The 56,682-nt window shown below is 72.7% G+C and carries 53 protein-coding genes (1 of these 53 only partly in view); 27 read left to right on the top strand and 26 right to left on the bottom strand.

The window, feature by feature from the left end; genetic code table 11:
* From IE311_RS32165 to IE311_RS32130, 8 genes are all read left to right on the top strand, one after another.
* Nucleotides 1-80 carry the 3' portion of an FAD-dependent oxidoreductase gene (locus tag IE311_RS32165; protein ID WP_189835393.1) on the top strand. 1,222 nt of this gene lie to the left of the window's left edge, so 80 of the gene's 1,302 nt are visible here — the last part of the coding sequence; its start codon lies off the left edge, out of view; the stop codon is at nt 78-80.
* The gene (locus IE311_RS32160) at nt 68-970 is read left to right on the top strand and encodes a nucleotidyltransferase family protein (RefSeq protein WP_189835392.1); all 903 of its coding nucleotides are present in this window, start codon (nt 68-70) and stop codon (nt 968-970) included. Before IE311_RS32165 ends, IE311_RS32160 begins: the two co-directional genes overlap by 13 nt.
* A gap of 30 nt (nt 971-1,000) precedes the next feature.
* Entirely contained in the window at nt 1,001-2,176 is a 1,176-nt protein-coding gene (locus IE311_RS32155) for a glycosyltransferase family 4 protein (protein WP_189835391.1), read from the top strand.
* 174 nt (nt 2,177-2,350) lie between these two features.
* Nucleotides 2,351-3,250 (top strand): aminotransferase class IV, encoded by a 900-nt coding sequence (locus IE311_RS32150; RefSeq protein WP_189835390.1) that lies wholly within the window; start codon nt 2,351-2,353, stop codon nt 3,248-3,250.
* The gene (locus IE311_RS32145; RefSeq protein ID WP_189835389.1) at nt 3,250-3,879 is read left to right on the top strand and encodes an NUDIX domain-containing protein; all 630 of its coding nucleotides are present in this window, start codon (nt 3,250-3,252) and stop codon (nt 3,877-3,879) included. Before IE311_RS32150 ends, IE311_RS32145 begins: the two co-directional genes overlap by 1 nt.
* Nucleotides 3,876-5,267 (top strand): alkaline phosphatase, encoded by a 1,392-nt coding sequence (locus IE311_RS32140; protein WP_189835388.1) that lies wholly within the window; start codon nt 3,876-3,878, stop codon nt 5,265-5,267. The genes IE311_RS32145 and IE311_RS32140 overlap by 4 nt, the downstream gene beginning before the upstream one ends.
* Nucleotides 5,254-6,546, top strand: coding sequence for an Nramp family divalent metal transporter (locus tag IE311_RS32135; protein ID WP_189835387.1), 1,293 nt, complete (start codon nt 5,254-5,256; stop codon nt 6,544-6,546). The genes IE311_RS32140 and IE311_RS32135 overlap by 14 nt, the downstream gene beginning before the upstream one ends.
* A gap of 66 nt (nt 6,547-6,612) precedes the next feature.
* A complete protein-coding gene (locus IE311_RS32130) occupies nt 6,613-7,146 on the top strand; it encodes a GNAT family N-acetyltransferase (RefSeq protein WP_189835386.1) in 534 nt (177 codons plus the stop codon).
* Here the strand turns inward: IE311_RS32130 and IE311_RS32125 are convergent.
* Entirely contained in the window at nt 7,130-7,894 is a 765-nt protein-coding gene (locus IE311_RS32125; RefSeq protein WP_189835385.1) for a TetR/AcrR family transcriptional regulator, read from the bottom strand. The genes IE311_RS32130 and IE311_RS32125 overlap by 17 nt on opposite strands.
* Nucleotides 7,895-8,090: 196 nt before the next feature.
* Here IE311_RS32125 and IE311_RS32120 point away from each other — a divergent pair, with 196 nt between their 5' ends.
* On the top strand, nt 8,091-9,320 hold the full coding sequence (locus IE311_RS32120) for a saccharopine dehydrogenase family protein (RefSeq protein ID WP_189835384.1): 1,230 nt from the start codon (nt 8,091-8,093) through the stop codon (nt 9,318-9,320).
* A 151-nt stretch (nt 9,321-9,471) separates the two neighbouring features.
* Here the strand turns inward: IE311_RS32120 and IE311_RS32115 are convergent, their stop codons facing one another.
* The 4 genes from IE311_RS32115 to IE311_RS32100 all read right to left on the bottom strand — a co-directional run bounded on the left by IE311_RS32115 (nt 9,472) and on the right by IE311_RS32100 (nt 13,163).
* Complete coding sequence (locus IE311_RS32115; RefSeq protein WP_189835383.1) at nt 9,472-9,912, bottom strand: hypothetical protein; 441 nt, start codon at nt 9,910-9,912, stop codon at nt 9,472-9,474.
* Nucleotides 9,909-11,378 carry an APC family permease gene (locus tag IE311_RS32110; RefSeq protein ID WP_189835382.1) on the bottom strand — a complete coding sequence of 490 codons (1,470 nt, stop codon included), beginning with the start codon at nt 11,376-11,378 and terminating at the stop codon, nt 9,909-9,911. Before IE311_RS32110 ends, IE311_RS32115 begins: the two co-directional genes overlap by 4 nt.
* A 271-nt stretch (nt 11,379-11,649) precedes the next feature.
* Entirely contained in the window at nt 11,650-12,381 is a 732-nt protein-coding gene (locus tag IE311_RS32105) for a hypothetical protein (RefSeq protein ID WP_189835381.1), read from the bottom strand.
* A gap of 386 nt (nt 12,382-12,767) precedes the next feature.
* Nucleotides 12,768-13,163 carry a VOC family protein gene (locus tag IE311_RS32100; RefSeq protein WP_189835380.1) on the bottom strand — a complete coding sequence of 132 codons (396 nt, stop codon included), beginning with the start codon at nt 13,161-13,163 and terminating at the stop codon, nt 12,768-12,770.
* Nucleotides 13,164-13,526: 363 nt separating this feature from the next.
* Here IE311_RS32100 and IE311_RS32095 point away from each other — a divergent pair, with 363 nt between their 5' ends.
* The 3 genes from IE311_RS32095 (at nt 13,527) to IE311_RS32085 (ending at nt 17,921) form a co-directional block, all read left to right on the top strand.
* Complete coding sequence (locus tag IE311_RS32095; protein ID WP_373314017.1) at nt 13,527-15,887, top strand: collagenase; 2,361 nt, start codon at nt 13,527-13,529, stop codon at nt 15,885-15,887.
* A gap of 115 nt (nt 15,888-16,002) precedes the next feature.
* Complete coding sequence (locus IE311_RS32090; protein WP_189835378.1) at nt 16,003-16,989, top strand: proline racemase family protein; 987 nt, start codon at nt 16,003-16,005, stop codon at nt 16,987-16,989.
* Entirely contained in the window at nt 16,986-17,921 is a 936-nt protein-coding gene (locus IE311_RS32085) for an ornithine cyclodeaminase family protein (RefSeq protein ID WP_229902297.1), read from the top strand. The genes IE311_RS32090 and IE311_RS32085 overlap by 4 nt, the downstream gene beginning before the upstream one ends.
* A 58-nt stretch (nt 17,922-17,979) precedes the next feature.
* Here the strand turns inward: IE311_RS32085 and IE311_RS32080 are convergent, their stop codons facing one another.
* From IE311_RS32080 to IE311_RS32060, 5 genes are read right to left on the bottom strand one after another with little or no spacing between them, the layout of a single operon-like run.
* Complete coding sequence (locus IE311_RS32080; protein WP_189835377.1) at nt 17,980-18,960, bottom strand: ABC transporter ATP-binding protein; 981 nt, start codon at nt 18,958-18,960, stop codon at nt 17,980-17,982.
* Entirely contained in the window at nt 18,957-19,961 is a 1,005-nt protein-coding gene (locus IE311_RS32075; protein ID WP_189835376.1) for an ABC transporter ATP-binding protein, read from the bottom strand. The genes IE311_RS32080 and IE311_RS32075 overlap by 4 nt, the downstream gene beginning before the upstream one ends.
* Entirely contained in the window at nt 19,961-20,947 is a 987-nt protein-coding gene (locus IE311_RS32070; protein WP_189835375.1) for an ABC transporter permease, read from the bottom strand. Before IE311_RS32070 ends, IE311_RS32075 begins: the two co-directional genes overlap by 1 nt.
* Entirely contained in the window at nt 20,944-21,900 is a 957-nt protein-coding gene (locus IE311_RS32065; protein WP_189835374.1) for an ABC transporter permease, read from the bottom strand. Before IE311_RS32065 ends, IE311_RS32070 begins: the two co-directional genes overlap by 4 nt.
* Before the next feature lie 8 nt (nt 21,901-21,908).
* Nucleotides 21,909-23,654: an ABC transporter substrate-binding protein gene (locus IE311_RS32060; RefSeq protein WP_189835373.1), complete on the bottom strand. Its 1,746-nt coding sequence runs from the start codon at nt 23,652-23,654 to the stop codon at nt 21,909-21,911.
* A 249-nt stretch (nt 23,655-23,903) separates the two neighbouring features.
* Here IE311_RS32060 and IE311_RS32055 point away from each other — a divergent pair, with 249 nt between their 5' ends.
* From IE311_RS32055 to IE311_RS32030, 6 genes are all read left to right on the top strand, one after another.
* Nucleotides 23,904-25,061, top strand: a complete 1,158-nt coding sequence (locus tag IE311_RS32055) for an NAD(P)/FAD-dependent oxidoreductase (RefSeq protein ID WP_189835372.1) — start codon at nt 23,904-23,906, stop codon at nt 25,059-25,061.
* A gap of 32 nt (nt 25,062-25,093) precedes the next feature.
* Nucleotides 25,094-25,408, top strand: a complete 315-nt coding sequence (locus IE311_RS32050) for a (2Fe-2S)-binding protein (protein WP_189835371.1) — start codon at nt 25,094-25,096, stop codon at nt 25,406-25,408.
* Complete coding sequence (locus IE311_RS32045; RefSeq protein ID WP_189835370.1) at nt 25,389-26,903, top strand: FAD/NAD(P)-dependent oxidoreductase; 1,515 nt, start codon at nt 25,389-25,391, stop codon at nt 26,901-26,903. The genes IE311_RS32050 and IE311_RS32045 overlap by 20 nt, the downstream gene beginning before the upstream one ends.
* Nucleotides 26,904-26,977: 74 nt before the next feature.
* Entirely contained in the window at nt 26,978-27,886 is a 909-nt protein-coding gene (locus IE311_RS32040; protein WP_189835369.1) for a dihydrodipicolinate synthase family protein, read from the top strand.
* 549 nt (nt 27,887-28,435) lie between these two features.
* On the top strand, nt 28,436-29,821 hold the full coding sequence (locus IE311_RS32035; RefSeq protein WP_189835416.1) for an aldehyde dehydrogenase family protein: 1,386 nt from the start codon (nt 28,436-28,438) through the stop codon (nt 29,819-29,821).
* A gap of 47 nt (nt 29,822-29,868) precedes the next feature.
* Nucleotides 29,869-30,549 (top strand): GntR family transcriptional regulator, encoded by a 681-nt coding sequence (locus IE311_RS32030; RefSeq protein WP_189835368.1) that lies wholly within the window; start codon nt 29,869-29,871, stop codon nt 30,547-30,549.
* A 34-nt stretch (nt 30,550-30,583) separates the two neighbouring features.
* On the opposite strand, the gene IE311_RS32025 is transcribed toward IE311_RS32030, so the two are convergent.
* The 6 genes from IE311_RS32025 to IE311_RS32000 all read right to left on the bottom strand — a co-directional run bounded on the left by IE311_RS32025 (nt 30,584) and on the right by IE311_RS32000 (nt 37,994).
* Nucleotides 30,584-31,612 (bottom strand): LacI family DNA-binding transcriptional regulator, encoded by a 1,029-nt coding sequence (locus IE311_RS32025; RefSeq protein ID WP_189835367.1) that lies wholly within the window; start codon nt 31,610-31,612, stop codon nt 30,584-30,586.
* A gap of 68 nt (nt 31,613-31,680) precedes the next feature.
* Complete coding sequence (locus IE311_RS32020; protein ID WP_229902296.1) at nt 31,681-33,522, bottom strand: glycoside hydrolase family 36 protein; 1,842 nt, start codon at nt 33,520-33,522, stop codon at nt 31,681-31,683.
* Nucleotides 33,523-33,527: 5 nt separating this feature from the next.
* Nucleotides 33,528-34,343 carry a carbohydrate ABC transporter permease gene (locus tag IE311_RS32015; RefSeq protein WP_189835365.1) on the bottom strand — a complete coding sequence of 272 codons (816 nt, stop codon included), beginning with the start codon at nt 34,341-34,343 and terminating at the stop codon, nt 33,528-33,530.
* Nucleotides 34,340-35,329: a carbohydrate ABC transporter permease gene (locus IE311_RS32010; protein WP_189835364.1), complete on the bottom strand. Its 990-nt coding sequence runs from the start codon at nt 35,327-35,329 to the stop codon at nt 34,340-34,342. Before IE311_RS32010 ends, IE311_RS32015 begins: the two co-directional genes overlap by 4 nt.
* Nucleotides 35,330-35,331: 2 nt before the next feature.
* On the bottom strand, nt 35,332-36,666 hold the full coding sequence (locus IE311_RS32005) for an ABC transporter substrate-binding protein (RefSeq protein WP_189835363.1): 1,335 nt from the start codon (nt 36,664-36,666) through the stop codon (nt 35,332-35,334).
* A complete protein-coding gene (locus tag IE311_RS32000) occupies nt 36,651-37,994 on the bottom strand; it encodes an aminotransferase class V-fold PLP-dependent enzyme (RefSeq protein WP_229902295.1) in 1,344 nt (447 codons plus the stop codon). Before IE311_RS32000 ends, IE311_RS32005 begins: the two co-directional genes overlap by 16 nt.
* A gap of 235 nt (nt 37,995-38,229) precedes the next feature.
* Between IE311_RS32000 and IE311_RS31995 the strand changes: the two genes are divergently transcribed.
* Nucleotides 38,230-38,802, top strand: coding sequence for an antibiotic biosynthesis monooxygenase (locus IE311_RS31995; RefSeq protein ID WP_189835362.1), 573 nt, complete (start codon nt 38,230-38,232; stop codon nt 38,800-38,802).
* A 93-nt stretch (nt 38,803-38,895) separates the two neighbouring features.
* Here the strand turns inward: IE311_RS31995 and IE311_RS31990 are convergent, their stop codons facing one another.
* Nucleotides 38,896-39,321 carry a DUF4267 domain-containing protein gene (locus IE311_RS31990; protein WP_189835361.1) on the bottom strand — a complete coding sequence of 142 codons (426 nt, stop codon included), beginning with the start codon at nt 39,319-39,321 and terminating at the stop codon, nt 38,896-38,898.
* 132 nt (nt 39,322-39,453) lie between these two features.
* Nucleotides 39,454-39,900, bottom strand: coding sequence for a DUF1772 domain-containing protein (locus tag IE311_RS31985; RefSeq protein ID WP_189835360.1), 447 nt, complete (start codon nt 39,898-39,900; stop codon nt 39,454-39,456).
* Between the two features lie 89 nt (nt 39,901-39,989).
* Between IE311_RS31985 and IE311_RS31980 the strand changes: the two genes are divergently transcribed.
* Together IE311_RS31980 and IE311_RS31975 are read left to right on the top strand one after the other, a co-directional pair.
* Entirely contained in the window at nt 39,990-40,568 is a 579-nt protein-coding gene (locus IE311_RS31980; protein ID WP_189835359.1) for a TetR/AcrR family transcriptional regulator, read from the top strand.
* 487 nt (nt 40,569-41,055) lie between these two features.
* On the top strand, nt 41,056-42,462 hold the full coding sequence (locus IE311_RS31975; RefSeq protein WP_189835358.1) for a sulfatase family protein: 1,407 nt from the start codon (nt 41,056-41,058) through the stop codon (nt 42,460-42,462).
* A 164-nt stretch (nt 42,463-42,626) separates the two neighbouring features.
* On the opposite strand, the gene IE311_RS31970 is transcribed toward IE311_RS31975, so the two are convergent.
* Complete coding sequence (locus tag IE311_RS31970; protein ID WP_189835357.1) at nt 42,627-43,181, bottom strand: helix-turn-helix domain-containing protein; 555 nt, start codon at nt 43,179-43,181, stop codon at nt 42,627-42,629.
* A gap of 218 nt (nt 43,182-43,399) precedes the next feature.
* Here IE311_RS31970 and IE311_RS31965 point away from each other — a divergent pair, with 218 nt between their 5' ends.
* The 3 genes from IE311_RS31965 to IE311_RS31955 all read left to right on the top strand — a co-directional run bounded on the left by IE311_RS31965 (nt 43,400) and on the right by IE311_RS31955 (nt 46,845).
* Nucleotides 43,400-44,515 (top strand): aryl-sulfate sulfotransferase, encoded by a 1,116-nt coding sequence (locus IE311_RS31965; protein ID WP_373314018.1) that lies wholly within the window; start codon nt 43,400-43,402, stop codon nt 44,513-44,515.
* The gene (locus tag IE311_RS31960; protein WP_229902294.1) at nt 44,512-45,927 is read left to right on the top strand and encodes a uracil-xanthine permease family protein; all 1,416 of its coding nucleotides are present in this window, start codon (nt 44,512-44,514) and stop codon (nt 45,925-45,927) included. The genes IE311_RS31965 and IE311_RS31960 overlap by 4 nt, the downstream gene beginning before the upstream one ends.
* A gap of 132 nt (nt 45,928-46,059) precedes the next feature.
* Nucleotides 46,060-46,845, top strand: a complete 786-nt coding sequence (locus tag IE311_RS31955; RefSeq protein WP_189835355.1) for a sulfite exporter TauE/SafE family protein — start codon at nt 46,060-46,062, stop codon at nt 46,843-46,845.
* 43 nt (nt 46,846-46,888) lie between these two features.
* Here IE311_RS31955 and IE311_RS31950 read toward each other — a convergent pair whose 3' ends face one another.
* The gene (locus IE311_RS31950) at nt 46,889-47,839 is read right to left on the bottom strand and encodes an Orn/Lys/Arg family decarboxylase (protein ID WP_189835413.1); all 951 of its coding nucleotides are present in this window, start codon (nt 47,837-47,839) and stop codon (nt 46,889-46,891) included.
* On the opposite strand from IE311_RS31950, the gene IE311_RS31945 reads away from it, so the two are divergent.
* Nucleotides 47,819-48,322 carry a GNAT family N-acetyltransferase gene (locus tag IE311_RS31945; protein ID WP_189835354.1) on the top strand — a complete coding sequence of 168 codons (504 nt, stop codon included), beginning with the start codon at nt 47,819-47,821 and terminating at the stop codon, nt 48,320-48,322. The genes IE311_RS31950 and IE311_RS31945 overlap by 21 nt on opposite strands.
* A gap of 81 nt (nt 48,323-48,403) precedes the next feature.
* On the opposite strand, the gene IE311_RS31940 is transcribed toward IE311_RS31945, so the two are convergent.
* From IE311_RS31940 to IE311_RS31915, 6 genes are all read right to left on the bottom strand, one after another.
* Nucleotides 48,404-49,042 carry an ankyrin repeat domain-containing protein gene (locus IE311_RS31940; protein WP_189835353.1) on the bottom strand — a complete coding sequence of 213 codons (639 nt, stop codon included), beginning with the start codon at nt 49,040-49,042 and terminating at the stop codon, nt 48,404-48,406.
* Between the two features lie 689 nt (nt 49,043-49,731).
* Nucleotides 49,732-51,402 carry an acyl-CoA dehydrogenase family protein gene (locus IE311_RS31935; protein ID WP_189835352.1) on the bottom strand — a complete coding sequence of 557 codons (1,671 nt, stop codon included), beginning with the start codon at nt 51,400-51,402 and terminating at the stop codon, nt 49,732-49,734.
* An 89-nt stretch (nt 51,403-51,491) separates the two neighbouring features.
* Nucleotides 51,492-52,109, bottom strand: a complete 618-nt coding sequence (locus IE311_RS31930) for a TetR family transcriptional regulator (protein WP_189835351.1) — start codon at nt 52,107-52,109, stop codon at nt 51,492-51,494.
* A 64-nt stretch (nt 52,110-52,173) separates the two neighbouring features.
* Nucleotides 52,174-52,431, bottom strand: coding sequence for a LapA family protein (locus IE311_RS31925; RefSeq protein WP_229902293.1), 258 nt, complete (start codon nt 52,429-52,431; stop codon nt 52,174-52,176).
* An 8-nt stretch (nt 52,432-52,439) separates the two neighbouring features.
* Nucleotides 52,440-53,600: a PP2C family protein-serine/threonine phosphatase gene (locus IE311_RS31920; RefSeq protein WP_189835350.1), complete on the bottom strand. Its 1,161-nt coding sequence runs from the start codon at nt 53,598-53,600 to the stop codon at nt 52,440-52,442.
* 180 nt (nt 53,601-53,780) lie between these two features.
* Nucleotides 53,781-54,188 carry an SHOCT domain-containing protein gene (locus IE311_RS31915; RefSeq protein WP_189835349.1) on the bottom strand — a complete coding sequence of 136 codons (408 nt, stop codon included), beginning with the start codon at nt 54,186-54,188 and terminating at the stop codon, nt 53,781-53,783.
* Between the two features lie 212 nt (nt 54,189-54,400).
* Between IE311_RS31915 and IE311_RS31910 the strand changes: the two genes are divergently transcribed.
* Both IE311_RS31910 and IE311_RS31905 read left to right on the top strand, forming a co-directional pair.
* A complete protein-coding gene (locus IE311_RS31910; protein ID WP_229902292.1) occupies nt 54,401-55,696 on the top strand; it encodes a hypothetical protein in 1,296 nt (431 codons plus the stop codon).
* Nucleotides 55,697-55,702: 6 nt separating this feature from the next.
* Nucleotides 55,703-56,590: a YhjD/YihY/BrkB family envelope integrity protein gene (locus IE311_RS31905; RefSeq protein ID WP_189835348.1), complete on the top strand. Its 888-nt coding sequence runs from the start codon at nt 55,703-55,705 to the stop codon at nt 56,588-56,590.
* Nucleotides 56,591-56,682: the final 92 nt, after the last annotated feature.

Genomic DNA, 56,682 nt, shown 5'->3' with positions numbered 1-56,682 from the left:
AACTCTTCGACGGCCCGGGCCCGGCCCGTCGTGTCCCCGCACCATCACAGTGGAAGGAGACCGACCGGTGGAGTGCCTGATCCTCGGTGCCGGTGCCGGCAGCAGACTGATGCCCCTCACGGACCGGCTGCCCAAACCCCTGCTGCCTCTCGGTCCGACCACCATCCTGGGGCGTCTGATCGGCCAGGTGGCCTCGCTCGGGCCCGACCGGGTCCTGTGCAACCTGCACCATCACGCGGCGGCGGCCGAGGAGTACCTCGCCTCCGTCGAACACGCCCTGCCGGTGCTCACCCGCAGGGAGGAGCGGCTGCGCGGACCGTCCGGTTCGATGCTCACCTTCCAGGACGAACTCGCCGCCGCCGACACCGTTCTCGTGGTCTCCGGAGACCTCTACCTGGGCGACGGGGCCCTCGGGGAGCTGGTACGGCGCCACGAGGAGTCCGGGAGCGAGCTGACGGTGCTCGCCGTCGAGGTCGACGACGGATCGCGGTTCGGCGTCTTCCGGCTCGACGACCGCGGACGCCCCACGGCACTGGAGGAGAAGCCGGCCTGGGCCGCGGGCCGCCGGAGCTGGATCAGCGGCGGAGCCTACTGCCTCCGTCCCGAACTGCTGAAACGCGTGCCGAACGACCGTATCCACGACTTCGGGGCCGACCTCATCCCCGAACTCCTGGCCGAGCGGGCCGAGGTGACCCTCGCCCCCTGGCTGGGGAGATGGGACGACCTGGGGACCATCGACTCCTATCGGCGGGCCGTCCTCGACGACCTGGTGTCCGGGACTCCCGGCGGCGGTGACGCCCACTACGTCGCGCCCACCGCCCGCGTGCATCCGTCGGCGCGCCTCACCGGCCGTGTCCACGTCGCGGACCGGGCCGTGGTGGAAGCCGGTGTCCGGCTGCACGACACCGTCGTCCTCCCCGGCGCGACCGTTCCCGCACACACCACCGTGGCCGACGGCTGCGTCGCCTGACCCCGAAGCCGGACCCATCACGGAGACCGCATGCGCATCCTTGTCCTCGCCCCGGCCTACCACCCCCTGATCGGCGGCGCCGAGTCCTACATCCGTACGGTCGCCACCGGACTGGCGGCCCGTGGCCACGACGTGATGGTCGCCACCGACGGCGACCGTCTCGACGCGCCCGTCGACGACACCGACGGCCAGGCCGCGGTCCGGCGCCTGCTGGCCTACCGGAACCTGCTGGACGACCCGACGAAACTCCGCTGGGAGCAGATGCAGTTCAGCACGGCGGGGGAGCTCGCCGCCCTGGTCGACGGCTGGGGCACACCGGACGTCGTGTTCGCCAACAGCCACGAGACGGCCGTGCTCGGCAGCATGGTCGCCCTGACCTACGGCCGCCCCCTCGTGGCCAACTTCCACGAGCAGGAGCCCGAAAGAGGACCCCTCGGCCGGGGGAGGGCCCGCCTGGTCTACGCGGCCCTGCCGGTCAACGCACTGGTGGCGGGCAGCCGCTTCTACCACGAGAAGGCGCTCGCGTACGGCAGTCCGCCGGCGACCACCCACCACATCCCGCACGGCATCGAGTGCGAACGGTTCGCGACCGAGGGACCGAGGCGCCCCGACGGACGGTTCGTCATCGCGCTCAGCGGCCGCATCGCCCCGCGCAAGCAACAGGACTTCATGGTCCGTGTGCTGGCCCGGCTGATCTCCGGAGGACTCGACGCCCATCTGGTCGTCGCGGGCCGCGCCCACTCCTCCGACCTCGGCTACTACGAGCGGCTGCTCGCCCTCGTCAAGGAGCTCGATCTGGAGGACCGGGTCACGCTCCGCCAGGACCTTGCCCTCGACGACATGCCCGGGGTGTACCGGGAGTGCGACGTCGTGGTGCAGCCCAGTCTCGCCGAGGGCCTGGGACTGGCCGTACTGGAGGCGATGGCCGCCGGACGCCCCACGGTCGTCAGCGATGTGAGCGGTCTGCGCGAGGTGATCGGCGATCCTCACGTCGGGCTGCGGCTCTCCCCGCACGCCGAGGGTGCCTGGGCCGAGGCATTGACCAGGCTCGCGGCCGACGAGGAGCTCCGCGCACGGCTGGTGGCGAACGCCCTGTCCACCGTCCGCAGGGAGTTCAACGTGCGCCGCATGCTGGACCAGACGGAACGGCTCCTGGAAGGCGTGCGTGCGTCGTGGAGCCCGGACGGGAGCGATCCCGTCGGCTGACACGGGCGGGCGACCCCGTCGGGCGACCCCGTCGGGTGACACCGGCAGGAGACCCCGTCGGGTGGCACCGTCGCGCGACACCCGCGGCCGACCGTCGCCGCCCCCCGCCCCCGTCGCTCCTCCGGCCCGCCCTTTCGACGCTCCCCACCAGCCCTCCCCGGAAGGACACCCACGATGCACGTACAGAACGGCACCATCTGGCTCGACGGAGAGATCGCCGACTGGGACCGGGCGAGGATCCCCCTGATGTCCGACGCGCTGCTGCGCGGCCTCAGCGTCTTCGACGGCCTGGTCGCCCGGCGGCAGGACGACGGAACACTGGCGTTGATCGGCGCGGAACGCCACCTCGACCGCCTGGCGCGCTCCTGCGAGGTGCTCGGCCTGCCCCTGGAAGGCGGGCCCTCCGCACTGCTCGACGGCTGCCGGACCGCCGCCGCGCACGAGGCCGCCGACGACCCGGACTGCGAGGTGTACGTCCGTCCCATGGTGGTCGGCGCCGTCCTCACCCCGCGAGCCGTCACCGCCTCCGTGACCGTCGCCGCCTTCCGCCGGCAGCCGGCGGCTCCCGCCCCGGTCGCCCTGATGACGAGCGCCTGGCGGCGTCCTGCCGACGACACGCTGCCCCCGGCCCTGAAGGTGGTCGGCAACTACCAACTCACCCGCCTCGCCCGGCTGGAGGCGACGACGGCCGGCTACGACGACGCGCTGGTCCTCAACACCGCGGGCAGGGTCGCCGAGTCGGCGGGCGCCGCCGTCGTGCAGGAACGCGGTGGACGACTGACCACACCGCCCTCCTGGGAGGGCTGCCTGGACTCGGTGACCGTCGCGCTGCTGGCCGAGCTCGCCCGCGCGGAGGGCATCGAGTGGGCGCGCGAGCCCCTGCTGCGCACCACGGTGCTCGGCGCGGACGGTCTGGCACTGGCGGGGACGCTCGCCGACGTGGTGCCGGTGAGCAGGCTCGACCACCGGGAGTACGCCGCACCCGCGCCGCTGCTGGAACAGCTCGGCGTGTTCTGGGCCGAGGCGTCCCGGGGCGGCAAGCACGCGGGGCTGCTGGAGACGGTGGCGGTCTGATGGGGGAACGCGGCGCCCGGCCCGACGGCGCCTTCGACGTCCTGGCCAGCCGACGGGCCTACACCTCGCCGTACATGCGGCTCCGCGAGGACGACGTGCGCTTCCCCGACGGGTCCCTCGGCGTCTGGACGGTCATGGAACGGTCCGATTTCGCGCTCGTCGTGCCCGAGGTGGAGCCCGGACGCCTGGCGATGGTCAACCTCTACCGGCATCCGGTCGGCCGGCGCTTCTGGGAGTTCCCCCAGGGCGCGGCGGCGAGGCCCGGAGTCTCCCCGCGGGAGACGGCCGCCGGGGAACTCCGCGAGGAGGCCGGCCTCACCGCGGACACCTGGGAGCCGCTCGGCGTGCTGCACGAGGCGTACGGCTACGCGACCGGTGTGTGCCACGTCTTCCTCGCGCGCTCGCTGACGACGGTCGGGCAACGGCCGGAACCCGGCGAGGGAGACATCGGACCGGGGGTGTTCGACACCGAGGAGATCTGGCGGATGCACGAAACGGGCGACCTCACCGACGCCGTGACCGTCGCCGCGCTCGGCCTGTACGAGCGGGCGGGACGCGGCACGGATCCGCACCGGGGACGACAGGCCGGCACGGAACCGCGCACCGGACGACAGGACGGCACGGTATGAGCGGCGACGCGACGACACAGCAGGCCCGCGGCGGCCCGCGGCCGAGCGCCGGCACCCCCCGGCCGAGTCCCGGCATCCCGCTGCCCCGCGGCGGGAGCGTCTGGGGAGACAGCAGGCGGGCCGAGGAGGCGCTCGCCCTCGCCTCCACCGGCAGGCCCCGGAACGTGATCCTCTTCGTCGGGGACGGCCTGGGCGAGGACGAGATCACCATCGCCCGCAACTACCTCAGGGGCGCCGACGGGCGACTGGTTCTGGACAGGTTCCTCTTCACCGGCACCGTGACCAACTACTCGGTGGTTCCCGGCGACCCCACCCGGCACAACTACGTCACCGACTCCGCCGCCGCGGCCACCGCCTGGGCGACCGGGGTGAAGACCTACAACGGCGCCATAGGCGTCGACGCCCACGGAGCCCCGGTCCCCACCCTGGTGGAGCTCGCCGGTCAGCGGGGCATGGCCACCGGCCTCGTGACCACCGAGGAGGTCTGCGACCCCACCCCCGCCGCCATGGCGGCGCACGTCGCCGACCGCAGCGGCCGCGGACCGGACACCATGGAGCGGTGCCGGGCGCAGGCGACCGAGAACGGCGGGCCCGGCTCCATCGTCGAGCAACTGGTGCGCACCCGGCCCGACGTCCTGCTCGGCGGGGGCGAGCAGTACTTCCGCCAGACCGTCAGGGCCGGGGAGTTCCAGGGCCGTACGGTCCTCGACCAGGCCGCCGCCGCGGGCTACCGGCTGGTGACGACAGCGGCCGGACTGGCCGCCGCGGACGCCGACGGGCCCCTGCTCGGACTCTTCGGCGACGGTGCGCTGGCCCGCGCGTGGGTGGGGCCGAAGGCACGCACCGACCGGGGGCCCGCGGCCGTCTGCCGGGTCAACCCCGATCTCCCGGCGGACCAGCCGACGCTGGCCCGGATGACCGCGAAGGCCCTGGACATCCTGGACGAGCGGGCCGGGGGCCGGGGATTCCTGCTCCAGGTCGAGGCCGGGCTGATCGACACCGCGAGCCACGACGGCGACCCCTGCGGGATGATCAGCGAGGTGGCCGCCTTCGACGAGGCGCTCGCCGTGGGACTGCAGTGGGCGGAGGAGCACGGAGAGACCCTGGTCCTGGTCACCGCCGACCACGGCCACTCGGCGCAGATCGTCCCCGTCGACGTCGAGAGCCCGGGGGCCACCACGATGCTCCTCGCGCACGACGGCGAACCCATGCTGATCAACTACGCCACCAACCTCCCCGGCGAGATCCTTGTGCACACGGGTGCTCAGGTACGGGTCGCCGCCCACGGCCCGTCGGCCGCCGCGGTCCTCGGACTCGGCGACCAGACGGACCTGTTCCGGCTGATCACCGGCCTGTGGGAGGAGAAGGACGCGCATGCCGACGTCTGACCACCGGCCGTCCGGCACCGTTCTGGACGGGAAGGCCCGCGGTCCCGGGGAACTGGGCGTCACACGCTCCGCCGTCACGCGCGCCGTCATGCTCGGACCGGCCTTCGTCGCGGCCGTCGCCTATGTGGACCCGGGCAACTTCGCCACCAACTTCACCGCGGGAGCGCACTACGGCCACCGTCTGCTGTGGGTGGTGCTGGTGGCCAACGCGGCCGGTCTCTTCTTCCAGGTGCTGGCCGCCAAACTGGGTGTCGCCACCGGCCGGGACCTGATGCGGCTGTGCCGGGACCGATACCCGCGCCCGGTGGCCTTCGGCCTGTGGGCACAGGCGGAGGCGGTCGCCGTCGCCACCGACCTCGCGGAGATCATCGGCGGCGCGCTCGCCCTGCACATGCTCCTGGGCACGCCGTTGCTGCTCGGCGGCGTCGTCACGGCGCTCGTCTCGTTCGCGCTGCTCCATCACGACCGGCGCGGTCGCCGCAGGTTCGACTGGATCGTGGCCGGATCGCTGTTCGGTATCGCGGGCGCGATGCTCTGGCTCGCCGTGGCCGCCCGCCCCGGCGCCTCCGAGCTGTCGTCCGGCCTCGTCCCCGGATTCGCGGGCCGGGAGAGCCTGGTCCTGGCCGCCGGGATCATCGGCGCCACGGTCATGCCGCACGCCGTCTTCCTGCACTCGGCCCGGTCCGCGGAGCGGGCGGGGGCGCTGCGGAAGGCCGGGATCCTCCGCGCGGGTCACGACGAGCGCATGGTGCTCCGGGGCGTCCGCTTCGACGTGACCGTCGCCATGGTGCTCGCCGGGCTGGTCAACGCGGCGATGCTCGTGGGCGGCGCGCATCTGGCCGGCGGCGCCGGACCGCTGGTCGAGACGCTGGAGGACGTACGGGACGGGCTGCGCACCTCCCTCGGCGGCGGGGTGGCCCTGGCCTTCTGCGGGGCGCTGCTGATCTCGGGACTCGTGTCCTCGTCGGTCGGCACCTACGCCGGGCAGGTCATCATGACCGGGTTCCTGCGCCGTCGCCTGCCCCTGATGGTGCGCAGGGTCCTGACCGTGCTCCCCGCCCTGCTCATCCTGGCGGCGGGCGCCGACCCCACGGCCGCCCTGGTGTGGTCCCAGGTGGTGCTGTCGTTCGGGCTTCCCTTCGCCCTCGTTCCGCTGCTGCTGTTCACCCGCGACCGGGGGTTGATGGGTTCCCTGGTGAACCGCCCCGTCACCACGGCGTGCGGAGCCCTGGCGGGGGCCGCCATCATCTGTCTCAATCTCAGCCTTCTCCTGCCGTGAGCACGGCAGGATCTCCGCGGAGCGGCTCGACCGCTCCGCCGACGACAGCGAGAACTGGGACACCGCATGCACACGAGCACCGCGACCGGGACGGAACTGCCGGACGCCGGAGGGCGATTGCGCCCCGCGACCGCCGGGGACGCCGATTTCCTGACGGCCATGCTGCTGGAGGCGTTCAACTGGGACGGGCCGCGCACCACCCTGGAGGAGCTGCTGCGGATCCCGAGCATCGCGCACTACATCACCGGCTGGCCCCTCCCCGGGGACTTCGGCGTGGTGGCCGAGGACGGCACGGGCAGGCCCGTGGGCGCAGTCTGGGCGAGGAGGTTCCCTGCGACCGACCCGGGCTACGGCCACGTCGACCCGACGGTGCCGGAGCTGACCCTCGGCGTCCTGCCGGACCACCGGGGACGCGGCATCGGGAGCGCCCTGCTGGACGCGGTGGTGGACCTGGCGGCCCGTTCGGGCGTGGACCGGCTGAGTCTCAGCGTCGAGGACGGCAACCACGCCGCCCGCCTGTATGCCTCCCGGGGTTTCGTCACGGTGGGACGCGAGGGGGAGTCGGACACGATGCTGCTCCGGCTCACCGCCGCCGGGTGAACGACGCTCCGGGCTCCGCGGGGGAGGAGGCGGCGGAAGGCCGCTCCCGAGGGTGTTCCAGCCGGGCCGCCGTGTGCTCCAGGAGCATCTCCAGGACCGCCGGATAGGCGCTGTGCGGCATCCGCCGCGCCAGATGACCGGCCGTGGCCGCGATGTGGGGATGCGACGCGGCGGGCAGGCGCGCGTACGTCGACTGCCACATCGCCTCGTCCTCGGCGCGGGCCTGGTCCGTCAGGGCGAGCGAGCCCGCGTCCAGGGCGGCGAAGGCGAGGCTCTGGTCGATGAACGCGTGGTACGTGCGGACCGCCTCCGGATCGGCCAGACCGGTGCCCCGCAGGATGCCGAGGACGGTCTCGTCCACCGCGATCTCGCGCGGCCGGCCGCTCACCCGGCTCGCCGTGAGCACGGCTGCCTGCGGGTGCGCGAGATACGAGGCGTGGATGGCCAGGCCGAGGGCGCGCAGGTCCACCCGCCAGTCCCCGGTCGCCTCCCAGCCGTCGAGCGCCCGCCCCATCAGCTCGTCGCCGATGGCGCGCGTCAGATCGTCCATGCCGGCGAAGTACCGGTAGAGGGTGCTGGGGTCGGCGCCCAGCGCCGTGCCCAGACGGCGGGCCGTCAACCCGGTGCTTCCGTGCTCCCGCAGCACCCTCAGGGCCGCCCGCACGAAGTGTTCCTCGGACAGCACGGTGCCGCCCTGCGTGGGCCGCCGCCGACGGCGCGCCCCCTCCGGGACCACCTGCTTCGCCACGACACCCCTCTCCGTACGGTCGCATTCCGATGCCATTCCGGGTGAATCCGGTGACGACCGGTCGTGCTCCGCCCGCCTGCGCACGGGGCCGTCGGCGCGACACGCCTTATGCCAACGCCATTGACCTTAACCCCCGCCGTCCCGTTGCATCAGCCCTGCCCGGAGGCGTCCGCCTCCCGCAAGGAAGGTGAAAGACGTGCGAGTACTTCTCGTGGGCGCAGGCGGCGTCGGAACCGCTGTCACCCGTATCGCGGCCCGCAGGGACTTCCTCGGCCACATGGTGGTCGCCGACTACGACCCCGCCCGGGCCGAGGCCGCCGTCGCGGCACTGGGGGAGCGCGGCGGACGTTTCAGCGCGCTGCGGCTGGACGCCTCCGACGAGCAGGCGGTACGGCGGGTCCTCAGCGAGCAGAACTGCGACGTGCTGCTCAACGCCACCGACCCGCGGTTCGTGATGCCCCTCTTCCGCGCCGCCCTGGAGGCGGGCGTCCACTACCTGGACATGGCCATGTCCCTGTCGGCGCCCCACCCGGAGGCCCCGTACGAGGAATGCGGCGTGAAGCTCGGCGACGAGCAGTTCGCGCTGGCCGACCAGTGGGAGAAGAGCGGCAGGCTGGCCCTGGTCGGCATGGGCGTCGAGCCCGGCATGTCCGATGTGTTCGCCCGCTACGCCGCCGACGAGCTCTTCGACGAGATCGAGGAGATCGGCATCCGTGACGGAGCGAACCTGACCGTCGAGGGCTACGACTTCGCCCCGTCCTTCAGCATCTGGACGACCATCGAGGAATGCCTCAATCCGCCCGTGGTCTACGAGAGGGACCGGGGCTGGTTCACCACCGCGCCGTTCAGCGAGCCCGAGGTCTTCGACTTCCCCGAGGGCATCGGGCCGGTGGAGTGCGTGAACGTCGAGCACGAGGAGGTGCTGCTGGTCCCGCGCTGGGTGGACGCGCGCCGCGTGACCTTCAAGTACGGCCTCGGCGACGACTTCATCGCCAAGCTCAAGACGCTCCACGAGCTGGGCCTGGACTCCACAGCCGAGGTGACCGTGCCGGGCAGGGACGGGCCGGTACGCGTCTCCCCGCGCGACGTCGTCGCGGCCTGCCTCCCCGACCCCGCCACCCTCGGGGACCGCATGACCGGCAAGACGTGCGCCGGCACCTGGGTGAAGGGGACGAAGGACGGCGCGCCGCGCGAGGCGTACCTCTACCACGTGGTCGACAACCAGTGGTCCATGCGCGAGTACGGCTCCCAGGCCGTCGTCTGGCAGACGGCCCTCAACCCCGTCGTGGCCCTCGAACTCCTGGCCTCCGGCGCCTGGGCCGGGCAGGGCGTCCTCGGCCCGGAGGCCCTGCCGCCGCGTCCCTTCCTCGATCTGCTGAACGCGTACGGATCCCCGTGGGGACTGCGCGACGGGGCCGGTCGGTGATGTACCGGTCGGTCTCGAGGTACTCCAGGGTGTTCCCGGGCCGGAACGGCCGGCGGACGGTCCGGTGGCGAGACGGCACGGCTGCCGCTCGCGGACGCGGACGGCAGCCGTGCCGTACTGCTCCTGGGGGCTCAGCGGCCGGCGGGGCCGGTCACCTCCTGACCGTGTCGTCGGTCTTGAGCTCGTCGACGGCCTCGTCGAAGTCGTCGACCTTCTCGGGGCAGTAGACCTGGAGCACGATCCGCTCGGCCCCGATCGCCTTGGTGTCCGCGATGATGGGGCGCATACCGGGGCCGGTGGCGCCGTTCGTGAGCTGCTGGATGCGCTGGAGCGCCGTGGTCAGGGCGCTGCCGGGGTCCTCGCAGACGGCGCCGCCGTCCGTGCCGAGCACGTACTCGACGGTCTCCGTGTCGGGGGCGGGGTAGCCGGCCGCCACCAGGTCCTCGCTGAGCTGGTTGGCCTTGGCGGCGGTCTGGGTGTCCCGCTTCACGGTGCTGTACTTGATGAGGCCGGCGATCGCCATGCCGACCAGGATCACGATCGCGCCGATGTAGATCCACTTGTGCTCGGAGGCGAAACGGGTGGGGCTCATGACGGGCCTCCGGTGGACTCGGCCGCCGCAGTGCGCCAGGAGGGCTTGCGGAACTTGAGGAAGGCCCACGGGATGAGCAGGCCGAGGACGGTGAGGCCGCCGCCGATCATGAGGACGTACGACCAGACGCTGCCGGTCCCGAACTGGGACGGCGGGACGAAGCCGATCGCGAGCGCCGCGAGCGAGGACAGCAGTCCGACCGTGCACACCAGCCCGATGGCGGGTACCCGGTAGCCGCGCGGGTGGTCCGGCTGGCTCTTCCGCAGCCGCATCGCTGCGGCGAACATCAGCAGGTAGACGATCAGATACACCTGGGTGGTGATCGTCGAGAAGATCCAGTAGACGCTCGACACGTTGGGGATGAACGCGTACATCAGAGCGATCACGGAGGTGACGACACCCTGTGTGACCAGGATGTTCTGCTGGATCCCGTACTTGTTGAGCTTCTGCAGGAACGGCGGCAGGTAGCCCTCGCTGCGGGAGATCTCCAGGAGGCCCTTGGACGGGCCGGCCAGCCAGGTCAGCATGCCGCCGAGGGAGGCGGAGATCAGCATGACGGCGGCGATCGGGGTCATCCAGCCGACGCCGAAGTACGAGAAGAACGCGTCGAAGGCCTGCATCACACCGGCCGTGAGGCTCAACTGGTCGGCAGGAACCACCCAGCTGATGGCGAGCGCGGGCAGGATGAAGATCAGCAGCACGAGGCCCACGGCCATGAACATCGACTTCGGGTACTCCTTCGCCGGGTCCTTCAGCGAGGAGACGTGCACCGCGTTCATCTCCATCCCGGAGTACGAGAGGAAGTTGTTGACGATCAGGACGAGGCTGGCGAGGCCCGTCCACTGGGGCAGCAGGTGACTGCTGTCCATGGGCGCGGCCGAGGGGTTGCCCTGGCCCAGGAAGACCATGCCGAGCACGACGAGAACCGTGCCGGGGATGAGCGTCCCGATGATCAGACCCCAGCTGGCGAGCCCGGCGAGCGCCTTCGTGCCCCGGGAGGAGACCCAGACGCCCGTCCAGTACAGCACCATGATGACGATGGCGGTGTAGAGGCCGTTCGAGGCGAGGGCCGGGTCGATGATGTAGGCGATGGTGGAGGCCACGAACGCCAGCAGACTCGGGTAGTAGAAGATCGTCATGGCGAACTGGCACCAGACCGCGAGGAACCCCAGCGGCTTGGAGAGCCCCTCGGCCACCCAGCGGTAGACGCCTCCCGACCAGCCCGAGGCGAGCTCCGCCGACACCAGCGCCGTCGGCAGCAGGAACACGATGGCCGGGACGAGGTAGAGGAAGACGCAGGCGAGGCCGTAGACGGCCATGGTGGGAGCGGCCCGGAGGCTGGCGACCGACGAGGTCGTCATCAGGGCCAGCGTGACCCAGGTCAGGGTCGGAGTGGCGGCCGACCCGGCCCGTGCCGCGGCGGACGGCTGTTTCGGAAGATCCGCTGGTACGTCCATGGAACTCATTCGGAGACCCTCCCTTGAAGGGTGAAGGCGATGAGTCCAGGTTTCGGGTACGACGTACCACGCGCACCACGGGTCGGCCATGAGAGTGACCGCGGGACACCGAACGCCGGTGCCGGGGATGCGGTCCGTGTGGCCGTGACGTCTACTGGGGCGCACCGGCCGTCGCCTCCGGCCGTCGCCTCCGGCCGTCGCCTCCGGCCGTCGCCTCCGGCCGTCGCCTCCGGTCCCGGCCGGTGCGCGTCCCGGTCGTACGGTCTCCTTCGCGGGGCGGCTAGCGGATCGCCCCGCCTCCCAACTTGGCGATGTCCAGCGATCCCTTGGAGTTGAGCACCTTGCCGTCGCACTCCGGCAGGTCGCCCGTCACCTTGGCGACGGTCGTGGTGGGGACGTAACCGACGGGCTTGTCACCCTTGTCCGTGAGGTGCTTGACGAAGTTGCCGTCGTGCCCCGTTCCCAGGGCCAGCGTCCTGCTGCCGAGCAGCACGCCGTACCAGCGTGTGGTGATTCCCTGCCCCTTGTCGACGTCGTCGCCCACGCACACCACGGACAGTTCCTCGCCCCGGGCCGGATGGCAGCCGGGCTTGGCCTGGTTGCACAGATCGAAGTTGTCCTTCACCTCGACCTGCTCGCAACCGCTGTCGGAATCCCCCGGACAGGAGACCGGGTAGATGTTCAGCGGCTTCGCGGTCTTCCGGGGGGCGTCGGAAATCGTCACCCACGCGGCGGTGAGGGTCGTCTTCCTCGTGGGCGGCGTCGCGCAGGGATCGAGGGCGACGGTTCCGCCGAACCCTTCGTCCGGGACCCCTCCCTCCTCGATCTTCTCGGCACAGTCCTTCGAACCCGCGCCGCCGGAGCCGCCCGCGTCGCCCGTGCTGCGGGAGCCGTTCGGGGCGCCGGACCCGGTGGTCGTGCCGCCCTCGTCGGCGGGGGAGCCGCAGGCGGTGAGGCTCGACGCCAGGGCGACGGCCGCGAGGGTGGTGAGGATACGAATCCTGGTCGGCACCGGAAGTGCTCCCTGTCTCTTGGGCTGGTGAGGTGTCCTGCGGCTCTTCGGCAAGCTGCCGGCCCGGTGGCGTCCTGTCGCCCATGGGCGGCGGCGATCCTGCTCGGCAGAGCGTCGGCCCCGGCCACCCTGGCGGATCCCGGACACGGGAGACATCCGTGAAGTCACGTAATCGGATACGTATGAGCGTCACGCGGCGGCCGCCCCCCCACGGCCTTGGCGTTGCGCGGCCGGGCCGCGGAGCACGAACACGCCTTCCCCACGGGCCCGTCCGGGCGACCGTCCCCGCCGGCCTGCCCGGACACGGGGATCGCACGGCAGAACGCGGACCGCCCGGGGACCTCGCCGACGCCGTGATCAACCGTCAGCCTGCCCTCGGTCCACCCTCAGTCCAGGCAGAACTCGTTTCCCTCCGGGTCGGTCATCATGATGAGACCCTCGTTCACGCCGTCGGACTCGAGCCGGTACTGCCGCTTCGCGCCCAGCGCCCCCAGCCTGGTGGCCTCCAGCTCCAGCGTGGCCATCCGCTCGTCCCCGGTCTGGCCGGGTGCCGCGCGCACGTCGAGGTGCAGGCGGTTCTTCACCGTCTTGCCCTCCGGGATCCTCTGGAAGTACATCCGCGGACCCTTGCCGTCCGGATCCGTGATGGCCGCCCAGTCGGCGGGCTGTCCGTCGGATCCCTCGGGCCGCGGCGGGAGGTGGTATCCCAGCGCCTGGGCCCAGAACTCCGCCTGCGCGCGCGGATCGGCGCAGTCGTACGTCACCTGGAATTCCTTGGCCATGCCGCCTCCGAAGCTCGTAAGTTCCCCTGTCGTCGCTCCGGTTGCTCCGGAACGCGTCGACATCCTCGCACCGCGCCCGGACGATCCGCTCGCCGATTTCTCGCGGGTGCGGGTGCGGGCGCCGGTGTGGGTGTGGGTGTGGGTACGAGGGGCCGGGCTCCGGCCGGGATCGCGCAGCCGTCGGTGAACCTCCGGTAACTGGTGGGCGCACAGGGGTTGTCAGTGCAATTTCACATTACTATGTTACACCGCACACGGTCCGACGATCCTTCGTCAACCGCCGTGCGCACCACAACAGTTCTCGTCAGACCCCACTGACGTTCCCCCACCACTCATGGAGTTCTGTTGTCCATCCACCGACGCGTGCGTTCGTCCCTCCTCACCTCCGCCATCGCGGTGACCCTCCTGGCCTCCACCGGCCAGACCGGGGCCTCGGCGGCCGACACGGACGCCCGCGCCACCGCTGCCCCCGCCTCCTCGACCGGCGTCCCCACCGGTGCTCCCGCCCCGCGGGCCGAGACCGGGCACGGAACCAATCCCTTCGACGAGGTGGAGCGCCTCGCCACCGCTCCCCGCCAGACCTTCGGGCCCGCGCCCGCTCCCGGAGGCCTCGCCACCGGGCGCGTCCCCGGCCGCGCCCCGGTCGCCGCCTCCGCCGCACGGACCTTCGCCGCCGCCACCCCGACGACCGCCGCGGGCGTCCCCTGCACGCTGGACGGGATCACCGGGCTCGGCCCCGAGCAGTTCGCCGACTTCCTCGCCGACCCGGCGGTCCTCGCCGACGACTGTCTGCGCGGACTCGTCTGGACCTGGGACGCCCGGCTCGTCCCCGTCATGTCCGACGCCCACGTCCAGGCCGTCGCCCGCCGCATATCCGGCCTGGCCGCCGCCCACGACGGACGCAACTCCTCGCACCTGGAGGAGATGTTCACCTACCTGCACGCCGTCGCCTACCACGACTACTCCCGCGGCGAGATCGACATCACCGACGCGCCCACCGTGAACGCGATCCGCCAGGCCGTCGCCGACTTCGGCAACGCCGCCCGTACCTTCGACGTCACGAAGAACAACGCCAACACCCTGCGCGAAGCCCTCTACGCGGCCAGCGCCCCCGGACTGCGCCAGCATCAGCTCGGACTGATCAAGCGGGTCCTCGCCACCATGGACCCCTCGCACCCCGCCACCCACCTCGACACGGCCTGGGCGGGGGCCGCGCTCGCCGGGCTCTCCGTCAATTACCTGGGCGTCTACCCCGGCAACCAGGACGCCGCCTTCCACGCCGCGGCCGCCGCCGACCCGGCGTACCGCGCCGTCTTCAAGGCCTTCGCCGGCTACGGCCACCTGAAGGGCACCGCCAACGACTGGGTCGCCCGCGACGCCCTGAGCGAGTACGGCCGCTTCGGCGAGATCGGCAGCCTCCGGACGGAGATCACCGCCGGACTCGGCGGAGCGCTCGGCACGACCGTCAGCACCTTCGGCCGCGGCAGCCAGCAGTGGGCCAAGGTCGTCTCCTGGCTCAACTACCTCGACGCGTGCAAGCCGTACGGCGTGTGCAAGGCGGACATCGAGGCGCAGATCTTCCCGTACACGTACACCTACGACAACGGCGCGATCAAGGTCCGCACCGGGCTCGACCGGGCCACCGTCGACCAGCTCTACTACGCGAGCAAGCAGGTCAAGGCCCAGTTCCACCGGGTGCTCGGCACCGAGCAGCCGCTCGCCGGCGACCCCAACACCACGCTGAACATCGTCCTGTACGGCTCGCGGGCCGACTACGAGAACTACCACCCCATCCTGACCGGGATGGACACCAACAACGGCGGCATCTACATCGAGCGCGGCGCCACCTTCTACACCTACCAGCGCCGGGTCCCGCAGGACTCGTCGCTGACGCTCGAAGAGCTCTTCCGCCACGAGTACACCCACTACCTCAACGGCCGCTACGCCGTCCCCGGCTTCTTCGGCGAGGGCCCCTGGTACCAGGGCGACCGCACCACCTTCATGGACGAGGGCACCGCCGAGTTCTTCGACGGCGCCACCCGCGACGACGGCATCAAGGTCCGCAAGTCCCTGGTCCGCGGCATCATCAACGACACGGCCGGCGGCGGCCCCCGGATGAACCTCCGGCAGATCCTCAACGCCACCTACGACGGCGACGGCTTCCGCTTCTACAACTACGCAGGCACCTTCTTCGAGTTCCTCTGGAACGAGAAGCCCTCCCTGATCCGCGAGATGTACACCCACCTGCGGAACAACGACGTGGCCGCGTACGACGCCTGGCGGGTCCGTCTCGGCTCCGACAGCGGCCTCCAGAACGACTACAACCGCTTCCTCGACACCCAGATCGCACAGGTCGACCGGCTCTACGTCCCCAGCACCACGTTCACACCCAACGCCCAGCTGCGCGACGCGGCCCTGGCCACGGTGAAGTCCACCTTCGCCACCGCCACCTACAACACCCCCGACTGCGTCGAGAACGGCGAACCGGGCAAGCGCAGGTTCGTCTGCACCGGCCGGATCACCGCCAACCTGTCCGACGCCGGCAGCGCGGACCAGAACTTCAAGGACATGTCCGAGACGGTCGACTACTTCATCCTCGACCGGGCGGGAGCCGCCTCGAACAACCTGGCCGACATGAACTGCTCCTTCGGGCCGATCGACATCTGGTCCACCAGGGTCGCCGGCACGTCGAGCTTCAGCTGTGAGGGCCCCCTCCGCAGCTGACCCACCTGTCCGGTCCGGGGCCCTCCACGGGGAGGGCCCCGGACCGGCGCGCCGCCGGCGTCCGCGCCGGGGCGCCCCGCGCACACCCGAACCCCCTTCCCGGAGGCCGTACTTCGTGAGCACCACCCCGCACACGGTCCGCACCACCGACTACCACACCGCAGGCGAACCGTTCCGAATCGTCGACGAGGACCTGCCCCCCATCCCCGGCGACACCGTCGCCGAACGCCGTGCCACCGCCCTCGGACCCGGCGGATCGGGTACGGACCCCCGCCCCGGACCCCTCGACGACCTGCGCCGTCTGCTCTCCCGGGAGCCGCGCGGGCACGCGGGCATGTACGGGGGCTTCGTCGTGCCGCCCGACGACGACGGCGCCCACTTCGGCGTGCTGTTCTGGCACAAGGACGGCTACTCCACCGCCTGCGGCCACGGCACGATGGCCCTCGGCGCGTGGGCCGTCGACACGGGACGCGTCCCGGCTCCCGACGACGGCGACGTCTCCGTACGGATCGACGTGCCCTCCGGACGCGTCACCGCCGCCGTGCACCGCGCGGACGGCCGCACCACCGGTGTCACCTTCCGCAACGTCCCGAGCCGCATCGTCGCCCGCGACGTCAAGGTGACCACCACGCTCGGCACCGTCGACGTCGACCTGGCGTACTCCGGCGCCCTCTACGTCTCCGTCGCCGCCCGCGGGTTCGGCCTCGACGTCTCCCCGCCCGCCCTGCCCGAACTCGTCCGCCTCGGACGGGAGATCCGCGCCGCGCTCCCCGCCCACGACGTGTACGGCGTCATCCTGTACGAGGAGCTCCCCGACACCCCCGAAGGACTCCGGCAGCGCAACGTCACCGTCTTCGCCGACGGGCAGATCGACCGTTCCCCCTGCGGCTCGGGCACCTCCGCCCGCCTCGCCCTGCTCGGCGACGACGGACGCCTCGCCGTGGGGGACACCCTGCGGCACGAGTCCGTCGCCGGCACCGTCTTCACCGGGCGCCTCCTCGCGGAGGGGATCACCGAGGTCGGCGGAACCACCTTCCGCACCGGCACCCACGCCTTCGTCCTCGACCCGCACGACGAGCTGGGAGCGGGGTTCCTCCTGTGAGCGGGCCCCTCGTCCTCGACGCCGCGACCATGACCCGCCTCATGGGCCCGGCGGCGGTGACCGACGTCCTCGCCGAGGCCCTGAAGGCCGGAGTCGACCCCGATGCCGGGCCGGCCCGCACGGCCGTGCCCGTCCCCGCCGGTGAACTCCTCCTGATGCCCGCGGCGTTCGGTCCCTTCGCCGGCGTCAAGGTCGCCGGGGTCGCGCCCGCCAACCCGGCGCGCGGCCTGCCCCGCATCACCGGCTCCTACCTCCTGCTCGACGGAGCCGACCTCCAGCCGCTGGCCCTGCTCGACGGAGCCGCGCTCACCGAGCTGCGTACCCCGGCCGTCTCCGCCCTCGCCGTACGCCACCTCGCACCGGACGACCGGCCCCTGCGTCTCGTCCTCTTCGGGTCCGGCCCCCAGGCATACGGCCATCTGGAGGCCGTCCTCGCCGCCCGTGAGGTCGCCGAGGCCGTCGTCGTCGCGCGTCACCCGGCCGGCGGGCGCGCCCTCGCCGGATACGCGCGGACCCTCGGTGTCCTCGCCCGCACCGGCACGCCCGACGAGGTGGCCGGGGCCGACCTCGTCGTCTGCTGCACCACGGCCCGCGCACCGCTCTTCGACGGAACCCTGGTGGCGCCCGGCGCCACCGTCGTCGCCGTCGGCTCGCACGAGCCGGCCGCCCGCGAGACCGACACCGCGCTCGTGGTCCGGTCCGAGGTGTACGTCGAGGCGCGTTCCGCCGCCCTCCGGGAGGCCGGTGACCTGCTCGTCCCCCTCGCGGAGGGGGCGATCGGGGCCGAGCACGTGGCGGGCGACCTCGCCGATCTCGTGACCGGCCGCAGGCGACCGTCGGCCGGACGTCCGCGCTTCTTCAAGAGCGTGGGCATGGCCTGGGAGGACCTCGTCGTCGCCACCGCCCTGTACCGGGCGGCCGGCCGGTCCTGAACACACCGCTGCCCCGGTCCCGCGCACCTGCGGGACCGGGGCGTTCGCATGCTCGGGCTCAGGCCGGTTCGGGGAAGTGGCAGGCGACCTCGCGCCCCTCGCCGGGGACCAGCGTCCGCAGCGTCGGTGCGTCGGTCCGGCAGATCTCCCGCGCCTTGGGGCAGCGCGGGTGGAAGGTGCAGCCCGGCGGGGGAGCCGCCGGACTCGGAGGATCGCCGAGCAGGGCGATCCGCTCCCGGCTCCGCTCCGCCGCCGGATCCGGCAGCGGAACGGCCGACAGCAGCGCCCGGGTATAGGGGTGGGCCGGGGCGGCGTACACCCGTTCCTTGGCGCCGATCTCCACGATCCGCCCCAGGTACATGACGGCCACCCGGTCGCAGACGCGTTTCACCACGGAGAGGTCGTGGGCGATGAAGAGGTAGGCGAGCCCGAGTTCGCGCTGGAGACGCTCCATCAGGTTGACGATCTGAGCCTGGACGGAGACGTCGAGCGCGGAGACCGGTTCGTCGGCCACCACGAGCCGGGGGCCGGTGGCCAGCGCGCGGGCGATGCCGATGCGCTGCGCCTGGCCGCCGGAGAACTCGTGGGGGTAGCGGTCGACGTGCTCCGGGATGAGCCCGACCAGTTCCATCAGCTCCACGGCCCGCTTGCGCGCGTCGGCCGCCGAACCGCCCTGGACGAGCAGCGGGTCGGAGATGATCCGGGCCACGGTCTGCCGGGGGTTGAGGGAGGAGTGCGGGTCCTGGAAGACCATCTGCAGGTCGCGGCGCAGGGGCTTGAGCGCCCGCTGCGACAGATGGCTGATGTCCCGTCCCTCGAAGGAGACGGAGCCGGCGGTGGGTTCGAGGAGCCGCACGATGGTGCGGCCGGTGGTCGACTTGCCGCAGCCGGACTCGCCGACCAGGCCCAGGGTCTCGCCCGCCGCCACGTCGAAGCCGACGCCGTCGACGGCCCGGATCGGGGCCGAGCCCCTGCGGCGCCCGGGGAACGTCATCGAGAGGTCCCGTACGCGGAGGAGGGGAGGTGCGGTCGTGGTCATGGGGCGACGCCTTCGTACGCGGGGAAGTGGCAGGCGGCCGGGTGTCCTTCCGGGCCGCCGAGCGGCGGGCGTTCGGTCGCGCAGCGGGTCCGTTCCTCGGCGGAGCCGGCTGCGGCCCGGGGACAGCGCGGTGCGAACGCGCAGCCCGGCGCCGGTTCGAGCAGGGACGGCGGGCTGCCGGGGATCGCCCGCAGCGGGGCGTCGTCGGGGTCGTCGAGCCGGGGCAGCGAGTCGAGCAGCCCACGGGTGTAGGGGTGGGCGGCGGAGGCGAAGAGCGCGTCCACCGGAGCCTGTTCGGCGGCCCGTCCGCCGTACATGACGAGCACGTCGTGGGCCACCCGGGCGACCACCCCCAGATCGTGGGTGATCATGACCACGGAGAGGCCCCGCTGCTGCTGGAGGCGGGCGATCAGTTCCAGGATCTGGGCCTGGACGGTGACGTCCAGTGCGGTGGTGGGCTCGTCGGCGATGAGCAGGTCGGGTTCGCAGACGAGGGCCATCGCGATCATCACCCGCTGACGCATGCCGCCGGAGAACTGGTGGGGGTACTCGCCGGCCCGGCGCCGGGGTTCGGGGATGCCGACCTCGGCGAGCGCCTCGACGGCCCGCTCGCGGGCGGCGGCCCGGCGCGAGCCGAAGTGGACCCGGTGGTGCTCGGCGACCTGCTCGCCGACGGTGTAGTAGGGGTGCAGGCTGGACAGCGGGTCCTGGAAGATCATGGCCATCCGCCGGCCGCGGAGCCCGTTCAGCTCGCGGTCGGACAGACCGATCAGCTCGTGTCCGGCCAGGGTGACGGAGCCGGTGACCTCGGCGCCCGTGTGGAGTCCCATGACGGCGAGGGAGGTGACCGACTTGCCGGAGCCGGACTCGCCGACGATGCCGAGCGTCCGTCCTGGCAGCACGTCGAAGGCGAGGGAGTCGACGGCCCGGACCGGGCCGCGTCGCGTGGGGAAGGTGACCGTGAGGTCCCGTACCGACAGGAGGGGTGCGGAGTCGCCCATCAGTACCTCACTCGCGGGTCGACGACGGCGTACAGCAGGTCGACGGCCAGGTTGGCGACGACGATGAAGGTGGCGGCGAGCAGGGTCGCCCCGAGGATCACCGGCTGGTCCCCGGTCGACAGGGCGCCGTAGAAGAGCCGTCCGATGCCGGGCAGTCCGAAGATGGACTCGGTGATGACGGCGCCCGCGAGGAGCCCGCCGAGGTCCATCCCGAAGATCGTCAGGATCGGCGTCATCCCGGAGCGCAGTCCGTGCTTGACGACCACGGTGCGGCGCGGCAGGCCCTTGGCGCGGGCGGTGCGGATGTACGGCTCCGCCATGGACTCGATCATCGAGTTCCGGCTCTGCCGCGCGTACATGGCGGCGTAGAGGAGGGCGAGCGCCAGCCAGGGGAGCAGCAGGTTGGAGGCCCAGGAGAGGGGGTCGGTGCCGAAGGGGACGTACTGCGGGTAGGGCAGCAGGCCCGTGACCCGGATCAGCCCGTAGATCAGCATCACCGAGGTGAAGTAGACGGGGAGCGAGGCGGCGGCGACGGCGCCGACCATCAGGACGCGGTCGGTGAGCGTGTCCTTGCGCAGTGCCGCGGTGACGCCCGCGGAAAGTCCGAGGAGGAGCCAGAGCGCGGCGGCGCCGACGGCCAGTGACGCGGAGACCGGCAGCCGGTCGACGAGGAGGTCCCAGACGCCCTGGCTGTTCTCGTAGGAGTAGCCGAGGCAGGGGAAGTCGCACCGCAGGGCGTACTGGCCGGTGCCCAGCGTGCGGCCGGTGAAGATTCCGGTGACGAAGTCGGCGAACTGCCGCCACAGCGGGGTGTCCAGGCCCATGTTCGCGCGGATGGCCTCCAGGCGTTCGGTGCTGCACGACTTGCCGCAGGCCGCGGCGGCGGGGTCGGAGGGAAGGACGTGGAAGACGGCGAAGGTGACGGCGGCGACGGCGATCAGCACGCCGAGCACGCCGAGGAGACGGCGGCCGAGATAGAGGATCACGCGCCGCCGCCCCTCGGGTCGAGGACGTCGCGCAGCGCGTCGCCGAGCAGGGTGAAGGCGAGCACGGTGAGGAAGAGACAGACGCTCGGGACGGCGAAGTACAGGGGATCCGTCTCGTAGTAGGCGACGCTCTCGGCGATCATCTGGCCCCAGGAGGGCGTCGGCGGGCGGACTCCGACGCCCAGGTAGCTGAGGGCGGCCTCGGTGGCGATCATGCCGGGGACGATCAGGGTGGTGTACGCGACGACCGGCCCCGTGACGCCCGGCAGGATGTCGCGGACGAGGATGCGCACGGGGCCGGAGCCGCCGACGCGGGCCGCGTCGACGTACTCGCGGTGCTTGAGGGAGAGGGTCTGGCCGCGCACGATCCGGGCGATGCCCGGCCAGCCGAAGAGGCCGATGACGGCCGTCATGAGGACGATGCGGTTGACGTCGCGGGCCACCGACATCATCGCGATCATGAAGATGAGGGAGGGGAAGGACATCGTGAGGTCCATCAGCCGGGAGAGCACGGTGTCGGTGCGGCCGCCGAAGTAGCCGGCGGCGATACCGGCCGCCGTGCCCGCGACGACGACGATCGCCGTCGCGGAGAAGGCGATGAGCAGCGAGACCTGGGCGCCGTGCACGACCCGGGCGAACAGGTCGCGGCCGGTGACGGGTTCGACGCCGAGCCAGTGCTCGGCCGAGACGCCGCCGAGCGGCCCGATGGGCAGACCGCCGAGGTACGGGTCGACGGCGCTCTTGTCGAACTCGTCCGGGCCCCAGCCGCCGAGGGGCCCGATCAGCGGGGCGGCCGCGGCGAGGAGCGCGAAGAGGGCGACCACGCCGAGGGAGACGCGGGCGGCGGGGCGGCGGCGCAGCTCGGCGCGGACGAGCCGCCAGGGGCTCCGGGCGGTGGGTACGGAGGGCGGTGGGGCGCCGGTGGTCGCGGTGGGTGGCGAGGTGGTGGTCACGGGCGGCCTCAGTTCGCGCTCTTCGAGGGGTCCTTGAGGCCGACCGTCGCGTAGTCGAGCTGGCCGCCGAAGGAGGTGTGGCCGAAGGCGCCGGCGATGTTGGTGCCGATGAGGAGGGGCTTGCGCTCGACGACGACGGGTGCCGTGGGCGCCTTGGCGAGGATCTTTCCGTCGAGTTCCCGCCAGGCCTCGGCGGCCCGGGCGGCGTCGGCCATCGCCGCGATCTCGTCCATGCGCTTCATCGTGGCGTCGTCGCGGAAGAGCGAGTGGTTGCCGGAGTTGCCCTTCTCCTTGATGAAGCGGCCGTCGAAGACGAACGGCAGGAACGTCGAGCCGGACGGGTAGTCGGGGCACCAGCCGGTGTAGACGAGGTCGGTGCGGTTCTTGGTGTCGCCGATGGTGTCGTAGAAGGCGGAGGGGTCGACGGTCTCGATGGTGACCTTGATCCCGGCCCGGCCGAGGGACTGCTGGATGGCTTCGCCGACGGCCTTGTCGCCGTTGGAGACCGTGATACGGGTGGTGAAGCCGCCGCCCTCGCCCGCTTCCTCGAGGAGTTTCTTGGCCCTGGGCACGTCGCCGGTGAGCGGGATGCCGAGGGTGTCGGGCTGCTTGCCGCCGAACAGGAAGCCGGGCATGAGCGCGGTGGCCGGGTCGTTGAGGGCGGGTCCGCCGGAGGCGGTGAGGACGGCCTCGCGGTCCAGGGCGTACTGCACGGCCTGCCGGACCTTGACGTCGTCGAAGGGGGCTCGCCCGGTGTGCATCTGCAGCATCTCGGTACAGCTGGTCGACTCGGCGAGGAGGCGGGCCTTGATGTCCGGCTTGGTGAGCACCTTGGGGGTGGACTCCGGGCGGAGCTTGTCCCAGGGGACGGCGGAGGCGTCGGGGCCGGTGGCGGCGATGAGCCGGTCGTCGATCTGGTTGGCCTTGAGGCCCATGGTGACGACGATCCGGTCCGGGTACGCCTTGCGCACCTGGTCCGTCTCGGGGTCCCAGTGGGTGTTGCGGACGAGGACCAGCTGCTTGTCGCGGGCGTAGGAGTCGATCTTGTACGGGCCGGAGGAGAAGGGCCGGTTGTCGTACTGGGGTCCCTTGTCCTGGGACGGGGGCACCGGCGCGAAAGTGGGCAGGGTGGCGGCGAAGGGGAACTCGGCGAACGGCGTGCGGAGTTCGAAGACGACGGTGCGGTCGTCGGGGGTCTTCACCGAGGCGAGGTGCCTGCCGCCGGCCGGGCCCTGGTAGCCCTCGGCGCCGGCGAGGTAGCGGGCCGCGTAGTCGGGGCCGCCGGGCAGGTCGGGGGAGAAGGACCGTTCGACGTTGTGCTTGATGTCGCGGGAGGTGATCGGAGTGCCGTCCTCGTACTTCAGCCCGGGCTTGAGCTTGAAGGTCCAGGTTCTGGCGCCGTTGGAGGAGATGCCGAGGTCCTCCGCGAGGTCGGGGACGAGGTCGCCGCCCTTGGCGCCGGGCTCCGCCTTGTACGTGACGAGGGTGCGGTAGAGCAGGCGGGTGCCGAAGTCCATGTCGCCCATCACCCAGTTGCGGGCCGGGTCGAGATGGGTGAAGTCCTGGTTGGACAGGACGGTGAGGGTGCCGCCCTTCTGCGGTGTGCCTCCGAGGACCGCCCCGCTGTTGTCCGTCGCGGGGTTCTTGCCGTTCCGGGCGCCTCCGGACGACGTACCTCCGCCGGAGCAGCCGGTCACGGCGAGGGCCAGGGTCGTCACCAGGGCCGTGGCCAGGGTGCACGTGCGCTTGTTCATGCGGGTCACTCCGGGGAGCAGTCGGACAGCCGAAGGGCGGCTGGAATGTGACCGGTAACATAGTAATGTGAAATTGCACTGACAAGGCATCGGGAACGCCGTTACCCATCCGTGTCCGGAAGTCTGCGAAGGTGGGCCGGTGAGGGTGATGGATCTTGCCGGCGGATCCCGGCAGGGATCTCGGCGGGGGCCTCGGTGGGGTCTCCGCGGGGTCTTGGCAGGCGCAGTGCAATGTGAAATATTACTGCCGTGCCCACGAGAGAAACCTCGGACGTCATCGTCATCGGCGCCGGCGTGGTCGGCGCGGCCTGCGCCCACTACGCGGCCCTCGCCGGCCTCTCCGTCACCGTCGTCGACCGCGGATACGTCGCGGGCGGCACGACCGGAGCGGGCGAGGGCAACCTCCTGGTCTCCGACAAGGAGCCCGGCCCCGAACTCCAGCTCGCGCTCCTCTCCACCGCGATGTGGACCGAACTCGCCGACAGGCTCCCGCCGGCCGTCGAGTACGAGGCCAAGGGCGGCCTCGTCGTCGCCTCCGGGGGGACGGGGCTCGACGCCCTGCGGGAGTTCGCGGCCCGCCAGGAGAAAGCGGGTGTCGTCGCGCACGAGGTGTCCGGTGACCGGCTCCACGACCTGGAGCCCCACCTCGCACCGGGCCTCACCGGCGGCTTCCACTACCCCCAGGACGCCCAGGTGATGCCCGCCCACGCCGCCGCGCGGCTGCTCCACGCCGCCGGCGACCGGGTCCGTCTCGCGCCGGGCGAGGAGGTCATCGGCCTCCTCACCGGCGCGGGCGGAGCGGTCCGCGGTGTGCGGACCGCCACCCGTGAACTCCACGCCCCGTACGTGGTGAACGCCGCCGGCACCTGGGGCGGCGCCGTCGCCGAACTCGCCGGGGTCCAGCTGCCCGTCCTGCCCCGCCGCGGCTTCGTCCTCGTCACCGAACCCCTGCCGCGCGTCGTCCGCCACAAGGTGTACGCCGCCGACTACGTGGCCGACGTGGCCAGCGGCTCCGCCGCGCTCCAGACCTCGGCCGTCGTCGAGGGAACCCCCGCCGGGCCCGTCCTCATCGGCGCCAGCCGCGAGCGCGTCGGCTTCGACCGGACGCTCTCCACGGAGGTCCTCCGCCGGCTCGCCGCCGGAGCCACCGCCCTGTTCCCCGTCCTCGGTGCCGTACGCGCGATCCGCACCTACCCCGGCTTCCGCCCCTATCTGCCCGATCATCTGCCCGCCATCGGCCCCGACCCCCGGGTCCCCGGACTGCTGCACGCCTGCGGACACGAGGGCGCGGGAATCGGCCTCGCGCCGGTGACCGGACAGATCGTCGCGGCCTGTATGACCGGCGGCGAACCTCCCCTCGACCTCCACCCGTTCCGGCCCGAACGCTTCGACGCCACCGCGTCCTGAGACGCGCACCCATCGTCACGAGAGGAGGGCCCGTGGCCCGCACCCCCCAAGGCCTGGTCGGGGCAGAGCCCGATCCGCCGTTCGAGATCACCTTCGACGGCCGGAGCGTCCCCGCACTGCCCGGCCAGACCCTCGCCGCCGCCCTGTGGGGTGCGGGCATCCTGGCCTGGCGGACGACCCGGGACGGAGGCCGGCCGCGCGGCGCGTTCTGCGGCATCGGGCAGTGCTACGACTGCCTCGCCACCGTCAACGGAGAGCCCAACCGCCGCGCCTGTCTGGTCCCCGCGCGCCCCGGCGACGCGATCACCACCCAGGAAGGGCACGGCCATGACCGCCTCGCCGTCTGAACCGAACAACGAGGCAGGGGCCGCCGCGGCCCCCGGGCCGGACACGGACCGGCACTCCGGCGCGCCCTACGACCTCGCGGTCGTCGGCGCCGGCTCCGCCGGACTCGCCGGTGCCGTCACCGCGTCCGAACTCGGCCTCGCCGTGGCCCTGCTGGACTCCTCGCCGCAGTCCGGCGGGCAGTACTACCGGCACCCGGCCCCCGCCCTCGGCGCCGTACGGCCCGAGGCCCTCCACCACGACTGGTCCGCCTTCACCGGTCTGCGTCGGCGCCTCGCGGAGAGCGGCGTCGACCACCTGGCCGGACATCATGTGTGGTCCGTCGCCAAGGAGGCCGACGGGACCTGGACCGTGCACGCCCTCACCGGCCCGGACGGATGCGACGGCGCGCCCGTCCGGATCCGGGCCCGCGCCCTCCTTCTCGCCACCGGTGCCCACGAGCGCCAACTGCCCTTTCCCGGCTGGACCCTGCCGGGAGTCGTGGGCGCCGGGGGAGCGCAGGCCATGCTCAAGTCCGGACTCGTCCTGCCCGGCCGGCGCGTCGTCGTGGCCGGCAGCGGCCCGCTGCTGCTCGCCGTCGCCGCGTCGCTCTCCTCGGCGGGCGCGCGGGTGCCGGCGGTGGTCGAGGCGGCGGGGTACCTGCGGTACGCGCGCAGCCCCCGGGCGCTCCTCGCCAATCCCCACAAGGCGGTCGAGGCCCTCGTCCACGGGGCCGCGCTGGCTCGCCACCGGGTGCCGGTACGGCTCCGCCGGGCGGTGACCGAGGTGCACGGCACCGACCGGGTGGAGGCCGTCACGGTCAGCCGCCTGGACCGCGACTGGCGACCCGTGCCGGGGACGGGTCGCCGGATCGCGTGCGACGCGGTCGCCGTCGGTCACGGCCTCGTGCCCCAGATCGAGTTGGCCACGGGGGTCGGCTGCGCCACCCGCGCGCTGCCCGACGGCACGCTGGGCCTGGCCCTGGACGGGCTCCAGGAGAGCTCGGTGCCCGGTCTGTGGGCCGCGGGCGAGACCGGGGGAGTCGGCGGCGCCGAACTCGCCCGCACAGAAGGCGAGTTGGCGGGACGGGCGGTGGCCGCACGGCTGCTGGGCCGCCCCGGCGGCGCCGGCCCGGTCGCCGGGCTCCGGCGGCGCCGGGACCGTATGCGCGCCTTCGCCGACGTCATGTCCGCCGCGCACGCCCCCGGCCCCGGATGGTCCGGGTGGCTGACCGACGACACGGACGTGTGCCGCTGCGAGGAGGTCCCGGCGGGCCGGGTCCGCGAAGCGGTCGCCGAGCTCGGCGCACGCGACGCCCGGACCGTCAAACTCCTCACCCGGGCCGGTATGGGGTGGTGCCAGGGGCGGATGTGCGGCACGGCCGTGGCATGTCTCGCGGCCGGTGGAGCCACCCCCGAACCGTCCCCCGAACGCCGCCCGCTCGCCGTCCCCGTCCCGCTGTCGACGCTGGCCGCGCTCGACGGGGCGACGGATCGGTCCGTCGACTCCTCGACGTAGCAACCCGGAAGAGAGCCCTGCTGGGCGCTCTTGCGCTCTCATAAAATGTCACACTTTACTGAAAGGCTGTCGCGATGAACGCCACCTCCTGGACCACCGACCGTCCCTGGCGAGGCATCATGGTCGCCACCACCCTGCCGTTCCGGGACGACCTCTCCGTCGACTACGACGCCTACGCCGAGCACGTGGCCTGGCTGATCGCCAACGGCTGCGACGGCGTCGTCCCCAACGGCTCCCTCGGCGAGTACCAGACCCTCACCGCCGACGAGCGCGCCCGGGTCGTCCGCACCGCCGTCGAGGCCGCGGGCGACGGCGCCCGGGTCATGCCGGGCGTCGCCGCGTACGGCAGCGCCGAATCCCGCCGCTGGGCCGAGCAGGCGGCCGAGGCCGGCTGCGGCTCCGTCCTGCTCCTGCCGCCCAACGCGTACCGCGCCGACGAGCGCTCCGTCCGCGCCCACTACGCCGAGGTGGCCGGGGTCGGCATCCCGGTCGTCGCGTACAACAACCCCATCGACACCAAGGTCGACCTCGTCCCCGGCCTGCTGGCGAAGCTGCACGCCGACGGCGCCGTCGTCGCGGTGAAGGAGTTCAGCGGCGACGTCCGCAGGGCCTACGAGATCGCCGAACTCGCCCCGGAACTCGACCTGCTGATCGGAGCCGACGACGTCCTGCTCGAACTGGCCGTGGCCGGTGCGGTCGGCTGGATCGCCGGCTACCCCAACGCCCTCCCCGCGAGCTCCGTCGAGCTGTACCGGTCCGCCGTGGCGGGCGACCTGGCCGCAGCCCGGTCGCTCTACTCCTCGCTGCACTCCCTGCTGCGCTGGGACTCCAAGGTCGAGTTCGTCCAGTGCATCAAGCTGTCGATGGACATCGCCGGCCGCCGGGGCGGCCCCACCCGGCCCCCGCGCCTCCCGCTCACGGGCGCGACCGAGACCGCCGTACGGACCGCCACCGAGAAGGCCCTCGCCGACGGCCGCCACTGACGGCACTGCCGCCGGTCCGCCACCGGGAGCAGCACGGGAGTCGCCGTCGGACCACCGGCCCGGGGACGGGCCCGGAGGCCGGTCCGGCAACCGCCGGGACGCCACCGTCCCGGACGCCGCCCCGCACACCGGCCTGGCCAACCTGCCCGGACGCCGCCCCGCACACCGGCCTGGCCGACCTGCCCGGACGCCGGCCCTGTCACCGCTCCGGCCACCGCCGGGACGCCACCGCCGGGACAGTCACCGCCGGGCGGCCACCGGTGGCCGGGGGCGGCCCCGGCCACCGGCCCGGTCGCCCACCGACCGACTTGACCACGGGCCGACTCGACCACCGGCCGGCTCGCCCACGGGCCGGCTCGACCACCGGCCGGCTCGCCCACCGACCGGCTCGGCCACCGGCCGCACGCGCAGCCGGGACCGGTGTGCGCACGGCCCGACGCGACGCCGTCCGACGCGACGCCGCGCGACGCCGCCCGTGGGGCCGGCTCCCGCTCGACCCCGAACTCGTCAACGACCCCACCCCGGAGGTTTCCTCCCATGACCACCGACATGACCACCGACGTGACCACCCTCGTCTCCCGCAACCCCGCCGACCCTTCCGACGTGCTCGTACGCCTCCGGACCCCGGGCGCCTTCGCGGCCGCCGACGCCGTCGAGCGGGCCCGGGCCGCCCAGCCGGGCTGGCTGCGCGCCGGCGCCGTCGCCCGCTCGGCCGCTCTCGCCGCCGTCACCGCCGCTCTGGAGACCGCCGCCGCCGAGCTCGCCGCCCTCGCCGTACGCGAGGTCGGCAAGCCCCTCGCCGAGGCCAGGGCCGAGGTCGCGCGCACCGTCGCCATCTGGCGCTACTACGCCCAGGCGCCCTACGAGCCCGCCGGCGCCGTCCACGAGACCGCCGCGGGCCCCGGGCTGCTCCTGACCCGGCGCCGTCCCCACGGCGTGGCCGGGCTCGTCACACCCTGGAACTTCCCCTTCGCCATCCCGAGCTGGAAGGCCGCCCCGGCACTCGCCGTCGGCAACGCGGTCGTCCTCAAACCGGCCCCCGAGGCCACCGCGTGCGCCCAGCGGCTCGCCGAGATCGTCCGAGAGGCCCTGCCGGAGAAGGTGTTCACCGTCCTGCCGGGCGGCCCCACCGAGGGCAATGCCCTCGTCTCCGCCGCGGACGCGGTCTCCTTCACCGGCTCGACCCCGGTGGGGCGGGCGGTCGTCCGCGCGGCGACCGCGCGGGGCATCCCGGCGCAGGCCGAGATGGGCGGCCTGAACGCCGCGATCGTCCTGCCCGACGCGGACATCGGCCGGGCGGCCGCCCACATCGCCGCCGCCGTGGCCGGGTTCGCGGGCCAGAAGTGCACCGCCACCAGCCGGATCGTCGCGGTCGGTGCCGCGCTCGACCCTCTGCGCGAGGCGCTCTCCGAGGCCTTCCGGGCGGTCCGGGTCGGCGACCCGGCCGACCCGGAGACGGTGTGCGGGCCGCTCGTCCACGAGAGCGCGCGCGAGCGGGTGGCCGAGTCCTGGCAGGGGCTCTCCGCCCTCGCCGGTGCCACCGTCCCGGCGACCCCCGGCTGGTACGCGGCCCCCACCCTGGTCGAGAAGGTTCCGCCGGGGCACCGGCTGCTCAACGAGGAGGTCTTCGGGCCCGTCGCCGCCCTGCTCCCCGCCGACGACCTCGACCACGCGGTACGGATCACCAACTCCGTGCCGTACGGCCTCGTCACCTCGGTCCACACCGCCGACCTCGACACCGCCCTGTACGGACTCGACCTGGTCGACACCGGCATGATCCGGATCAACGCCCCGTCCACCGGCGTCGACTTCCACCTGCCGTTCGGCGGGGCCAAGCAGTCCGGCCACGGCCCGCGCGAGCAGGGCAGGGCGGCCCTCGACTTCTACACGTCCTCCCGGACGTACACACTGGCCCCCGCGGGCGCCGCGACGTGACATCGTACGGTGGTGACGCAGAACGAACCGAAGGGATCACCACCGCCATGGGGCACCTGACCCACCGCGACCTGAACGCTTCCCGCGAGCGGCTACGCGACCAGGTCGCCCACGCGCTGCGGGCCGCCCTGATCTCCGGCGAGCTGCGGCCGGGCGTGGTGTACTCGGCCCCCACCCTGGCCGAGGACTTCGGGATCTCCGCCACTCCCGTGCGCGAGGCGATGCTCGACCTGGCCCGGGAAGGGCTGGTCGAGCCCGTCCGCAACAAGGGGTTCCGGGTCACCGAGGTCGACGAACGCGACCTCGACCAGTTCACCGAGATCCGCGCGCTCATCGAGATCCCGACGGTCGGCCGCGTCACCCGGTCCGCCGCCCGCGAGGACCTGGAGGCGCTGCGGCCGGTGGCGCTGGAGATCGTCCGCGCCGCCCGCGAGCACGACCTCATCGGTTACCTGGAGGCCGACCGGCTCTTCCACCTGACCCTCCTCGGCCTCGCGGGCAACGAGCGGCTGGTCGAGACCGTCGGCGATCTGCGCAAGCGCTCGCGCCTGTACGGGCTCACCGCCCTGGACGAGAGGGGCGACCTCGTCCCGTCGGCCGAGGAGCACGTGGAACTCCTCGACCTGATGCTCGCGGGCGACGCCGAGGGCGCGGAGGCGTGCATGACCCGACACCTGGGACACGTCCGCTCCCTGTGGGCCAAGACCGAGGGCCCGGCCGAAGGCTAGGGGGTCTCTTCCGGCTCTCGCCCGCCCCGCGCCGCTACCGCGCCGGTGTGCTGGCCCGTACGACCGGCTCCGCCGGGAGCAGCAGACCGCCGGTGGGAGTGGCGGCGGGGTCCTCGACGGCGGTGATCAGCCGGGTGACCAGGGCGTGGGCGATGCCGGACAGGGGCAGGCGCACGCTGGTCAGGGCGGGCTGTATCAGTGTGCAGTGCGGCATGTCGTTGAAGCCGGCGACGGCGATGTCGGTTCCCACGGTGAGACCGGCCGCACGGACGGCATGGTAGGCGGCGAGGGCGAGCCAGTCGTTCGCGCACACCAGGGCGGTCGGGCGGTCGGGGCCGGTGAGGAAGCGCTGCAGCGCCCGGGAGAGCGCGGCCGGGTCGTCGTCGGGAACGCCGACCTCGAAGGCGCCCTCGGGTGCCGCGGCCGCGGCCTGCTGCATGCCGGCCCGCCGGTCGGCGAGCCACGGCAGCGAGGCGGCGGAGTTCACGTAACAGATCCTTCGGTGGCCCTGCTCCAGCAGGAGGCCGACCAGGGCGGCGGTGGCGGCGGCCGAGTCGATGTCCACCCAGTTCTGCGGGCGGCCGGGCGCGGTGCGGCCGAAGGCGGCGAACGGGAAGCCGGCCTCCGAGAGCACGTCGACGCGGGGGTCGTCGTGCACCACGTCGGAGAGGACGAACCCGTCGACCTGGCGGGCCGCGATCAGCCCCTGGAAGGACTTGGCGACCGCCGCGGCGCCCTGCTGGGGATCGCAGCGGAACAGCAGGATGCGGTGGCCGACGGCGTCCGCCGCGCTCACCAGTGCCTGGAGGAAGCCGCCCATCAGGGGGTTCGGATCGGCGGGGTTGTCGGCGGGAGCCGGATAGCCGATGACCTTGCGGGTGCCGGTTCGCAGACTGCGGGCCGACTGATCGGGCTGGTAGCCGAGTTCGTCGATGGCGGCGGTGACCCGGGCGAGGGTGGTGGTGCGCAGCCGGTGGGGGGCGTTGAGGGCGTTGGAGACGGTCTGGCGGGAGACTCCCGCCGCGCGTGCGACGTCCTCGATGGTCACCTGTCGAGCGGTCATCGTTCCTCTGGGGGCGGTGGTCGGAGGGGCCGGGGACGGCGGGCGGCCGTCCCCGGCCCCCTCGTCGTTCAGTGGCCTCGGGTCAGGGTGAGCAGCCCACCGGTCGGCACGGTCACCGGGTTCACCCCGGGGACGAGGTCGAGCACGGTCTCGGACAGGATCTCACCACGGCAGTCCTGTACGCGGGCGAGGGCCCGTTCCCGCCGGGTGGCCACCAGGAGCACCACGGGGTCGCGGTCAGCGTTGGCGACGAGCAGGGTCCGCGGGCCGTCCGTGCCGACCCGGTCGGGCAGGGCGACCGGCAGCGGCGCGTACCGGGCGACCACGGTGGTGCGGCCGTCGCTCGCGCCGACCAGGGGGTAGCCGAGTTCCGGGCGGGAGGGTTCCAGCTCGCCGAGCTGGAGGACGTCGGCGTGGCGGCGGAAGACGTCCAGCCAGAACCGCAGGGCGGCGAGCTGCCCGGGGGTCTGCGCCGCGAGGTCGACGGAGACCTGCGGCACCCCGAACAAGGCGTTGACGAGGTGAACGGCCACGGACTCGGGTGTCTCGCCGGAGTGCCACATGATCATGTCGGCGTGGACGGCGAGCGGTCCCGCCGTGAGCCGGCAGTCGATGATGCGCTGACGGTTCTCGGCGGGGCTCAGCGGGCAGTCGGTGGCGCGGACCATGGTGGCGTACGGCCAGAGGCCCGGGCTCACATACGGCTGGCGGTGTTCGACGATCACGTCCGGACGGGTGCGGCGCAGCCGCTCGTCGAGCTCGGCGAGGAGCCGGAGCACACCCTCGTGGACGGTCGTGCGGTCGGCGCCGGCCGGCGCGGGCGGCGGATCGGCGACGGCGAAGCGGTCGATGAAGTCGAGCTTCACCCCGTCCATACCCCACTCCTCGACGGCGCGCGAGACCTTGTCGATCAGGTGGGCGCGGACCTCGGGGTGGCGGGGGTCGAGGACGGCCGCCTCCAGATGCGGCTCCTCGCGGAGCACCATGTCCTTGAAGCGGTCCCAGGCGTCGTTGTACCGGCCGATGAACGGCAGCGCGTACCAGAGGAGATAGGAGAGGCCGAGCCGACGGACCTCGGCGACATGCCCCCCGAGGTCGGGGAAGGCCGCCGGGTTCGGCTCCCAGTCTCCGCAGTGGCCGTAGCCGCGGGTGCGGTCGGCGGTCTGCCAGCCGTCGTCGACGATGACGCTCTCGCAGCCGAGGGCGGCGGCCAGGGCGGCCTGCCGCTCGACGGTGCCGGCGTCGACGTTCTGATGGAGGCTGTACCAGGTGGAGTAGGCGGGCATCCGCGCGGCCGGGGCGACGCCCGGGTGGTCCACCCCCTCGGACCACCAGGCGGTGACGGCCCGCAGGGTGGCGGCGAAGTGACGGCCGCCGAGGTCGATCCGCAGCCGCATCGGAGGCCCCTCCGGGGTGAGCTCCTGCTCGACGGTGAACGCGAACTCCCCGCTCTCCTCCACGACGCCCGCGCCCACCCGCAGGGGCGCCGCGGTCTCTCCGGCGGCGGCGGTGCACAGGGCGCGGTCGCCGGCTCCGACCAGGCTCGCGACGGGCGCTCCCAGGGCGAGCGAGACCGTCCGGGGAGCGATCCAGGACGGTGGCAGCCAGCGGGAGGCATTGGTGTCCGGGGTCCAGTAGGCGGTGGCTCCGACACAGGGCACCCGCCATTCGGCGCGGACGGTGACGGCGTCCGCCGCCGCGACCTCGATCAGGGCCACGCCGTCCTCGACCCGGGAGACGCCGGTCTCCCACCGGTCGCTGCCGAACCCCGTGAGGTGGAGGGTGAGCGGGTCTCCGGTGGAGTGGTACAGACCGGTGGAGAGCTGCCGGTGGACGACGGTGTCGGCGTTCGCCTCGGCCGGCTCTCCGGGCCGCCAGGCCGGGACGGGCTGCTGCGGGGTGGTGATCACGGTGGTCACTCCTTGGTGGCCCCGGCCAGCAGGCCGGAGATGAACTGGCGTTGCAGGACGAGGAAGAGGGCCATCACGGGGACGGCGGCGATCGCGCCGGCGAGCAGGACCTGCGCGTAGTTGGTGGTCGACAGTCCCTGGAGGGTGGCGGTGGCCACGGGCAGCGTGTACATCTCGGGGCTGCGCAGCGCGATCAGCGGCCAGACGAACTGGTTCCAGCCGCCGAGGAAGACGAACAGCGCGAGCGCCGCGATGATCGGCCGGTTGACCGGGATGACGATCCGCCACAGCACGCGCAGTTCACCGGCGCCGTCGACGCGGGCGGCGTCCAGGAGTTCGTCGGGCATCGACCGCAGGGCCTGCCGCATCAGGAAGATGCCGAACGGGGTGACCAGACCGGGCAGGACGACGGACTCGTACGAGTCGATCAGACCCAGGTCCATCATCATCTGGAAGATCGGGATCAGCATCACCGTGTCGGGGATGACCAGGGTGCTGAGCAGCAGGACGAAGAACAGATTGCGCCCGCGGAAGTCGAACTTGGCGAAGGCGTAGCCGGCGAGGACCGAGACGACGACCGCGCCGACAGTCTGGAGACCGGCCACCAGGAGGGTGTTGAGGAGGACGCGGGTGAGGCCGATGGACTCCTCGAGACCGTGGAGGTTCTCCATGAGATGGCCGCCGGGCAGCAGCTTCGGAGGCCAGGAGAACACGTCCTTGTCGTCCTGGGTGGCGGCCATGGCGAGCCACCAGAACGGTCCGACGCAGAGCCCGAAGGCGCCCGCGAGCAGCAGCGTGAGCAGGGGACCGCGGAGCTTCACCGGCGCTCTCCCATCAGGCGGACCTGCAGGATGCCGAGGACGGACACGATCAGCGCGAGCGCGTAGGCGAGGGCCGAGGCGTAGCCGAAGTCGAAGTACTTGAAGCCGTTGTTGTAGAGGTACATGGTGACCGTGAGGGTGGCGTTGTCGGGGCCGCCGCCGGTGAGGACGTACGGCTCGTCGAAGAGCTGCAGGGTGCCGATGGTCGAGAGCACCACCGTGAGCAGCAGGATCGGCCGGAGCTGGGGCAGGGTGATGGAGACGAAGCGGCGGACCGGCCCGGCGCCGTCGACCATCGCCGCCTCGTACAGCTCCTTGGGGATGCCCTGGAGGCCGGCGAGGTACATCACGGCGTTGTAGCCGGTGTAGTGCCAGGTGATGACGAGGACGACACCGACGCGGGCCCAGAACGGGCTGCCGAGCCAGTTCACCCGGTCGACGCCGAACAGGGAGAGGACCCAGTTCAGGAGTCCCGCGTCGTGGTTGAGGATGACGGAGAACATCACACCCGCGGCGACCAGGCCCGTCAGCGAGGGCACGAAGACACCGAGCCGCCAGAGCGGGCGCAGCCATACCTTGGTCGAGTTCAGCCCGAGGGCGACGAGCAGGGCGAGACCGAGCATCAGCGGAACCTGGACGACCAGGATCAGCGCGGTGTTCTTCAGGGCGGTCCAGAACAGCGGATCGTCCAGGAGACGCCGGTAGTTGGCGAGCCCGGAGAACCGGCGGGCGTCACCGTTGCCGGTGGTGAGACTGATCCAGAACGAGGCCGCGATGGGGTATGCCTTGAAGATCGCGAAGCCCAGGACGGCGGGCATGATCAGCAGGTACGGGACGGAGGCGCGGGTCAGGAGCCGGCCGTGGCCGGGGCGTGCGCGACCGGGGCCGGGGCTGCCGGGGCGGCGGCAGACCCCGCGACCGGCGGGGGCACCGGTCGCGGCGGCAACGGCTCCGGCGGGGGCGCTTTCGGACGGGGCGAGGGACATGGTCAGGCCGCCTGCTGCCGGCCGGTCTGCCGGGCGAGCTGCCCGGCCGCGACCTTCAGCGCCTCGGCCGGATCGGCGCCCTTGATCAGCACCTGGCTCTGGGCGTCGGCGGCGAGCTTCAGGGCGCGGCCGTAGTCACCGGTGAAGTTGGTGGCGCCCGATCCGGAGTCGAGCGAGCCGACGAAGGACCGCAGCACCTGCTGGCCTCCGTAGAAGGGGTGCGGCGCGCTGAACCTCGGGTCGGCGTAGGCCGACCTGAGGGCGGGGAAGACGCCGCCGGAGGCGAACATCCGGTTGATCTCGGTCGGCTTGGTGAGCGCGTACTCGATGAAGCGCCAGGCCGCCTTGCGGCGCTTGCTGGTGGCCGAGACGGTCAGATAGGTGGAGTTGACGACGGCGCCGCGCCCTCCGCCGGGGACGGCGGCGGGCGGCTGCATGACGCGCCACTTGCCGCTCTGCGCGGGGAACTTGGTGGCCAGGTACTCGATGGCCCAGGCGGGGTAGGGGGCGGTGGCGAGCTTCCCCTGGCCGACGAGCCGCTTCCAGGTGCCCTGACCGGCGGTGTCGGCGAGGAGACCGGCGTCGTTGAGCCGCTTGATGACGGTGAGGGCCTGGACGGCCTGCGGGGAGGCGAGCGTGACCCTGCCCTCGGCGTCGAAGTAGAAGGCCCCCTGGAGCTGCATCAGATTCTGGAAGAAGTCCATGTCCTGGGTGGTGCCGGGCTTGTCGAGCCCGAGCAGCTGGGCGCCGGTGGCGGCACGGATCTTCGGCCCCGCGGCGATCAGGTCGTCCCAGCTGGTGACGGAGGCGGGGTCGACACCGGCCTTCTCGAAGTAGTCGTGCCGGTAGAACAGCCCGAGCGGGTTGACCTCCCACGGGAGGGCGTGGACGGCTCTGTCCTTGCCCATGACGGTCGGCCACAGTCCGGCGACGAACGCGTCCTTGTGCCGGTCGGCGCCGAGTCTGGACAGGTCCGCGAGGCCCTCGGGGAACTTCTCGAGGTAGCCGGGCAGGTAGTCGACACCGATGTGGAGGACGTCGGCGAGACCCTTGCCTCCCGAGGCGAGCCCGACGGTGATCTTGTCCCAGATGGCGGGGTTGCCCACGTCCTGGACGTCGACCTCGATGCCGGGGTTGTCCCGCTCGAAGGAGGGGACGACCCCACGCAGGGCCTCGGCGGCGGTGGTCCAGCTCCAGACGGTGATTTTCCCGCTGTCACCGTCGGCTCCGTCGGTGCCGCCGGCCGATCCGCCGGAGCCACAGGCGGCGAGGCCGAGCCCGGCGGCGGAAGCGGTGGCGAGGTGCAGGATCTGGCGGCGGGTCAGCTGGTGGGACATGGGGACTCCTGGGCGTCGGTGGGGGTGTCGGTGGGGGCGTGGGCGTGGGCGTGGGCTTGGGTCTTGGGGTGGGTACTGCTTTCGGTGCTGGTGCTGGTGCTGGTGCTGGTGCTGGTGCTGGTGCTGGTGCTGGTGGTGGCTCTGGTGGGGCCGGGGGTGCCGACGCGGGTGTCGCCGTTACCGTGGGTCGTGCGGCGGGCGAGGGAGCGCAGTGCCTCGGCGAAGAGGTCCACCGCGGCGGCGGGGGTGGACGTGTGCGGGGAGAGGCGGATCCACTCGTCCCGGCGCGTGGTGATCACCCCGGCCGCTTCGAGTGCGCGGTGGACGCTGTCCGGGGCATGACCGGGGAGGCGAAAGGAGCCGATTCCGGCGCGCTCCCTGGGGGCGAGACCGTCCGAGAGGATCTCCGCGCCCGCCCGCCGCGCGCGGTCGAGCAGCTCGGCGAGCGTGGACCGGATCCGGATACCGGCCGCGGCCGGCCCGCCCTGTCCGAGCAGGTCGTCGACGGCCGCGCCGATCGCCGCGGCGGCCGGGAAGTCCGGGTTGGTCGCCAGGTGGGCGGCGGCCCCGGGCAGTGACGGCGCCGGATGACGTACGGCGAAGGGGTCCGTGACCCCGGCCCAGCCGCCGAGCCCGGGAGCCAGCCGCTCGCCGCACCGGTCCCGGATCAGCAGCAGGGCGGCTCCCCAGCCGGCCCGGAGCCACTTCTGGCCGCCGCTGACGAGGACGTCGGCGGCGTCGGTTTCGAGCGGCACGGCACCGAGTCCCTGGATGGCGTCGACGATCAGGAGCCGGTCCGGCCCGAGGATTTCCTTGAGTGCGGCGAGCGGGGCGAGATGGCCCGTGAGCGAGTCGGCGGCGCTGACGGTGAGGGCGGTGACGTCGGGACTGAGGTGACGGCGCAGCAGGTCGGGGGAGATGTGGCGTGGCCCGTCGGGGTCGAGGAGGCGGACGTCCGGGCCGCCGCGACCGGCGAAGCGGAGCCAGGGGTAGACGTTGGCGGGGAACTCGCCACGGGGCACGAGCACGGTGCCGGGGCCGTGGAGTGCTGCGGCCACGGTGAACAGCCCGTTGCTGGTGGACGGGACGAGGGTGATCTCGTGGGGCCGGGCGTCGAGCAGCCGCGCCGCCGAGTCCCGGGCGGCGTCGCCGAGGGCGAACAGCCGGTCGAGGTCGGCGGGGTCCGCACGGCCGGCCAGCGCGGTCGCGGCCGTCAGCGCGGCGGCGGCGCGGCGGGACAGCGGGCCGATCCTGGCGTGGTCGAGATAGCCCGGCAGGGGGCCGCGGGCGGAAGCCGGATCGGGCGGTCCGGCAATTGGAGCGTTCAAATTTCATCCCTCTGAGAGGTGCAGAGCATGAGAATTCATGAGGATCTCGAGATTTGAAGGTTCACATTAGAGAGGCGTTATCGCCCCGGCAAGAGGTCTGACGGAGGTCGTTGCCCGTTTCTGTCGAGCGGTCGAACCGTGAAGGGGGCGGCGTGCGGGGCCGGTTCCGCGCGGAGGGTCCTGGCGGGCGGCGCGTAGAGTGTGCGCGGGCGCGGCGAGATCACGAGGAGTGTCTGTGACCGCGGTCAGCCTTGAACACGCCACCGTCCCCGCCGACGCCGGCGAGGTGACCCTGCTGATAGCCCGCCGGGTGGAGCCCGGCCACGAGGCCGCGTTCGAACGGTGGGCGAAGGGCATCCTCGACAGCGCGGCCGCCTTCCCCGGTCATCTGGGGTACGGCCTCTTCCGCTCCTCCGGCGGCGACGCCCCGTGGTTCCTCGTCCACCGGTTCCGGGACGCGGAGGCCTGTCGGGCGTGGCAGGACTCGCCCGAGCGGGCGGCATGGTTCGCCGACTGCCGGGGGCACCATCACACCGAGGTCGCCCGGCGTGAACTGACCGGCATGGAGACGTGGTTCGCCAAACCGGGCTCGACGCGGCCCGCGCCGCCCCGGTGGAAGATGGCGATCAGCGCGACGCTGGCGATCTACCCGATCTCCGTGCTCGGCAGCCTCTTCCTCGTGCCGCACCTGGCCACGCTTCCCCTCCTGCTGAGCAGTGCGGTCGTGGCCTGCGTCTTCAACGTGCTGATGACGTACGTGGCGATGCCGGCGGTGAGCCGCCTCCTGCGGGCCTGGCTGACCCCGTAGAGCCTGACTTCGGCGCGGCGGGCGCCGACACGCGAAGACCGGCACACGCGAAAATGGCCCGACCGGGGTCGGGGCCACTTCGGTGCGACGGGGTCAGGCGGGCTGCGGGGCGAGTGTCGCGGGAGCGGCGGCCGCCGCGCGGGTCTCGCGCATCAGCAGCAGGCCGTTGACCACCATCAGTGTCGCGGTCAGGGCGTGGACGCCCAGTGCGGTGGCCACGGAGCCGTGGTGGGTCAGCACGGTGGTCATGTCGCCGAACGCCGCGAGGGACTCCACCAGCAGTGCCCAGCCCAGCGCCCGGCGGTGCCCCGTCACCAGCAGGATGCCGAGGACCAGGGCCATGACGACGTCGCGGATTCCCTTGACGACCAGGAAGCCGCCGCCGTCGCCGGCCGGGATGCCCGGCAGCCCGAAGCCCGCCGCGGTCGTCTCCGGGCTCAGGATGTACCCCGTCCCGAACCAGAGGATGAAGAGGATGAAGGTGGCGGCCAGGACGGTGTTGATCTTCTTCAGCGGCATGGTTCTTCTCCTTGGCGGTCTTCGTGGTCCGGATGGAGGCCGGGGAGCCGGCCGGGGTGTGGCCGGACGGCGCCGGCGCGGTCGACGCGGGGTCCGGCAGGGCCCTCGGGGGCTGCGGGTGGGCCCGCAGGGTCAGACGAGCGCGGTGACCAGCAGGGTGAAGGCGGCGATGATGACGGCGACGCGGGCGTAGTGGAAGCGGTCCCAGCGGTTCATCTGCTGCTTCCAGTCGGAGGGCCGGTTCTCGGGGGTCCACGTCTTGCCGCGGTTGTTGATCGGGACGAGCAGCAGGATCGACATGATCACGCTGACGATCAGCAGCCCGCCGGCGGTGACGACGAGGCCGGTGCCTGCGTGGTCCCGTCCGGCGACGGCCCAGACGGCGGTGAGGACGAGCGAGCCGATGTACCAGACCGGCATCACGGCGCCGAGCATCCGGCCCCCGTGGGCGCGGCCGAGTTGACCGCTGTCCTCGGGGAGTGCGTTGAAGATCGGGTTCATGACGAAGGCGACGGAGAACTCCACCCCCACCATCAGGCCGACGACCACGGTGGTGAAGACCTCGAGTGCGTTGAGCATGTGCCCCTCCTGGGATCTAGCGCCGCTAGGTGATGTGGCAACGCTAGTACTACTGCCGCTCGATTGTCTAGCGGTGCTAGGATCGAATCATGTCGGTACAGGAACGCAAGCAGCGCGAACGGGCGGACCGTGAGCGCCTCATCGTGGAGACGGCCCGCGAACTCGCCGAGCAGCAGGGCTGGGACGCGGTCACCACGCGCCGGCTCGCCGAGCGCATCGAGTACAGCCAGCCCGTCCTCTACAGCCACTTCCGCGGCAAGCGGGAGATCATCGGCGCCGTCGCCCTCCAGGGTGCCGCCGAGCTCGCCGCGGCGGTGCGGGCCGCGACCGCCGCCGCGGACGGCCCGCGCGCACGGGTCGCCGCCCTCGCCCGCGCCTACCTCGATTTCGCCGAACGCCATCCGGCGGTCTACGACGCCATCTTCCAGCTCGACGGGGGTCTCCCGTACGCGCGAGAGGACACCCCGGAACCGCTCAAGGACGCTTTCGCCGCGCTGCTGGAGTGCCTCGGCGAGGTGGCCGGGGACGGTGTCCACCCCGGCCTGTTCACCGAGACGTTCTGGGCGGCGCTGCACGGTGTCGCGACCCTCACCCGGGCGGGACGGCTGCCGCCGGAGGACACCGGGCTGAGGCTGGAACTGCTGGTGGAACGGCTCTCCGTGGTCTGACGGGCGCCGTCCCGGCGGGCGGTGAGTGGCCGGGGAGGGTCGATCTCGGGGGCGAAGGCGATGTGCCGCCCGTCCGGGGCCCTGGCCGGGCGCATGCGGGTGTACACCGGCGCGGCGCGAACACGCGCGGGAACGGAACGGATCCGGGGTCGGTCCGGTGGCGTCGGCGCTGCCGGCCGTGCCCCGAGAAGTCGGCCTCAGGTCATTTCATCTTCCGTACATGGAAACGGAGTTGGGCCCACCATAGTGTCGTGCCCATGGCAGCAGGAATCCTCACTGCCCGTCGTCACGTCGACCACGGGCACGCGGCGAGCGCCCTCTGTACGGTCTCCGAGGCGCGCTGAACGCCTCCCTCCCCGCGGGATCCCCACCCGGCGCCCTCGCCCGGGTCCCGCCGTGCACCCCTTTTCCCCGCAGCCCGGCCGACGACCGGTGGCCGCCGGCCGTCGTGCCCCCGTACGCCGACGCACCAGGAGGAACGCACACCATGAGTGAGAACCGACGCCCACCGGTGGTGAGCCGCCGCGGATTCCTCGGCGGAGCCGCCGCCGTCGCCGCCGCCACCGCGGTACCCGGCCTCGCCCAGATCGCCGGAGCGGGCCCCGCCGCTGCCGCCGCCCGCCCCAACATCCTGCTGATCGTCACCGACGACCAGCCCAAGCAGACCGAGTGGGCCCTGCCCAAGACCGTCGGCTGGCTCGCCGACCAGGGCGTACGGTTCACCAACGGTCATGTCACCACCCCGCTGTGCTCGCCCTCGCGCTCCAGCGTGTTCTCCGGCCGGCACGCCCACAACCACGGCGTGCGCAACAACAAGGCCTCGTACGAGCTCGACCAGAGCACCACCGTGCAGAAGTACCTCAAGCAGGCGGGCTACCGCACCGGGCTCTTCGGCAAGTACCTCAACTCCTGGACGCTGGCCGACAACCTGCCGCACTTCGAGGAGTTCGCCCTGCTCCAGCCGGGATTCGTCGACCGGCAGTGGAACGTCGACGGCACGGTCCGGACGATCAGCGGCTACACCACCACGATCATCAGGAACCGCACGCTGGACTTCCTCGACAAGGCCGCCGACGACCCCCGCCCCTGGTTCGCGTACGTCACCCCCTACGCCTCCCACGGCCCCCGCACACCCGAGCCCAAGTACGCCGACACGACCGTTCCCGCATGGAACGGCAGGCCTTCCGTCCCCGAGGACGATCGCAGCGACAAACCGGCCTACATCAAGAACGCCACCGGCACCCTCGCCGACGGCCGGCGGATCCGCGCCGAGCAGCTGCGCACGCTGCTCTCCGTCGACGACGCGGTGCAGGCGTTCAAGGACAAGCTCCAGGAGTTGGGCCAGCTCGACAACACCCTCGTCATCTACATCGGCGACAACGGCTTCGGCTGGGGCGACCACGGCTGGACCGCCAAGTCCGTGCCCTACCGGCAGGCGCACGAGGTGCCGTTCCTCCTCTCCTGGCCGGCCGGCGGCCTGGGCGCGGGAACGGTGGACAACCGCATCGTCGCGAACATCGACATCGCGCCGACCATCCTCGACGCGGCGGGCATCAACCCGAGCGCGCCGCAGGACGGCACGTCCCTGCTCTCCTCGCACAGCCGCGACCACCTGCTGGTGGAGTGGTGGAAGCAGGGCACGGGCACCGGCGGGGCGCCGACCTGGTCCTCGTACGTCGCCAAGGACAAGCAGTACACGGAGTACTACGACCTGACGACCGACGGGAACGGAACGGTCTCCGGCACCGGGCAGGTGAAGTTCCGCGAGTACTACGACCTGGCGAACGACCCGCACCAGCTGACCAACAAGCTGTACCAGGCCACCCCCGCCCAGGAGCAGGCCCTCGGCATTCCCGCCCTGGCGGCCCGGCTCGCCGCCGACCGGGTGTCCTGACCGCCGCTACGACACCGCCCAGGACACCGCCTGCGACACCGCAGGTCGGGCGTCGCAGGTGCGACCCCTGCCGGCCGGGGTCCCGTGCGAGGACGCACGGGACCCCGGCCGCCCCCGTTGGCCACCCCGTCGACCGGTTCTGACGTGCCGCCACCACGCCCGCGTCAGGACCCCAGTACCTCCACGTGATCACCGATCGCGACCACCAGGACCCGCGAGCCCGGTTCGGTCGTGCGCCAGCGGTGCCGGACGCCGCCGGAGAGCAGCAGGGTGTCCCCGCGCGCCAGCCGGTGGATCCGGCCGTCCGCCTCCACCTCCGCCGCGCCGTCCGCCACGTACATCAACTCGTCGTTGCGGTGCCGGAACTCGCGGTCCGCCTCGTGCTCGCCGACGAACTCCAGGGCGTGCAGCTGATGGCGGCCGCGTACCACCGGCCGGACGCGTGCCTCCCGGTCGAGGCCGCTGTCGTCACCGGCGCGCACCATGTCGACCGTGCGCGTCTCGTCCGAGGCCGCGAGCAGCTGGACCGCCGTCGTGCCGAGCGCGTCCGCGATCCGCTGCAGGGACCGCATGCTCGGGCGCGCCCGGTCGTTCTCGATCTGGCTGAGGAACGGCGAGGACAGGCCGCTGCGTTCGGCCACGTCGGCGAGCGTCAGATCGAGCGCCCGTCGCCGTCGGCGTACGGCGGCGCCCACCCGGGGTGTGTTCACGGCCTCCATGGATGTCCCGTCCTTCCCCCGCCCCACGGCGTCGTTCTGCCTGGTCGACGGCGCCTGACGGCACCTTACGCGGCTTGCGCCGGGAACCCGGAGACGGTTTCGCACTGCCGACACACGCCCGTCACACAACAGCTCTAGCGTCAAAGTCGATTGATGGTGTCAAAGAAACTTTGACGACTCGACCGACGACTGACGACTGGAGTTCCGCCGTGCCCCCGATCGACCAGAACTCACGCCGCCGACGCCCCACCGGCCTCATCGCCTGCGACGAGACGGCCGTGTACGACGGCTACACCCTCTACGCGCCGCTCACCGGCACCGGGGAGGTCTACCTCGTCGACATCCAGGGCCGCACCGCGCACCGCTGGGACCTTCCCCACCGGCCCGGCCGCCACGCCCGGCTGCTCGCCGACGGAAGCCTCGCCTACAACGGCGTACTCCCGGGCGAGCCGGCCCTCTTCCCCATGTGGCACAAGTACCGGGGCGGCGTCATGCTCCGGGCGGCATCCGACGGCACCGTCCTCCGGGAGCACCGGGACCCCCTCCAGCACCACGACGCCCACCATCTCGACGACGGCCGCATCCTCTACACCGCCCTGGAGCCCCTGACCGGCGCCGAGGCCGCGACGGTACGGGGCGGGGTGCCCGGTTCCGAAGCCGCGGACGGCGTGGTCTGGGCCGACACCATCAGGGAGGTCGGCCCCGACGGCGAACTCCTCTGGTCCTGGCGCGCCGCCGAGCACCTCGACCGGGAGTCCTTCGCCCTCCACGAGGCGTACGCCCGCGAACACTGGCCCCTCATCAACAGCGTCACGCCCCTGAGGGACGGCAACATCCTCGCCAGTCTGCGCAGCGTCTCGGCGGTCGTCGTCATCGGCCGCGACACCGGCGAGATCCTCTGGCGCAGCCGGCCCGGCACGGTCAGCCAGCAGCACGCGCCCACCGAACTGGACGACGGACGGCTGCTGGTCTTCGACAACGGCGTCTTCCGCCCCGGACACGACGTGCCGTACTCCCGCGTCGTCGAGATCGACCGGGCAGGCGGCGACGTCGTCTGGGAGTACCACGACCCGGCCCGCGAATTCTTCTTCGCGCCGTTCATGGGCTCCGCGCAGCGCCTGCCCAACGGCAACACCCTCGTCACCGACTCCCCGTCCGGGCGGCTCTTCGAGGTGACGAAGGACGGCTATCTGTGCTGGGAGTACGTCGTCCCGCACTTCGGCGGATACGGCGAGAGCGAGGTCCGGGGCCTCTTCCCGTCCGAGCCCAACGCCGTCTTCCGCGCCTACCGTTACTCCGCGGCCGAGATCCCGTGGCTGGAGGAGACGGCGTGACGACCACCCGAGACACCGATCCCGGCTCCGCCCCGCCGCCCCGGTCCGTCGGAGCCGCCGAAACCGAAGACTCCGCCGAAGCCGTCAAAGCCACCGAGCCCGATGAGGCGCCGGTTCCGCTGCGGCGGCTCGTACCGCTGGCCGCCCAGCACGTCCTGGCGATGATCGCCGCCCCCGTCTCCACCGTCTTCCTCGTCGCGGGCACCCTGAAGATGCCGCCGGGAGCCACGGCCTCGCTGCTCAGCGCGGTCCTGCTGCTGTGCGGCGCGGGCGCCCTGCTCCAGTCCCTCGGAGTGTGGCGGATCGGCGGCCGTCTGCCGTTCGTGATGCTGCCCGGCGGCGCCGCGACCGCGCTGTTCCTCCAGATCGCCCAGGAACACGGGGCGCCGACCGCCACCGGTGCCGTCCTCCTGGCCGCGGCCCTGCTGCTCTCCGTACTGCCCCTGTACGCCCGTGTCGTACGGCTCTTCCCGCCCCTGGTCATGGGTGTGACCGTGCTGCTCATCGGGATCGCGATGATCCGGGTCGCCGCCCGGCTCGTCACCGGGCCGGACGGCACCGGCGAACCGCGCGCGGTGCTCCTCGCCGCGCTGACGGTGGCGGCGACCGTCGCCGCGTACGTGTTCCTGCGCGGAGTCTGGCGCCAGACCTCCGTCCTCATCGGGATGGCCACCGGAACCGTCGTGGCGGTGACGACCGGCCTCGGGGCCTTCGCCCCGGCGGTCGGCAGCGGCTTCGCCCTGCCGGACCTCCTGCCGTTCGGGTCGCCCCGGTTCGACCTGGTCGCCGCCCTGCCCCTGCTCGTGTTCAGCCTCACCACCCTGGCCGAGATCACCGGGCAGACCGTGCTCAACAGCGAGACCGTCGGCCGGACTCCCGCCCCCGAGCGGGACGTTCCGCGGGTCGCCCGGGCCGACGCCCTCGTCTCGATGGTGGGCGGCCTGTTCGGCACGTCACTCATGGTGACCAGTGCGGAGAACATCGGCATCGGCCGGCTCACCGGAGTCCGCAGCCGCTTCGTGACCGCCGGAGCGGGCGTCCTGCTGGTCGGCCTCGGTCTGGCCACGCCGGTGTCCCGCGCGCTGGCCGGCATACCGGAGGCCGTCGTCGGCGGCGCGGCCCTCGTCGTGTACGCCGTCATCGCCGTGATGGGCGTCGAGATGCTCCGCCGGGCCGATCTGTCCGGCACGGGTCCGGGCAGCCTGACGGCGGCGCTCGCGCTGACCGCGGGACTGCTGCCGCTGCTCAGCCCGGACCTGTACGCGGGGTTCCCCGCCTGGGCCCGTACGATCCTGGGCAGCGGCGTCGTCGCCGGCACATTGACGGCGGTCGTCCTCACCGCGCTCCTACGGCCCGTCCGCCGTGACCGCGAACACGGCACCGACGCGGGAAGGACGGCCCCGCCCTCGTGACCCGCGTCGGATCGCACGACGGCGTGAACCGCGCCGGGCCGGACGACGGTGTGCGCGGTCGACGTACCCCTCCGAGTCGAACTCGGCCGCCTCTGCGGATACTTGACCCGTGATCTTCGAACGGGTCGTGCGGTGAACTGGTCCTCGGGTCTGCTCGGCTTCGCCGCCGGGCTGGTGATCTCGGTGGTGACGGCCCCCGCCGGGGTCTCCGGCGCGGTGTTCCTGCTGCCGGTGCAGGTCAGTGTCCTGGGTGTGCCGTCGCCCGCGGTGACACCCACGAACCTCCTGTACAACGTCGTCGCCGGTCCCGGCGCCCTGCTCCGTCATGCCCGTGCCGGGAGGCTCGGCGGCCCGCTCACCCGCCTTCTGCTCGCCGGAACCGTGCCGGGGGTCGTGGTCGGCGCGGTCGTCCGGGTGTTCGCCATCCCCGGCCCGACCGTCTTCCGTCTGCTGATCGCCGCCTTCCTCCTGCCGCTCGGCCTGTGGCTGTGCGCGCGGACCCTGCGACCGGCCGCCGGGGAGCGGCCGGTCCGCGGGCTGTCGGCGCGGGCGACCGGCGGTCTGGCCCTGGTGGTGGGCACGGTCGGCGGGATCTACGGGATCGGCGGGGGCTCCCTCCTCGGGCCGATCCTCGCCGGACGGGGGGTGCCGGTCGCCGAGGTCGCTCCGGCCGCCCTCGCGTCCACGTTCGTGACCTCGGTCGTCGGGGCGGGCACGTACGCGCTGCTGTCCCTGGCCGCCGAGGGCTCGATCGCCCCCGACTGGCCGTTGGGGATCGCCTGCGGACTGGGCGGCCTCCTCGGCGGCTACCTCGGAGCCCACTTCCAGACCCGCCTCCCCGAGACCTTCCTGCGCCTCCTCCTCGGCACCCTCGCCACCGCCGTCGGCGCCCTCTACGCCGTCCAGGTCCTCGGCTGATGCCGGGCCCCCACCGGGCCGGGGGCGGGGCGGGGCCTGAGCCTCAGCCGACGACGCGCAGGCGCGTGACGCCCGGGTCGAGTGCGCCTCGGACATGGCCGTTCGGCGCCGCCGCGGTCCGCCGGAGGAAGTCGACGACCTCGGCGGTGACGACCTCGCCGGGCAACACGTTGGGGATGCCCGGCGGGTACGCGGCGAGGGTGTCCGCGGAGATCCGGCCGACGGCCTGTTCCGCCGGCACCACCCGGCTCGGGCTCAGGAACGCCTCGCGCGCGGTGAGTCGCGTGGACCCGGGGGCCGGAAGCTCCAGTACGGTCCCTGCCGCGGCGGAACCGGCGAGCGGTGAGGGCAGGGTGTGCAGCGCGTCGACGAACCGGTCCGTGTCGGGGACGCGTCCCGCGCCGATCACGGCGACGATCGCCGCGTCGGTCGATACCTCGACCATGACCTGATGGTCGCGGAAGAGCAGCCGCCGGGCCTCGTGGCCCGTGATCCCGCCGACGCGGGTGTCGAGGGCGATCCGCAGCGGATCGACGCCGACGATGTCGGGGAAGGCGCGGAACCCGTCGCTCACCACCTTGAAGCGGCCTCCCGCACGGACCGCGCGCCGCACCGCGTCCGCGGCCTCGACCGAGGCCGCCGTCGCGTCCCCCTCCGTGACCAGACTCCTGCGCGCCAGGTCCAGCGAGGCGGTCAGCAGGGAGCTGGCGCTGGTCGACTGCACCAGCCGGAACGCCCGCTCCACGAGCGGTTCCAGCCGGTCCGCGAACGGCCCGTCGGCCAGGTGCAGCATCGCCGACTGCGTGAGGGCGCCGCCCAGCTTGTGCGTACTCGACGTCACGAGATCCGCGCCCGACGAGAGCGCCCCGGAGGGAAGCGCGGGGTGGAAGCCGAAATGGGACCCCCACGCCTCGTCGACGACGAGCGGAACTCCCGCGGCATGGGCGGTGGGGGCTCCCGCTAACGTGCCGGTATGGCCAAGACCGTCACGTATCTGGAGATGACCGACCGCGGTGAGCTGAGGCCGGGGAGGGACGTGCCCTCGCTGGACCTGCGGCGTGAAGAGGGGCTTTCGGCGCTGGTGCGTTCGGTGCAGGCCCGGGTCGGAGCGGCCCACGGGTGGCGCAGTTCGTCGCGCTCCGACCACGAATGGGACGAACTGGCGCGGGAGCATCCGCTCCGCCAGTACTGGCTGTTCGCACTGGCGGGCGAGACGGCCGGGGTCACCGCGCTGGAACCGTGTCCCGGCGGCGACGTGGAGATCCGCACGTTCGGGCTGCTGCCGGAATACATCGGCAGGGGACTCGGCGGGCATGCCCTGACGCTGGCGCTGCGCCAGGCCTGGGCGACCGAACCGCTGGGGGCGGAGGCAGTCCGCAGGGTGTGGCTGCACACCAACTCCCACGACCACCCGAGCGCGCTGGCCAACTACCTGGGTCGGGGGCTGCGTGTGTACCGCACGGAGGTCGAGGAGTAGCGCAGGCCCGCACCGGGACGGCGACCCTCACGCGGCCGTGGGGGCCGACGTCGGCGGAAGCCGGGGTGGCGACCTCGTCGTTCAGCGTCTCGCGAACGCGGCGCGGAGGACGATGTCCTCGATCTCCTTGAAGACGCCGGCGTTCTCCGGACGGCTCCGGGCGCCGGAGCGGGCCCGCGAGACGCATCGCGGAGTCGGGGCGGCGCCGCGGGCGAGCAGATGGCGGACCGTGTCGGGGTCGGGAGTGCCGGCCACCCATTCGAGAGCGGTCTCGCCCCTCATCGAGCGGTCCTCCAGGTCCGCGCCGAATTCCAGGAGCACGTCGATGAGGGGAGCCCGGTCCTCGGTCGCGGTGGTGGTCGCGGCGATGACGAGGGGGAGCAGGTGCGCGTGCCGGGACTGGATGCCCGTGGCGGCTCCGGCGGCGAGGAGAAGCCTCATGACGTCGGTGTGCCCCCACGACACCGCTTGGCAGAGCGGCGTGAGTTCCTCGTACTCGCCGGTGTACTGGTGGGGGTCGGCGCCCGCGTCGAGGAGCACGGAGACCACCTCCGCGTGGCCCGCGTCGACCGCCGTCTCCAGAGCCGTGGGCCGGCGCCCCTCGTGCGCGTCCGGTGCGACGCCGGCGACGAGGAGCTCGGCGACGAGAGCCGCGTCGCCGTCCTCGGCCGCGCGGAGGAACCGCTTCACCTGTTCCTGGGGATCGTCCTCACGATGCATCGAGTGATCATGCCAAGAGCGGTCGCGCGGCGCACAGGGGGAGAACGGCTCTCCGAACGCCCCCTGCGCAACGGCCTGGGCGGCCCGGGCAGCACTGACGGTCCGGACAGCCCGGGCGGCCTACACGGCCCGGGTGCCGAGCCGTTCGGGTCGCGGACCGGCGCAGCGGCTGCGCCGCGCCGGCGCCGGGGCGATCGGCCTGCACCTGCCCCCCAGACCGCGACACGGTCGCCCCCGCCGACACCTCGGCCGGGCCGCCGCCCTGCCCGCCGCCGCCGGAACCTGGGGCCGCACCCACGGGGTTCCGGTGGAGATCCGCACCGCCGCCTTCGCTGCCACCGCGCACGAGGCCGAGCAGGCCACCCTCGCCCTCCTCGCCGCGGACCCGGAGATCGACGCCGCCGTCCGAGCCCCCGACGGCGCGGCCCCGGGCGTCCTCCACGCGGCCGCCGCGCTCGGGCGGACCGTGGGGCGGGGCTTCCTCGGCGCCTCCTGCGCCGACGGCGCCGCGGCCCGTAGGCGGCGATCCGTCCGTCACCGCCTTCGATCTGCGCCCCGCCGCCTACGGCCGCGCCTGCGCGGAACTCCTCTGCGACTGCTCGCCGGCCGTACGAGCCCGGACACGGTACGCCGACACGCATGGGCCCCGGAGACGCGCGCCTCCACAGCCGGACCGCTCCGGACCGTGCCTACAGCCCGGCCGGAAGCCGTTCCAGGACGCCCGCGAGGTCCGTACCCGCCGGCAGTGTGCCGAAGGCCAGACCCCGGTCGCCGGCCAGCCGCGACGCGCAGAAGGCGTCCGCCACCGGGGCGGGGGCGTGGCGAACGAGCAGAGAGCCCTGCAGGACGAGCGCGAGACGCTCGACCAGACGGCGGGCGCGCAGCTCGGCGTCCTCCGGCCGCGCCAGCTCGCCCCGTACCTCCCGCCACGCGGCGTCCAGTCGGGCGTCCGCGCCCGCCGCCGCCTCGACTTCGGCGCGGAAGGCCTCCAGGGACTCCGGTTCACGGCCCAACGCGCGCAGCACGTCCAGGGCGTTGACGTTGCCCGAGCCCTCCCAGATGCCGTTCAGCGGGGCCTCCCGGTACAGCCGCGGCATGCCGGACGCCTCGTCGTACCCGTTGCCGCCCAGGCACTCCAGGGCCTCGGCCACGGCCGACGGCTGGCGCTTGCACACCCAGTACTTGCCGACCGCCGTGGCCAGCCGGAGGAACGCCCGCTCGCCGGCGTCGCCGCGCTGGGCGCGGTCGGTCGCGCCCGCGACCCGCAGGGCCAGCGTGGTGGCGGCCTCCGACTCCAGGGCCAGGTCCGCCAGGACGTTGCGCATCAGTGGCTGGTCGATGAGCTCGGCACCGAACACCGAGCGGTGGCGGGCGTGGTGAGCGGCCTGCGCGAGCGCGGCGCGCGTACCGGAGGCGGAACCCAGGATGCAGTCCAGGCGGGTCATGGTGACCATGTCGATGATCGTCCGCACGCCCTTCCCCTCGTCACCGACCAGCCAGGCCACGGTGTCGTCGAACTCGGGCTCGCTGCTCGCGTTGGAGCGGTTGCCGAGCTTGTCCTTGAGTCGCTGGATACGGAACGTGTTGCGGCTTCCGTCGGGCAGCACGCGCGGGACGAGGAAGCAGGACAGACCGCCCGGGGCCTGGGCCAGGACGAGGAAGAGGTCGTTCATCGGGGCGCTGGTGAACCACTTGTGGCCGCGCAGCCGCCAGCTGCCGTCGGCGGCCTCGACCGCCGACGTGGTGTTGGTGCGGACGTCGGTGCCGCCCTGCTTCTCCGTCATGCCCATCCCCGCGAGGATTCCGCGCTTGCCGCCCGGCGCCCGCAGCCCCGGGTCGTACACCCTGCTGGTCAGCAGCGGCTCGTACTCCGCGGCCAGCTCGGGGGAGTTGCGCAGCGCGGGCACCGCGGCGTACGTCATCGACACCGGGCAGCCGTGCCCCGCCTCGGCCGAGCTCCACACCATGAAGCCCGCCGCGCGCGCCACATGCGCCCCGGGGCGCTCGTCCGCCCAGGGCGCGCCGGCCAGGCCCTCGCTGATCGCGACGTTCATCAGCGAGTGGTACGAGGGGTGGAAGTCGACCTCGTCGACGCGGTTGCCGTAGCGGTCGTGGGTCCGCAGCTCGGGCTCGTGGCGGTTGGCCTCCTCGGCCCAGCGCTGGACCTCCTCGCTGCCGGTGCGACGGCCGACCCGGTGCAGGTCGTCGAGGTACCACTCGGCGCCTTCACGGCGTACGCCCTCCAGCAGCACCGGGTCGTCGGCGACGTCGTGACCGACCAGCGGGGGAGTCTGGTTCGTCACCTCGTGGGTGCGCGCGGTGGGATTGCTGACCGGACGGTTTCCGGCGGTGGTGGTCATGATGGTGTCCTTCGGCGTCGTCGCGGTGGAGCGGTCGGAGGGTGGTGCGGTCGTGGTCCGCGCGCGTCAGGTCGGCCCGGTCGGTCCGGTCAGCCCGTCGATCCCCGCGCCGCGCCCAGGCAGCGCAGCGACATCGCGGTGAGTTCGCTGATCAGCGGGTCGGCGAAGTCGCCGTCGGCGGCGCCCAGCGGGTCCGCCAGCACCTCGCCGACGGCGCCGGTCAGGGCGGCGGCGGTGATCTCGGGGTTCTGCGCCGGCAGGACGCCGGCCGCCACGCCCTCCCTCACGACCTCGGCGAACAGCGCCCGGTACTGGCGCCGGTACTCCAGGCGTTCGGCGCCCACCGCGGGCTCGGCGGGCGCCGCGAGCAGGGCGTAGGCCAGACCCCGGCGTTCGAAGGACCGCCGGGCGAACACCTCGACTCCGCGCGTGAGCCGCTCCACGGGGTCGCCCGGGCTGCGCAGCACCTCGCCCAGGACCTCGACCTCACGGCCGGAGGCACGCCGGAAGACCTCGACGGCCAGCGCGGCCTTGGAGGGGAAGTGCTGGTACACGGAGCCGGCCGCGATGCCGGCCGCGGCCGCGACGGCGTTCACCGAGGCCTGCGCCCAGCCCACCTCGGCCACGACATCGGTGGCCTGCTGGATCAGATGCTCCCGTGCGCTGCTGAGCCGTTCCAGCTCGGCAGGCGTCTTGCGGTATGCCATGGAAGCAGTGAATCACCGTTCAGACCTTCACGCCAGACACCGGTACGGCCCGGCCGGCACGCGTTCACCGCCGTGCGCGGCGCCGGGCGATGAAGAGGCCGAGGACGATGCCGACGAGGAGGGTCACGGTGAGGACGATCCAGAGCGGGAGCGTGACGTTCGGAATCCACAGTCGGACGGTGACCGAACCGGTGTTGGCCGCGATGAACCAGATGGCCAGCGCGGCGAGAACCACGAATCCGATCGTCCGCAGACGCATGTCGCGTCCCTTGACCGTCAAGGTCGACGGGTCGTGCGGCTTCTTCGTCGTATTCCTGGCCATGCGTTCCATTATCGACCGGTATGGTCGCCCGGTCGACTCAAGGGGCGGCGGACGGCGAGCAGGGCCATGTCGTCGGAACGCGGACCGACGGTGAACCGGCGGACATCGGCCACGAGCGCGTCGAGAAGGCGGTCCGGTGACGCGAAGGTCCGGCCGCTCAGGTGGGCGGCCGGGTCGTAGAAGACGTCCTCGGCGTTCCGTGCCTCGGACAGCCCGTCCGTGTAGAGCAGCAGCATGGACTCGGGCGGGAACGCACGCGTCGTCACCTCGCCAGGACCGGGGGCGAGTTCCCCGAGCCCCAGGGGGAGGGAGAAGGCCCGCGGCGTCAGCCGGTCGACCGTCCCGTCCCGGTGGAGCAGGAGCGGCTCGGGATGCCCCCGGTTCAGTACGCGCAACTCCTCGTGTCCCGGGGGGATCTCCACGAGGGCGCAGGTGGTGAAGCCCTCCGTGTCGTCCAGGCCCGTGCGGCGCGTCCCCTCGCGTGCCAGGGCGTGTTCCAGGCTGCCCGCCACCCCGTCGAGGGAGTGCTCCCGGTCCGCCGCCTCCCAGAACGCGCCGAGGATGACGGAGACCGTCTCGATCGCCCCCAGCCCCTTGCCGCGGACGTCGCCGATGAGGAGTCGTACCCCGTGCGGGGTCGAGAGGGCGGCGTAGAGATCCCCGCCGACGAGGGTGTCCCGCTGCGCGGCCTCGTAGCGGGCGCCCAGCCTCAGGCTGCCCACGCGCCGTCCGGGCATCGGGAGCACGGCCCGCTGCGCCGCCTCGGCGACGCCCCGCGCCGAGGCGAGACGGGTCCGCTCGCGGTGCACGACACGGTTGAGGAGGACCGCGATGGCGGTGACGAAGGCGAGGGTGGCCAGCTCCGTGACCAGGCCGTGGATCGCGGTGACACCGCCCATGTGCCCGGTGATCGCGTACTGCGCGCCGAGGGCGACCAGCCCGACGCCGCCGAAGAGCACGGTGGCCACCCAGGTGAAGAGGGGCGCCGAGATCAGGGGAGCCGCGGCGAAGAACGGCGTGCCGGTCAGTTCCCTCGGGGAGCTGAACTGGAAGGCCAAGCCGATCGCCAGGAGCGCCACGGGCAGCGTGCGGGCCAGTCGGCCGGCGTTGCCGGGGTGGGCGTCGCCGGGCGGCGGCCCGTCCGGGGTGCCCCGTGTGCGATTGTCCATGCGGCCCTCCTGGGAGGAGTCGGTCCTCACCCGTCCGCGGGCCGGGTGGTACCGCCGCGGGCGAGGACGCCGCTCCTGGATCCGGCTGATCGGCCGGGCGCCTGCCGGAAGGCCGGGCGCCTGCCGGAAGGCCGGGCGCCTTCCGGGAGGGCGGGCGCCCGCCGTGAGGCCGGGCGCCTGTCAGGAGGCCAGCAGCCTCGTCTTGGCCCGCTGGAACTCCTCCTCGGTGAGCGCGCCCTTGTCCTTCAGCTCGGCGAGTTTGGCGAGCTGCTCGGTGCTGCCGGTCGTACCGCCGTCGGTGCCCGTTCCCGCCGTCTTGCGGATGTAGTCCTGGAAGGCGGCCTCGGACGCCTGGGCCCGGCTCATGTCCCGCTTGGTCATGCCCTTGCCGCGGGCGATGACGTAGACGAGGACGCCGAGGAACGGCAGCAGGATGCAGAAGATCAGCCAGCCGGCCTTGCCCCAGCCGCTCATCTCGTCGTCCCGGAAGATGTCGGTGACGATCCTGAACAGCAGGAAGAACCACATGACCCACAGGAAGAACCAGAGCATCGTCCAGAAGACGTCCAGCAAGGGATAGTCGTCCATCGTCGCCTCCGTCGGGTGTGCGTCGATCAGCTGATGAGACGCAGCTGATGAGAATTATCGGCGCTTTTGTCCCTCCTTGCGAGCCGGGTGCCCGGGCCGGAGGAAACATCCGGAGGGGACCACCGCGTCCTGCCTCCACCCGTTTGCTCCCGCCCGCCTGGCCGGAACCGCCCGGGCGGGTTTCTCTGGAGCACAACCGCGAGGAGGCCCCCGTGCCGGAGGACGAGAACCCCAACGAACTGGCCGCGCTGCGCGCCCGGGTCGCCGCCCTGGAAGCGGAGGCCGCGGTCCGCCCCGCCCCGCGCCACCGCGCCAGGTCGTTCCTGGCCGCCGTCCTCATCGTGATCGGCTGCCTCCTCGTCCCGCTGGGCATCGTCGCCGCCTGGACCTCCGACATCGTCGGCGACACCGACCGGTACGTCGCCACGGTCGCCCCGCTCGCCTCCGACGAGGACGTCCAGGCCGCGGTCGCCAACCGGGTGACCGGCGCGGTCATGGAGCACCTCGACCTGGAGAGCCTCCTCGAGGGGGTCGCACCCGAGCAGCGTCCCCTGCTGGCCAAGGCGCTGGGCCGGCTCGGCGGGTCGCTGGAGAGCGCGGTCAGCAGCTTCGTCCACGACAAGACGGAGGAGGTCGTCGCCTCCGACGGCTTCGAAACGATCTGGACCGAGGCCAACCGCGCGATCCACACCTCGCTCGTCCGCGCACTCACGGGAAGCGGCGAGGGAGCCGTACAGATCAACAACGACACCGTCACGGTCGACCTCGCGCCCGTGATCGAGCGGGTCAAGCAACGGCTCGTCGACTCCGGGCTCACCGTCGCAGCCAAGATCCCCGAGATCCACACCGACTTCACCGTCGTCAGGTCCGACGACATCGGCAAGGTCAAGACCGGCTTCCGCCTGCTGCAGGTGATGGGACTGTGGCTGCCCGTCATCGCCGTCCTGCTGGTGGCCGCGGGAGTGCTGCTCTCCGCCCATCGCCGCCGCGTCCTGATCGCCTCGGCGCTCGGCGTCGCCGCCGGGGCCCTGTTCCTCGGCATCTGCCTGACCGTGTTCCGCACGGTCTACCTCAACGCCCTGCCCGACACCGTCTCCCAGGCCGCGGCCGCGTCGGTCTACGACGCGCTGATCCACTTCCTGCGCACCACGGTCCGCATGGTCGTCGTCCTCGGTCTGGTGCTCGCCCTCGCCGCCTGGCTCGCCGGACCCAGCCGCCCCGCCGTCGTCACCCGCCGCATGTGGAACTCCGGTATCGCCGCGACCCGCAGCGCCGCGGACTCGGCCGGTCTGCGTACCGGCCCGGTCGGCCCGTTCGTCCGGCGCCACCGCAAGTGGATCACCTGGATCCTGGTCGCGCTCGCCGTCCTCGCGTACGTCCTCTGGGACCATCCCACCGGCTGGGTCGTCGTCGGCCTCGCCCTGGGGCTGCTCTTCGCCTTCGCGGTGATGGGGTTCCTCGCGGCGGAGCCCTCGGACACCCACGACGAAGCACATGTCCAGGCGTAGTGGCGGATGCCGGGAAGAGGCCGGACGGCGGCGTGGGCGGCGCGGTGGCGGCGGCTGCGCGCCTCGGCCGAGACGCGGCTTCCCGTGCTGTCGGAGGTCGCCAACCGGCTGCTGGGCGGGAACCTGCTGGACGGCGGGACCCGGTTGGCGGCCCAGGCGTTCCTCGCCGCCGTGCCGCTCCTCTTCGCCGTCGCGGCGTTCGCACCGCAGTCGGTACGGGATCAGCTGCGCGACTCCCTGCGGGCGATGTTCGGCCTGAGCGGCCGTTCCGACGTCGAGCTGCAACAGATCCTGGGCGACTCCGCCGACGCCGAGTTGCGGGAGACGACGGGTGCGGTCGGCCTGGTCGTCGCACTGGTCTCGGCGACCAGCTTCAGCCGGGCCATGGCCCGGATCTGCGAACGCGCCTGGGCGCTGCCCAAGTCCAGGACGAGGGTCGCGGTCTGGCGTTGGGTGGTGTGGCTGATGGTGCTGGTCCTCGCCGTCCTGCTCCAGGGTCCCCTGCGCAACGGCTTCGGAGCCGGTCTGTGGCTCGGCGTACCCCTCTACTTCCTGGTCAGTACGGGGGTCTGGCTGTGGACGCAGCATCTGCTGCTCGTCGGCCGCGTTCCCTGGCGGCTTCTCGTGCCCGGCGCGGTCCTGGCCGCGGTCGCCACCAGCGCGCTGGGGCTGACCGCGCGGCTGTACATGCCCAACGCCCTCAACAGGGCGCTGGCCGAGTACGGATCCCTCGGCCTCGTCCTGACGCTGCTGTCCTGGCTGATCGTCGTGTGCGCGGCGATCACCTTCGCGTTCACCATCGGAGCGGTGCTGGCGCAGGAGCCGCCCCTGAGCCACTACCTGGAGACGAAGGGGCCGTCGGTTCCGGACCCCGACCCGCACGAGACGACCTAGGGCGTGTCCGCAATGTCGATCGGTCGTTACTCCGTTCGTGGTGCGACGTCATGAACTGACTGATCAGGCATGGGAAGTGATCGGGCCGTTGC

Source organism: Streptomyces zaomyceticus, assembly GCF_014656215.1.
Classification (GTDB): Bacteria; Actinomycetota; Actinomycetes; order Streptomycetales; family Streptomycetaceae; genus Streptomyces; species Streptomyces zaomyceticus.
Note: the sequence above shows the minus strand (reverse complement) of the source record. Positions and strands in the feature narration are given on the sequence as shown.

What these genes read in the sequence shown, in the direction of transcription:
- IE311_RS32040 (WP_189835369.1), top strand. Translation starts at nt 26,978, where the DNA reads ATGAACGCCACCTCCTGGACCACCGACCGTCCCTGGCGAGGCATCATG.
- IE311_RS31915 (WP_189835349.1), bottom strand. Translation starts at nt 54,188, where the DNA reads ATGGACGACTATCCCTTGCTGGACGTCTTCTGGACGATGCTCTGGTTC.
- IE311_RS32035 (WP_189835416.1), top strand. Translation starts at nt 28,436, where the DNA reads ATGACCACCGACGTGACCACCCTCGTCTCCCGCAACCCCGCCGACCCT.
- IE311_RS31945 (WP_189835354.1), top strand. Translation starts at nt 47,819, where the DNA reads ATGGCCAAGACCGTCACGTATCTGGAGATGACCGACCGCGGTGAGCTG.
- IE311_RS32130 (WP_189835386.1), top strand. Translation starts at nt 6,613, where the DNA reads ATGCACACGAGCACCGCGACCGGGACGGAACTGCCGGACGCCGGAGGG.
- IE311_RS32150 (WP_189835390.1), top strand. Translation starts at nt 2,351, where the DNA reads ATGCACGTACAGAACGGCACCATCTGGCTCGACGGAGAGATCGCCGAC.
- IE311_RS31930 (WP_189835351.1), bottom strand. Translation starts at nt 52,109, where the DNA reads ATGGCATACCGCAAGACGCCTGCCGAGCTGGAACGGCTCAGCAGCGCA.
- IE311_RS31970 (WP_189835357.1), bottom strand. Translation starts at nt 43,181, where the DNA reads ATGGAGGCCGTGAACACACCCCGGGTGGGCGCCGCCGTACGCCGACGG.
- IE311_RS31990 (WP_189835361.1), bottom strand. Translation starts at nt 39,321, where the DNA reads ATGCCGCTGAAGAAGATCAACACCGTCCTGGCCGCCACCTTCATCCTC.
- IE311_RS32060 (WP_189835373.1), bottom strand. Translation starts at nt 23,654, where the DNA reads ATGAACAAGCGCACGTGCACCCTGGCCACGGCCCTGGTGACGACCCTG.
- IE311_RS32140 (WP_189835388.1), top strand. Translation starts at nt 3,876, where the DNA reads ATGAGCGGCGACGCGACGACACAGCAGGCCCGCGGCGGCCCGCGGCCG.
- IE311_RS31905 (WP_189835348.1), top strand. Translation starts at nt 55,703, where the DNA reads ATGCCGGGAAGAGGCCGGACGGCGGCGTGGGCGGCGCGGTGGCGGCGG.
- IE311_RS32145 (WP_189835389.1), top strand. Translation starts at nt 3,250, where the DNA reads ATGGGGGAACGCGGCGCCCGGCCCGACGGCGCCTTCGACGTCCTGGCC.
- IE311_RS31935 (WP_189835352.1), bottom strand. Translation starts at nt 51,402, where the DNA reads ATGACCACCACCGCCGGAAACCGTCCGGTCAGCAATCCCACCGCGCGC.
- IE311_RS32010 (WP_189835364.1), bottom strand. Translation starts at nt 35,329, where the DNA reads ATGTCCCTCGCCCCGTCCGAAAGCGCCCCCGCCGGAGCCGTTGCCGCC.
- IE311_RS32045 (WP_189835370.1), top strand. Translation starts at nt 25,389, where the DNA reads ATGACCGCCTCGCCGTCTGAACCGAACAACGAGGCAGGGGCCGCCGCG.
- IE311_RS31975 (WP_189835358.1), top strand. Translation starts at nt 41,056, where the DNA reads ATGAGTGAGAACCGACGCCCACCGGTGGTGAGCCGCCGCGGATTCCTC.
- IE311_RS32115 (WP_189835383.1), bottom strand. Translation starts at nt 9,912, where the DNA reads ATGAGCCCCACCCGTTTCGCCTCCGAGCACAAGTGGATCTACATCGGC.
- IE311_RS32025 (WP_189835367.1), bottom strand. Translation starts at nt 31,612, where the DNA reads ATGACCGCTCGACAGGTGACCATCGAGGACGTCGCACGCGCGGCGGGA.
- IE311_RS31925 (WP_229902293.1), bottom strand. Translation starts at nt 52,431, where the DNA reads ATGGCCAGGAATACGACGAAGAAGCCGCACGACCCGTCGACCTTGACG.
- IE311_RS31920 (WP_189835350.1), bottom strand. Translation starts at nt 53,600, where the DNA reads ATGGACAATCGCACACGGGGCACCCCGGACGGGCCGCCGCCCGGCGAC.
- IE311_RS31940 (WP_189835353.1), bottom strand. Translation starts at nt 49,042, where the DNA reads ATGCATCGTGAGGACGATCCCCAGGAACAGGTGAAGCGGTTCCTCCGC.
- IE311_RS32075 (WP_189835376.1), bottom strand. Translation starts at nt 19,961, where the DNA reads ATGGGCGACTCCGCACCCCTCCTGTCGGTACGGGACCTCACGGTCACC.
- IE311_RS32005 (WP_189835363.1), bottom strand. Translation starts at nt 36,666, where the DNA reads ATGTCCCACCAGCTGACCCGCCGCCAGATCCTGCACCTCGCCACCGCT.
- IE311_RS32030 (WP_189835368.1), top strand. Translation starts at nt 29,869, where the DNA reads ATGGGGCACCTGACCCACCGCGACCTGAACGCTTCCCGCGAGCGGCTA.
- IE311_RS31985 (WP_189835360.1), bottom strand. Translation starts at nt 39,900, where the DNA reads ATGCTCAACGCACTCGAGGTCTTCACCACCGTGGTCGTCGGCCTGATG.
- IE311_RS32155 (WP_189835391.1), top strand. Translation starts at nt 1,001, where the DNA reads ATGCGCATCCTTGTCCTCGCCCCGGCCTACCACCCCCTGATCGGCGGC.
- IE311_RS31980 (WP_189835359.1), top strand. Translation starts at nt 39,990, where the DNA reads ATGTCGGTACAGGAACGCAAGCAGCGCGAACGGGCGGACCGTGAGCGC.
- IE311_RS32080 (WP_189835377.1), bottom strand. Translation starts at nt 18,960, where the DNA reads ATGACCACGACCGCACCTCCCCTCCTCCGCGTACGGGACCTCTCGATG.
- IE311_RS32135 (WP_189835387.1), top strand. Translation starts at nt 5,254, where the DNA reads ATGCCGACGTCTGACCACCGGCCGTCCGGCACCGTTCTGGACGGGAAG.
- IE311_RS32110 (WP_189835382.1), bottom strand. Translation starts at nt 11,378, where the DNA reads ATGAGTTCCATGGACGTACCAGCGGATCTTCCGAAACAGCCGTCCGCC.
- IE311_RS32100 (WP_189835380.1), bottom strand. Translation starts at nt 13,163, where the DNA reads ATGGCCAAGGAATTCCAGGTGACGTACGACTGCGCCGATCCGCGCGCG.